General features: G+C 44.2%; 58 protein-coding genes, 1 other RNA gene and 1 pseudogene (1 of these 60 running past the window's edge). 26 read left to right on the top strand and 34 right to left on the bottom strand.

The genetic code is table 11. The annotated features are described in order from the left end of the window. Positions 1-550 (bottom strand): annotated as a pseudogene (locus JGK20_RS09615) (ATPase); the annotation flags it as partial. A gap of 208 nt (positions 551-758) precedes the next feature. Here JGK20_RS09615 and JGK20_RS09620 point away from each other — a divergent pair. The 7 genes from JGK20_RS09620 to JGK20_RS09650 all read left to right on the top strand — a co-directional run bounded on the left by JGK20_RS09620 (position 759) and on the right by JGK20_RS09650 (position 6929). Continuing rightward, complete coding sequence (locus tag JGK20_RS09620) at positions 759-935, top strand: hypothetical protein (RefSeq protein WP_293230211.1); 177 nt, start codon at positions 759-761, stop codon at positions 933-935. Positions 936-1172: 237 nt separating this feature from the next. Beyond that, on the top strand, positions 1173-2345 hold the full coding sequence (locus tag JGK20_RS09625; RefSeq protein ID WP_293230213.1) for a radical SAM protein: 1173 nt from the start codon (positions 1173-1175) through the stop codon (positions 2343-2345). 12 nt (positions 2346-2357) lie between these two features. After that, complete coding sequence (locus JGK20_RS09630; protein ID WP_293230215.1) at positions 2358-3608, top strand: HEXXH motif-containing putative peptide modification protein; 1251 nt, start codon at positions 2358-2360, stop codon at positions 3606-3608. Next, on the top strand, positions 3602-4573 hold the full coding sequence (locus tag JGK20_RS09635) for a glycosyltransferase family 9 protein (protein WP_293230218.1): 972 nt from the start codon (positions 3602-3604) through the stop codon (positions 4571-4573). The genes JGK20_RS09630 and JGK20_RS09635 overlap by 7 nt, the downstream gene beginning before the upstream one ends. A 95-nt stretch (positions 4574-4668) precedes the next feature. Then, on the top strand, positions 4669-5478 hold the full coding sequence (locus JGK20_RS09640; RefSeq protein ID WP_293230221.1) for a sulfotransferase domain-containing protein: 810 nt from the start codon (positions 4669-4671) through the stop codon (positions 5476-5478). A 74-nt stretch (positions 5479-5552) separates the two neighbouring features. Beyond that, positions 5553-6419, top strand: coding sequence for a hypothetical protein (locus tag JGK20_RS09645; protein ID WP_293230223.1), 867 nt, complete (start codon positions 5553-5555; stop codon positions 6417-6419). 96 nt (positions 6420-6515) lie between these two features. After that, positions 6516-6929, top strand: a complete 414-nt coding sequence (locus JGK20_RS09650; RefSeq protein ID WP_293230225.1) for a hypothetical protein — start codon at positions 6516-6518, stop codon at positions 6927-6929. Positions 6930-7105: 176 nt separating this feature from the next. Here the strand turns inward: JGK20_RS09650 and JGK20_RS09655 are convergent, their stop codons facing one another. The 5 genes from JGK20_RS09655 to JGK20_RS09675 form a co-directional block, all read right to left on the bottom strand. Next, the gene (locus tag JGK20_RS09655; RefSeq protein ID WP_293149554.1) at positions 7106-7399 is read right to left on the bottom strand and encodes a TIGR03792 family protein; all 294 of its coding nucleotides are present in this window, start codon (positions 7397-7399) and stop codon (positions 7106-7108) included. Between the two features lie 187 nt (positions 7400-7586). Then, positions 7587-9779: a PAS domain S-box protein gene (locus JGK20_RS09660; protein ID WP_293197077.1), complete on the bottom strand. Its 2193-nt coding sequence runs from the start codon at positions 9777-9779 to the stop codon at positions 7587-7589. Between the two features lie 288 nt (positions 9780-10067). Then, positions 10068-11276, bottom strand: coding sequence for an AAA family ATPase (locus tag JGK20_RS09665; protein WP_293191152.1), 1209 nt, complete (start codon positions 11274-11276; stop codon positions 10068-10070). 71 nt (positions 11277-11347) lie between these two features. Further along, the gene (locus tag JGK20_RS09670; protein WP_293176177.1) at positions 11348-11893 is read right to left on the bottom strand and encodes an RNA 2'-phosphotransferase; all 546 of its coding nucleotides are present in this window, start codon (positions 11891-11893) and stop codon (positions 11348-11350) included. Positions 11894-12195: 302 nt separating this feature from the next. Then, entirely contained in the window at positions 12196-12891 is a 696-nt protein-coding gene (locus tag JGK20_RS09675) for a class I SAM-dependent methyltransferase (RefSeq protein ID WP_293176179.1), read from the bottom strand. Positions 12892-13397: 506 nt separating this feature from the next. On the opposite strand from JGK20_RS09675, the gene JGK20_RS09680 reads away from it, so the two are divergent. The 3 genes from JGK20_RS09680 to JGK20_RS09690 are packed head-to-tail and all read left to right on the top strand — an operon-like array spanning position 13398 to position 18622. Continuing rightward, a complete protein-coding gene (locus tag JGK20_RS09680) occupies positions 13398-16229 on the top strand; it encodes a diguanylate cyclase (protein WP_293230228.1) in 2832 nt (943 codons plus the stop codon). A gap of 25 nt (positions 16230-16254) precedes the next feature. Beyond that, the gene (locus JGK20_RS09685) at positions 16255-16836 is read left to right on the top strand and encodes a Uma2 family endonuclease (protein ID WP_293176183.1); all 582 of its coding nucleotides are present in this window, start codon (positions 16255-16257) and stop codon (positions 16834-16836) included. A gap of 55 nt (positions 16837-16891) precedes the next feature. Further along, entirely contained in the window at positions 16892-18622 is a 1731-nt protein-coding gene (locus tag JGK20_RS09690) for a leucine-rich repeat domain-containing protein (protein ID WP_293230231.1), read from the top strand. A 165-nt stretch (positions 18623-18787) separates the two neighbouring features. Here JGK20_RS09690 and JGK20_RS09695 read toward each other — a convergent pair whose 3' ends face one another. After that, entirely contained in the window at positions 18788-18994 is a 207-nt protein-coding gene (locus tag JGK20_RS09695; protein WP_293176187.1) for a hypothetical protein, read from the bottom strand. Positions 18995-19290: 296 nt separating this feature from the next. On the opposite strand from JGK20_RS09695, the gene JGK20_RS09700 reads away from it, so the two are divergent. From JGK20_RS09700 to purU, 4 genes are all read left to right on the top strand, one after another. Further along, positions 19291-19584 (top strand): hypothetical protein, encoded by a 294-nt coding sequence (locus tag JGK20_RS09700; RefSeq protein WP_293176189.1) that lies wholly within the window; start codon positions 19291-19293, stop codon positions 19582-19584. Then, the gene (locus tag JGK20_RS09705; RefSeq protein WP_366038729.1) at positions 19571-20368 is read left to right on the top strand and encodes a DUF6745 domain-containing protein; all 798 of its coding nucleotides are present in this window, start codon (positions 19571-19573) and stop codon (positions 20366-20368) included. Before JGK20_RS09700 ends, JGK20_RS09705 begins: the two co-directional genes overlap by 14 nt. Continuing rightward, on the top strand, positions 20343-20708 hold the full coding sequence (locus JGK20_RS34480; protein WP_363319116.1) for a DUF6745 domain-containing protein: 366 nt from the start codon (positions 20343-20345) through the stop codon (positions 20706-20708). The genes JGK20_RS09705 and JGK20_RS34480 overlap by 26 nt, the downstream gene beginning before the upstream one ends. A gap of 585 nt (positions 20709-21293) precedes the next feature. After that, positions 21294-22148, top strand: a complete 855-nt coding sequence (gene purU, locus JGK20_RS09710) for a formyltetrahydrofolate deformylase (RefSeq protein WP_293176191.1) — start codon at positions 21294-21296, stop codon at positions 22146-22148. 313 nt (positions 22149-22461) lie between these two features. Here the strand turns inward: purU and JGK20_RS09715 are convergent, their stop codons facing one another. After that, entirely contained in the window at positions 22462-23373 is a 912-nt protein-coding gene (locus JGK20_RS09715; protein ID WP_293176193.1) for a hypothetical protein, read from the bottom strand. 371 nt (positions 23374-23744) lie between these two features. Here JGK20_RS09715 and JGK20_RS09720 point away from each other — a divergent pair, with 371 nt between their 5' ends. The 3 genes from JGK20_RS09720 (at position 23745) to JGK20_RS09730 (ending at position 25755) form a co-directional block, all read left to right on the top strand. Then, complete coding sequence (locus JGK20_RS09720) at positions 23745-24680, top strand: class I SAM-dependent methyltransferase (protein WP_293230234.1); 936 nt, start codon at positions 23745-23747, stop codon at positions 24678-24680. Between the two features lie 197 nt (positions 24681-24877). Then, positions 24878-25201: a hypothetical protein gene (locus JGK20_RS09725; protein WP_293191144.1), complete on the top strand. Its 324-nt coding sequence runs from the start codon at positions 24878-24880 to the stop codon at positions 25199-25201. A gap of 167 nt (positions 25202-25368) precedes the next feature. Beyond that, positions 25369-25755: a tautomerase family protein gene (locus tag JGK20_RS09730; RefSeq protein WP_293191142.1), complete on the top strand. Its 387-nt coding sequence runs from the start codon at positions 25369-25371 to the stop codon at positions 25753-25755. A gap of 95 nt (positions 25756-25850) precedes the next feature. Here JGK20_RS09730 and JGK20_RS09735 read toward each other — a convergent pair whose 3' ends face one another. The 7 genes from JGK20_RS09735 to JGK20_RS09765 form a co-directional block, all read right to left on the bottom strand. Then, entirely contained in the window at positions 25851-26357 is a 507-nt protein-coding gene (locus JGK20_RS09735; protein WP_293149586.1) for a MogA/MoaB family molybdenum cofactor biosynthesis protein, read from the bottom strand. A gap of 83 nt (positions 26358-26440) precedes the next feature. Then, positions 26441-26776, bottom strand: coding sequence for a photosystem II reaction center protein Psb28 (gene psb28 / locus JGK20_RS09740; RefSeq protein ID WP_293149588.1), 336 nt, complete (start codon positions 26774-26776; stop codon positions 26441-26443). Positions 26777-27041: 265 nt separating this feature from the next. Further along, positions 27042-28544 carry a DUF1565 domain-containing protein gene (locus tag JGK20_RS09745; RefSeq protein WP_293210458.1) on the bottom strand — a complete coding sequence of 501 codons (1503 nt, stop codon included), beginning with the start codon at positions 28542-28544 and terminating at the stop codon, positions 27042-27044. Between the two features lie 216 nt (positions 28545-28760). After that, positions 28761-29357 (bottom strand): Uma2 family endonuclease, encoded by a 597-nt coding sequence (locus tag JGK20_RS09750; RefSeq protein WP_293205634.1) that lies wholly within the window; start codon positions 29355-29357, stop codon positions 28761-28763. 132 nt (positions 29358-29489) lie between these two features. Then, positions 29490-31226, bottom strand: a complete 1737-nt coding sequence (locus JGK20_RS09755; protein WP_293230237.1) for a hypothetical protein — start codon at positions 31224-31226, stop codon at positions 29490-29492. A 218-nt stretch (positions 31227-31444) separates the two neighbouring features. Beyond that, positions 31445-32041 carry a Uma2 family endonuclease gene (locus tag JGK20_RS09760; RefSeq protein ID WP_293191136.1) on the bottom strand — a complete coding sequence of 199 codons (597 nt, stop codon included), beginning with the start codon at positions 32039-32041 and terminating at the stop codon, positions 31445-31447. An 83-nt stretch (positions 32042-32124) separates the two neighbouring features. After that, positions 32125-32574: a hypothetical protein gene (locus JGK20_RS09765; protein WP_293230240.1), complete on the bottom strand. Its 450-nt coding sequence runs from the start codon at positions 32572-32574 to the stop codon at positions 32125-32127. Between the two features lie 364 nt (positions 32575-32938). Between JGK20_RS09765 and JGK20_RS09770 the strand changes: the two genes are divergently transcribed. Together JGK20_RS09770 and JGK20_RS09775 are read left to right on the top strand one after the other, a co-directional pair. Continuing rightward, complete coding sequence (locus tag JGK20_RS09770) at positions 32939-33295, top strand: hypothetical protein (RefSeq protein WP_293176211.1); 357 nt, start codon at positions 32939-32941, stop codon at positions 33293-33295. A 12-nt stretch (positions 33296-33307) separates the two neighbouring features. Next, on the top strand, positions 33308-33730 hold the full coding sequence (locus JGK20_RS09775) for a type II toxin-antitoxin system VapC family toxin (protein WP_293176213.1): 423 nt from the start codon (positions 33308-33310) through the stop codon (positions 33728-33730). A 157-nt stretch (positions 33731-33887) separates the two neighbouring features. On the opposite strand, the gene JGK20_RS09780 is transcribed toward JGK20_RS09775, so the two are convergent. From JGK20_RS09780 to JGK20_RS09790, 3 genes are all read right to left on the bottom strand, one after another. Beyond that, positions 33888-34241, bottom strand: a complete 354-nt coding sequence (locus JGK20_RS09780) for a hypothetical protein (protein ID WP_293176215.1) — start codon at positions 34239-34241, stop codon at positions 33888-33890. Next, positions 34238-34573 carry a DUF5674 family protein gene (locus JGK20_RS09785; RefSeq protein ID WP_293176217.1) on the bottom strand — a complete coding sequence of 112 codons (336 nt, stop codon included), beginning with the start codon at positions 34571-34573 and terminating at the stop codon, positions 34238-34240. The genes JGK20_RS09780 and JGK20_RS09785 overlap by 4 nt, the downstream gene beginning before the upstream one ends. Before the next feature lie 67 nt (positions 34574-34640). Then, complete coding sequence (locus JGK20_RS09790; protein WP_293176219.1) at positions 34641-34775, bottom strand: hypothetical protein; 135 nt, start codon at positions 34773-34775, stop codon at positions 34641-34643. Positions 34776-34854: 79 nt separating this feature from the next. Between JGK20_RS09790 and JGK20_RS09795 the strand changes: the two genes are divergently transcribed. Beyond that, a complete protein-coding gene (locus tag JGK20_RS09795; RefSeq protein WP_293176221.1) occupies positions 34855-35115 on the top strand; it encodes a hypothetical protein in 261 nt (86 codons plus the stop codon). Then, on the top strand, positions 35108-35527 hold the full coding sequence (locus tag JGK20_RS09800; protein ID WP_293176223.1) for a hypothetical protein: 420 nt from the start codon (positions 35108-35110) through the stop codon (positions 35525-35527). Before JGK20_RS09795 ends, JGK20_RS09800 begins: the two co-directional genes overlap by 8 nt. 15 nt (positions 35528-35542) lie before the next feature. Here the strand turns inward: JGK20_RS09800 and JGK20_RS09805 are convergent, their stop codons facing one another. Continuing rightward, on the bottom strand, positions 35543-35704 hold the full coding sequence (locus JGK20_RS09805; RefSeq protein WP_293197070.1) for a hypothetical protein: 162 nt from the start codon (positions 35702-35704) through the stop codon (positions 35543-35545). 188 nt (positions 35705-35892) lie between these two features. Beyond that, on the bottom strand, positions 35893-37608 hold the full coding sequence (locus JGK20_RS09810) for a zinc metalloprotease HtpX (protein WP_293230243.1): 1716 nt from the start codon (positions 37606-37608) through the stop codon (positions 35893-35895). Positions 37609-38097: 489 nt separating this feature from the next. On the opposite strand from JGK20_RS09810, the gene proA reads away from it, so the two are divergent. The 5 genes from proA to folB all read left to right on the top strand — a co-directional run bounded on the left by proA (position 38098) and on the right by folB (position 42167). Then, positions 38098-39234 (top strand): glutamate-5-semialdehyde dehydrogenase, encoded by a 1137-nt coding sequence (gene proA, locus JGK20_RS09815; RefSeq protein ID WP_293230245.1) that lies wholly within the window; start codon positions 38098-38100, stop codon positions 39232-39234. A 128-nt stretch (positions 39235-39362) separates the two neighbouring features. After that, entirely contained in the window at positions 39363-39707 is a 345-nt protein-coding gene (locus JGK20_RS09820) for a hypothetical protein (protein WP_293176231.1), read from the top strand. Next, positions 39704-39934: a hypothetical protein gene (locus JGK20_RS09825; protein WP_293176233.1), complete on the top strand. Its 231-nt coding sequence runs from the start codon at positions 39704-39706 to the stop codon at positions 39932-39934. Before JGK20_RS09820 ends, JGK20_RS09825 begins: the two co-directional genes overlap by 4 nt. 304 nt (positions 39935-40238) lie before the next feature. After that, entirely contained in the window at positions 40239-41606 is a 1368-nt protein-coding gene (locus tag JGK20_RS09830; RefSeq protein ID WP_293230247.1) for a serine/threonine-protein kinase, read from the top strand. Between the two features lie 204 nt (positions 41607-41810). Further along, a complete protein-coding gene (gene folB, locus JGK20_RS09835) occupies positions 41811-42167 on the top strand; it encodes a dihydroneopterin aldolase (protein ID WP_293176237.1) in 357 nt (118 codons plus the stop codon). Positions 42168-42376: 209 nt separating this feature from the next. Here the strand turns inward: folB and JGK20_RS09840 are convergent, their stop codons facing one another. From JGK20_RS09840 to JGK20_RS09905, 14 genes are all read right to left on the bottom strand, one after another. Continuing rightward, positions 42377-43666, bottom strand: coding sequence for an adenylate/guanylate cyclase domain-containing protein (locus tag JGK20_RS09840; RefSeq protein WP_293176239.1), 1290 nt, complete (start codon positions 43664-43666; stop codon positions 42377-42379). Positions 43667-43688: 22 nt separating this feature from the next. Further along, positions 43689-44084: a response regulator gene (locus JGK20_RS09845; protein ID WP_293176241.1), complete on the bottom strand. Its 396-nt coding sequence runs from the start codon at positions 44082-44084 to the stop codon at positions 43689-43691. A gap of 44 nt (positions 44085-44128) precedes the next feature. After that, a complete protein-coding gene (locus JGK20_RS09850) occupies positions 44129-46027 on the bottom strand; it encodes an ATP-binding protein (RefSeq protein ID WP_293230250.1) in 1899 nt (632 codons plus the stop codon). A 7-nt stretch (positions 46028-46034) separates the two neighbouring features. Further along, entirely contained in the window at positions 46035-48440 is a 2406-nt protein-coding gene (locus JGK20_RS09855; protein WP_293230253.1) for an ATP-binding protein, read from the bottom strand. A gap of 907 nt (positions 48441-49347) precedes the next feature. Further along, positions 49348-49653: an NADH-quinone oxidoreductase subunit NuoK gene (gene nuoK, locus JGK20_RS09860; protein ID WP_228042566.1), complete on the bottom strand. Its 306-nt coding sequence runs from the start codon at positions 49651-49653 to the stop codon at positions 49348-49350. A gap of 124 nt (positions 49654-49777) precedes the next feature. Beyond that, positions 49778-50401: an NADH-quinone oxidoreductase subunit J gene (locus JGK20_RS09865; RefSeq protein ID WP_293176247.1), complete on the bottom strand. Its 624-nt coding sequence runs from the start codon at positions 50399-50401 to the stop codon at positions 49778-49780. Positions 50402-50609: 208 nt separating this feature from the next. Then, entirely contained in the window at positions 50610-51188 is a 579-nt protein-coding gene (gene ndhI, locus JGK20_RS09870; RefSeq protein WP_293176251.1) for an NAD(P)H-quinone oxidoreductase subunit I, read from the bottom strand. Positions 51189-51286: 98 nt separating this feature from the next. Continuing rightward, positions 51287-52405 carry an NADH-quinone oxidoreductase subunit NuoH gene (gene nuoH, locus JGK20_RS09875; protein WP_293176334.1) on the bottom strand — a complete coding sequence of 373 codons (1119 nt, stop codon included), beginning with the start codon at positions 52403-52405 and terminating at the stop codon, positions 51287-51289. Between the two features lie 564 nt (positions 52406-52969). Continuing rightward, positions 52970-53360, bottom strand: a transfer-messenger RNA (tmRNA) gene (gene ssrA, locus JGK20_RS09880). Positions 53361-53709: 349 nt separating this feature from the next. Next, complete coding sequence (locus tag JGK20_RS09885) at positions 53710-55470, bottom strand: serine/threonine-protein kinase (protein ID WP_293230256.1); 1761 nt, start codon at positions 55468-55470, stop codon at positions 53710-53712. Between the two features lie 119 nt (positions 55471-55589). After that, positions 55590-55856 (bottom strand): Txe/YoeB family addiction module toxin, encoded by a 267-nt coding sequence (locus JGK20_RS09890; RefSeq protein WP_242728617.1) that lies wholly within the window; start codon positions 55854-55856, stop codon positions 55590-55592. Next, the gene (locus JGK20_RS09895; RefSeq protein ID WP_293191771.1) at positions 55850-56086 is read right to left on the bottom strand and encodes a type II toxin-antitoxin system Phd/YefM family antitoxin; all 237 of its coding nucleotides are present in this window, start codon (positions 56084-56086) and stop codon (positions 55850-55852) included. Before JGK20_RS09895 ends, JGK20_RS09890 begins: the two co-directional genes overlap by 7 nt. 324 nt (positions 56087-56410) lie before the next feature. Beyond that, positions 56411-56629, bottom strand: a complete 219-nt coding sequence (locus tag JGK20_RS09900) for a hypothetical protein (RefSeq protein WP_293191769.1) — start codon at positions 56627-56629, stop codon at positions 56411-56413. Positions 56630-56746: 117 nt separating this feature from the next. Next, a protein-coding gene (locus tag JGK20_RS09905; RefSeq protein ID WP_293191767.1) for a nucleotidyl transferase AbiEii/AbiGii toxin family protein crosses the window boundary here: on the bottom strand, positions 56747-57671 show its 3' portion. Its footprint extends 35 nt past the window's final position; 925 of the gene's 960 nt are visible here — the last part of the coding sequence; its start codon lies off the right edge, out of view; its stop codon occupies positions 56747-56749.

The following is a 57671-nucleotide window of genomic DNA, read 5'->3' on the forward strand; positions in this document are numbered from 1 at the left end:
TGCCGATTCCGCTGATACCGGTGAGGGTGATGAGGCGGCAGTTTTGTTGTAGAATCCAGGTTGTGAGGGTTTGGAGTTCGTGGGTGCGATCGAAGAAATCACCCAACTCCGGCATTTCGCTTAAATCTTGATATAAAGTTTTAGTTTTAGTTTGTTTTGTGTTAGATGTTTCCTGATTTTGTGGGTGTGAGTTTCTTTGTTCTGGTGGGTGTCTAGCTTCTCCACAGGTGTTAAAACTACCACTGATGTGTTGTTCGCTGACGTTTTGTACAAAATTTGATGAAACTAAGGAGACTTGCAATCTCTCTATTGCCGAGGATAAATTGGATTTACTAACATCTTCTCCCAACTCTTCTGAAAGTATTTCCCATAACTCTGCGCCCACTTTCCTCACACTACTTTCCGAACAATCAAAGTCTTTGGCTATGTGCTTGTATGTCTCACGCTCTAGAGTGCCTTTGAGTACCGCTGCTTGTAAATCGTCAAGGTGTTGACCTGTTCTCTCGAAGACAATTTTATCCGCGATTTTTAAAGCTTCTTTTAGGTTCATCGGGGCCGGGAGATGTGAAAATTTTATGTATTATACACATTTATCCGCTTTTTAGAACAATTTTGTACAAAAATGTACAAAAATAAATTAAATAAAATGAAACAGAGAAAAATTGTACGCAAAATTGAACATTTTTGTGGTAGACAAATCTTTAATTTACACAAATAATAGAACAATGCTAAATCAATCAAATGTGTGAGGCAAATAAATGACAGTTTATCTTGGTTCTAAACCTGTTGCTGAAATTGCAGTTAATGGTTTGAAAGAGGAACAGTTACAGAAACTCAATCCAAAAGTTGTAGCTGCGATTCAAGCGATTCAAGCCGAACGGATGGGTAAAGAGCCTATTGCCTGGGCTGATTTCAGTAGTCACACTACTAATTAATACCAATTTTTTATGAGGCTGCATAGAATCTGATCCCCCCTAACCCCCTTAAGAATGGGGACAAGATTCCGATCTTTCGTCCCCATTCTTAAGGGGGATGCGAGGGGGGAGCGAGATATGTCCAACTTCACCTTAAATTAGTATAAGTTCAGATTGTTACAGAGACGGCGCTTTGGCTGGGAAGTCTTTTAGCCAAAAATGATTTTTGTTCTACAGTATAGCTTTTAAGGAAAATTTATGTTACTTGAGTTGCTTCTACCCCAAAGAACTGAGTTCTACGAAGTCCGACCTATAACAACAGTTGTAGTTAAAATCGTGAGTCGTTGCAATCTCAAGTGTTCCTATTGCTATATGTATGAACACCCCGATCAAACTTGGAGAGAGCAGCCAGTTTTGATGAGCGTGGAGACGATCCAACTTCTGGCGGATCGTCTCAGTAGCTATATTCGCGAGCGTCAGTTAAAGCAGCTTATTGTAGTCTTTCATGGGGGTGAGCCTCTGCTACTCGGAGCTTCTAAACTTAAAGAGTTTTTCACGATTTTACGGAGTAGTTTTCAGGATATTGAAGCGGACATCAAGTTTGGACTTCAAACGAATGCAACGCTGGTAGACGATGACATTGTACAGGTATTTCAAGACTTCAATGTCCGTGCAGGTGTGAGTATTGATGGGCCGCAAGAATGGAACGACCTTATGCGAGTTGATGCCAAAGGGCGTGGCAGCTTTTCGCAGATTATCGCTGGTGTAGAAAAGCTGCGTAATCCCAAGTCTGGAGGATCTGTGTTTGGAGGTTTTCTCACCGTTGCGAATCCTGAAATAGACCCTTATGAGCTATTGACATTCTTTGAGAAACTAAACACCACTGCTATAGATTTTCTTCTGCCAGACTTCAACTATGATACTTTTCCCTATGATAAGTATCCCCCAGGAACTTTTGGTCGATGGCTATCCGCTCTTTTCGATTATTGGTTAGCTTCAGAAACCAAGATGGAAGTTCGTATATTCAGAACTCTTATGAAGCTCTTAATGGGTGCCCAAAAAGGCTATGACTCTTTTGGCGCATTGAGTGATGGAGTCATCATAGTTGAAAGTGATGGCACTTATCACGGACTAGATGTTTTGAAAACTGCATATCATGGTGCTACCAAAACAGGTATGTCACTGAATTCTCATCCGATTGAAGCTTTAGAATCTTTGCCTCTGGTCACAGCACTATCTAACAAGCAGTCTTCTGCACCTCAAAAGTGCTTGGATTGTCGCTTATTTGATATCTGTGGTGGCGGATATCTGCCCCATCGTTATAGTTCAGAGCATGGCTTTAATCGGGAATCAATTTATTGTGAAGACCTAATCATTCTCATCGATCACATCAAAGATTATTTGTCCACTGAACTATCGGGTATCTCATAAGGACGTTCCATTATGATCGTGTGTGCAGAGCAAGAAACTAAGATTGGAACTGTTGACTTGAAGTTGACCTCTAAGCTAGATGATACTCAACTATTCTACCAAAATGCGTTGATTAAATATGTCGAGGAGTCAGCTACCCGACACATAGCCATGCTGCATATTCTTAGCAATCAAGGTTATGAGCTAGCCGCGGCGCTTCTCAAACAAAGCGATGATCTGAATATGTTGAGCGGTTTGTTTTTGCAATATCGGGAACTGGAAGCAAAATCTCGATCGCTTTTCCAAGCTTATGTCAGCGGTGATACTGATAGGATTAAGAATTTCCTAATTAATTTTTATACTCTATTTTCACCGCTGAGTGGGGGGTTGAGTTTAGGTTTAGATCCTCTCAGAAACGTGAAAGTCACTGTTGGTTCTCTTCTTTGTTTTCCTACGCTAGCTAGAACGGGGGCTGTGATGCAAGATAGCAATCTTGCAGAAATTACAGAACAAGCAATTGAGGTGTTAATTGATGATAAATCTGATCGCATAACTTGGTTGCCAGATAGCTTTACACGATCGGGAATTCGTATTTCCACAGCAATAACTCAACCAGCAGCAGCGGGAAATGAGTTTAATTTCGTTGAAAAAGATGATCTGCACGATGTTTCGGCTGTAAGCATCAGGCATGACGAAATCCGCCTCTGTTTGGATATGCTTCCATTCCTAGATATCGGACTTGGTGTCAGCATGAGTCGCCTGATGAAGGTTTACACTGTCTTGCCTCGTTACTCTCCAACTACACGGAAAGCTGGTTCTGTATCGCAGTTGCCTGGTTGGGCTTGGCAAGACTTCGATCCAGAAGCCGATCGAATGGAAGAAAGATGCCACTTGTGCGTACAAATGGTGCATGAGTTTTTTCATACCAAAGTTAATCTAATAGAAAAAAATGTGCGTCTTTACACAACAGACGGAAATTCACCAGAGGTTTTCTCTCCTTGGAAAAACAGAAACCGTCCTCTTAGACAGGTGATTCATGCTTTGATGACCTTTTCGGCCGGGGCGGCTGTATGGGCTAAACTTGTATCTTCTCCTTGGTTTTCATCTGGGAAGTTGTACTCTGAAGCTGAAAGTTATTGGGTTGAAACACTTGGCTTTGCCGATATAGCTTATCAAGGTTTAATAAAGTCTGAAATGTTAACTGATGCAGGCAAGCTTTTAGTTTGTGCTTGTGTTGATAATTTACATTCTGTAGTTAAGGCAAGTCGGAGTAATTTATGCTAGATCCTCAAAAATTTAGGCAGCCTGTAGTTTTCTTTGCTAATGCTATTGGCGATCATCTTATTGCTTTGCCGGCCATTCGTGCGCTTTCTAACATTTTTTCAGGCAGACTGTCATTGATCGCTGTGCGCGAAGCATATACAGAATTATTCTCAGATATTCCTTTTGAATCTGTATGGTTTATAGAACCTTCTGAGTTCGCAGACTCATACACTATTTTAATGCAAAAAATAGCACTTCTATCTTTTAACTATGAGACCCTGGCTAAACAGGCTAGCGGTTGCGATTTATTTATATCTCTTTCTAAATGGACTTCACCAGACTTAGAACATTTATTTGAAAGTCTATCACCTCCAGAATCTATAGGTTTTTTACCTATTTTTACTTATCAATTGCCCAAGGTATATAGCAACTCTTTCGATACTTTATTTTCAATAGTTCACTTATTTAACCTTAACGTTCAAATAGATAATTTCAGTAATCCTCCCACTATAGAAGCCCAAAATTTATCTCTAGTTCATAGTCTCACAATCTGTCTGGATAAAGAGTTTAAATTGCTTATTGTACATTCAGATACGAAGAAAAGAAAAATGTGGTCTTCAGACCGATTTTTGTTAGCGATAGATGGATTTTTATCAGTTCAGTCTGACTATATAGCGATCATCATAGGGAGTTTTCATGAATTACCATTAGAGTCGGCATCTCATAGAAACCGAATTTTTGATGTATGTGGCATTCCTCTGGGATTATCCTTTGCTTTGCTAAGTGTTGCTGACCTTTTTTTAGGTATTGATTCGTGTATGCTTCATGCTGCTGACTTATTCCGTGTACCAGGAGTCGGAATTTTCGGACCAACCGATCCTAAAGAGTGGGGCTTTAGATTTGCCTCTCATAAACATATAAGTTCTGATGCTATTGCGTCGATCACATCAGAACAAGTCATTGATGCTTTAATGTCCTTCTGTTAGTTTACGAGCACGTAAAAAAGGATTTCAGGCTGGCAGTACCTCCTGTACCCATTTGAAGTATTTTTGAATCACATCAGTATAAAGGATTATTTTTTATGGCTAAGTTATTTGCGTTTTTTGGACACCACAAAGGAGGTACAAGGTGGATTGGCAAAATCATTCGTCAAATGTCCCAGCATTTGGACTTAAAATATTTTACTGCCAATACCCCTAAAGAGTTTGGTTTCGACTTAGAAGAATATATATCTAAGCACCAGATAGAATTCCTTAATTATTTAAATTCTGACATAGCTTACATTAAGCAAATACGGAATGATTTCAAGGGATTTCATGTAGTGAGAGATCCAAGAGACATTGCTGTCTCTGCCTATTTCTCTCACCTTTACACTCATCCAACTGAAGGGTGGACAGAGTTAGCAGAGCACAGAAAAATATTAGCGACTTTATCTAAGGATGAAGGTTTGCTAGTTGATATACAGTTTACGAGTCGTCTAAGAACTGATGGATGCGATCTTAATTTGTTTTCATCAATGGATAATTGGATGTACGGTATGCCTAACGTAATGGAAGTAAAATTTGAAAATCTGATATCCAATACTTACAATTGCTGTAGAGAAATATTTCATTTTTTAGGTTTGTCAGAAGACAAACCTGAAAGTGATTATTCTGCTAAAATTAGTCAGGATGAATCTGATACAATTTTATTTAAAATTGTTGAAAAAAATAACTTTTCTAGTCTAGCTCATGGTAGAAGTGCAGGAACAGAAGATATAAACAGTCATTATCGCAAAGGTATAATTGGTGATTGGAAAAATCATTTTACTCAAGAACACAAAAACTATTTTAAGGAAAATTATAATGATTTACTCATAAAACTAGGATACGAGAGTGATGACAGATGGTAGAAAAAAGTTTTACACTCTAAACTTCAGGTTATCAGATTCAATCTCAATAAAAAGTTTTATACATAAGGAAATATATGAATCAACTTATTGAAGGGGTAAAAATAATTAGCAACTATGGCAATATGAGCCTTAAAGACCATCTACTAATTAGTTCGGGAACAGAGCAGGCTAGTGTTTCAACAGATCGAGCTGCAACTCCTTACTGTAATGATGCAATTGTCCCTCGATTACCGTGGCGAACACTTACTTCACTGGAACAACAAATCCTCTTCAGTAGTAAGCTTAAACATCTGCCAAGTCTGTATGTAAGCATTCTGAATATCCCTCAAAATATTTTAGGTTATCTAAATGATTTAGGTCGTGTAAAAGACCATAGGTTGTTGAAGTATGTTTTGCAAAAAGAGAGGGTGAAAAAAGGTATCAGCCTAATTCAGGAGTATATTCAGACGTTCCGCATCCAAAGTGCACAATTAAGTGAGTATAGAATTGGGTGGAATGCTCCTAACCAGATAACTGTAACTGTTGGAAGCGATAGCTGTAGGGTCGGTCTCCACATTGATAATCAGCGTGGCTCATCGCTGCATCGTATCTCGATCAATCTTGGATCTGAACCGCGCTATCTCTTGTTCATCAATTTATCAGTTGATCAGCTATACAGATTGGTCTCTGATACTGATGATAATTTAGTTAGCAAAACTTCGGGTAGTTCAAAAATTTGTATGGCATTTATGCAGCTTTTTCCAAGTTATCCCGTTATCAAATTAAGAGTTAATCCCGGAGAGGCTTATATAGCTCCTACAGAACATATTACTCATGATGGGTGTACGGAGGGAACAGAAAGTCTCGATGTATTTTTTACCCTGCGAACTATTTTTGATTGCCAGTCTAGAGTAGATCGCAGCGTTGTTATGTTGTCGCGTTCTCCCTCACTCAATCCCTGAATATATATTACGCAAAACATAAATAAGTAGGCAGAAATATTACAATAGGTCAGCTAATACTGGTCTAATTACTCAAAAAACAATACAGTGAAGATCATGGAAGAAAATTTTATGCTATTGGGTGAGTTAGCAAAAAGACTATCGTATAAGCCTGGTTATAGATTTTTAATTCGTAGAATTGATAACGAAAAAGCTTTGATTTCTCTTAGATGTCCATCATTACCTAATTCTCAAGAAGAAGGTGAGGAGGTTGTTGGGTTAACAATTAATAATACAGTAAAGCTGTCAGCGATCGTAACACCATCAGATGCCTTACACGCTTTCGCAAACGTCGTGGCAAGTCTGGAGCTTCACGAATCGGCAGAATGGTTCAAAATAGACGATCGGCAAGTATTCCTGCCACATGGTTGGGGAGATGAATTTGGCGGCTTTAAGTGGGAGGATTTTATGAATCTTAATGGTAAGTTTCTTAGTGCTCTAAAGAACTTTATCGAGCTGCCTAGTATGTGAAGTAGAGATGCTTGCATGAATAGCGATCGCCCTTCACACCAAATACCAAACACTGCGATCATTGTACGGAGTGCGATCACCCTTTCTGGTTTCTGACGACCGATCGCCTAAAATGAAAGAGCGATCGCCCTTTATACCAAATACCAAACACTGCGATGATTGTACGAGTTGCGATACTAATGCAAAAACTTGCGAACTTGATATTCGCGACTTTCGACGATCGGCATTTGCAAATCCCCCATTTTAGCATCCAACTCATCGATTGTGCTTTGCGGCACCGAGTTCCACTGTTCCCTAGTTTCCCACCGAATCAACATCAGCACCTCATTTTCCACCGCATCCACCCAAACTTCTTTGCCCAAATAACCGGGAAAACTTTTGAGTCCGGCCGTCCAAACTTCTTCATCTCGCAGAATAAACTGTTCCCATTTTTCGCGAGGTACTTTAAATCTCAGCCATTCAATTACCATATTATTTTAGATTTTAGATTGTAGATTGTAGATTTTGTAGGGTGCCTCAGGCAAAAAATGATTGGTATCTCGTATAAGATTCATTCCTGACGCACCTACAAAACTTAGTGAAAAAACATTAGTCCTTAGTCGCCACATTCTGATAGGAAAAGCACCCTCAAATAATTCCAGGTTTGGATCGAATCGATTAATCGTTACCGATCGCAATTTTAACGATTAACTCAGTTCCCTCTCCCGGACGAGAAATACACAGCAAGTCACCACCATGCTTTTCTACTACCAAATGTTGGGATATTGCCAATCCCAAACCTGTGCTCGTGGCCTGACATTTAGTGGTAAATAAAGGGTCAAAGATACGGCAGAGAACTTCTTCAGTCATTCCAGGGCCGTTGTCGCTAATGGCGATCGCCACTTCGCTCTCCCCTATCACTTCTGTCCGAATCCGAATTTCGGGATTGAATATTTCAGTTCCCGAGCTACCGGCAGACAACAAAGACTGATTTTGGATTGTACCATACTTTTCCGGATTTCTTCCCTCTGCTTCCAAAGCGTCGATCGCATTTGTCAACAAGTGCATGAACACTTGATTTAACTGTCCCGGATAGCAGCGGACTCGCGGCAAATTCCCGTATTCCTTAACTAGAGAAATACCCGGCCGTCCCCCTTTAGCTTGGAGGCGATTTTGCAAGATCAGCACAGTGCTGTCCAAACCTTCATGGATATCCGCAGGCTTCATTTCAGGTTCGTCAGTACGCGAGAACAAGCGGAGCGATCGCACAACATCCCGAATTCTCTCCGAACCGACTTTCATTGAATTTAGCAGTTTTGGTATGTCTTTTTTGATGAAGTCTAAGTCTAATTCTTCCATCAAATCTTGAATTTCCGGAGCTGGATCGGGATAATTTTTTTGGTAAAGGTCGATCGAACGCAGCAGTTCTTGAATGTAGCCAGTGGCGTGGCTGACGTTGCCAGAAATGAAACTAACTGGATTGTTGATTTCATGCGCTATTCCTGCTACCAACTGCCCTAGAGATGACATCTTTTCTGTTTGAATCAGTTGAGTTTGAGTTTGCTGCAAAACTAACAGCGTCCGCTCTAATTTTGCCGCTTGCTGGCGCAGGCGTTCTTCCGATTCTTGCAAAGCCAACAAAGACTGTTTGCTTTCTGTAATGTCCAATCCCACAAATACTGCTGCCGTATTTTTTTGATATTTTTGAGCCACAATTAAATAAGTTTTATTTTCTCCTCTGATGCTCGCTGTTACTTCTTGAGAGGTCTTATGGTTCGAGCCGACAAAAAAATCGTATACTAAGTCGTTAAATTTGGGACTTGTATCTAAAAAACCTACTTTTTTACCTGTAAATAGTTCCGCAGGCATTTGGTAAGCGGAAGCTAAATGTCGGTTTACTCCCAAGTAGCGCAAATCGGAACTTACCCAAGAAACTAATCCGGGCACCGCATCCAAGACGGCTTGAAGTTGCTCTTTTGCCTCTAAAAGCGCAGATTTTGCTGCGAGGCGAGCCCAAATGTCGCGGGCGATCGTGCAGCAGTATTCGCAGCCGTCGTATTCTAAATAATTGACTTGAACTTCGACGGGAAAACTGGTGCCGTTTTTAGTTCTATAACTGGTTTCAAAAGTAAGGTTGTTTTGCTGCTTGAGTTCAACCCAGCGATCTGGCCAATCCGATGCTGACAATTGCGAATCGATGTCGCTCAATCTCAGGTTTAGCAGTTCCGATTCCGAGTAACCTCCTCGATCGCAAGCCGCTTTATTCGCATAGCAAATTTGACCGTCGGAGGTGGTAAAAAAAACTGTATCAGCAGCATTGTCGAGGGCATTTTGAGTTAGTTGTAGTTTTGTTTCTAACTGCTGGCTTTTGCCACCGGGCCTCCATATATTGTAGAAATTTCTTTCTGTTATCTTTTCGGCAAACAGGATCAAACCGCCGATCGCACCCTCGTTATTTTTCCACGGCAAAAATACCCATTTTTCCGAAGCGCTGACCCCAACTTCGATTTTTCCTGCTACAGATACGGGCGATTGCCCTACGACAAACTCGCTATATTCCAAAACTCCCGCCAAACAAGCGCGAGCATTTTGGTGCCAATATTCCGGGAGATTTGGGAACAGTTCCCAATGAGACCGACCAAGGGCCTCACCGCAACCAAACCCGCAATCTGTTTCCCAGCGACGAGAAACTGACAGATAGCGCATTTCACAATCTACCATTGCCACGGCGTCGGCGGATCGCTCCACAAACCGCCGAAATCCCTCTTTATTTTCGGACATGGCTGCATCAGGGGGTTGGTGGGCGATCGGGATTTTCCCCCCGGCATACCTTCCCAGTCGAATTTCTTGCTTAACTGGCTTAGTTTGCACGATTTGGGATTTCCTCCATAGCTGTCAAGTTTGAAAAATCTATTTCAGACCTAAAACACTCTTCCCCTGATTGGCTGTTTTGGGTGATACCCTTGGAGGGTCTCACCCATCAGTAATATCATTTTTTAGGGGATGTGTCCATAGGTACTTAATAAATTGTTCCCGAAACTTTGACATTCAGGAAATTTCCTCATAATTATTCAACATTTGAGGTGGCGCAGCAGTACGCGCGGCAATGCTATCCCTCTTCGTGAATCGCCCAAAGTGTGTGAGACTTTACGTGCCTCGTCAAACAAATTTGTGCGTAAATTCACTGGTAAAATCCACTCTTCCTTTCCGCAGCATCGCAGGATCTAATCTTTCAATCGTGTTGCAAGTGAGTAACACTACGAGTTTCTGCTGAAATTGAATCCCGTGCTCGTCCATCACGCTTTGATACAGAGTTCCATCCAGCAAACTCAAAATATGTTCAGTTTTGTTACTGCGTTGGGCCGCTGCGGTCGATCGATCTTGAGCCAAATTATCAGCCTCGTTGATAATAATGCAAATCCGCTCCAAATAACTCGGCGGCACAAAATTTTCCACAGCATCATGATCTAAGATAAAGATCACATAACCCAGCGGCACTAAAATCTCCTTTGCTACCGCTTGAGTCCAAGCAGTTTTGCCAGTCCCCGGTTCGCCACTAACCAACACAGCCAACTGATTTTGGTCGAGAATTGCCTGCTGAACAGTATCAGTAAAACTTTGAACTTCCGCAGAAAAAGTCCGAATAGGGAAGTAACTGTGAACCTGTCCGACACGGCTTTTGTACCCGCTGAGAATCACCGCTAAATTATAAGTAGCCTTGCTAACTAACGGCGCAATATCTTTGCAGATCAGAGTGTAGCACCGCCGACCCCTGTCGTAGCTGTCAATTTGCAGCCAGCAGCCTGCTTGTCCCCAATAAGCATAAACAGTACCCAAAACTTCCAAGCGTTCCCAGCTAACAAATCGCTCCCGCGGATAAGAAAAATGCCGTTCCATAAAAAACTGGGTAATCACATCCGGTTTCCCCAGCAAATCCAGAACTTTGAAAACAGCAATCTCTTGGAGTTTGTTGAGAACGTAGTCGATGGGAATGCTAGCGCGGCTGACCAATTGAACAACAGGCGTTTCGGTGACTAAAACATCTTTGTAACGGTAATCCGGGTAAACTGGCTGCGGAGTAATGTAATCCCAAAACTCGTCTATTTCGTAGCGAGTATTTTCCGAAAATACATTTAAGATATTCGCCCACCAAGTATACTGGTGTCGTCCCATGGCATCGGCGATATCGCTGGCTGCATCTAAAGTTTTTTGAGCGAGTTCTACAGGGTCGCTAGATGCTAAGTGCAGCAGGTGTTCCCAATCAAATTGACGGTAGAGAGGTCGCCAGCCCGATCCTAGCAGCCCTCGATTTTGAGGGTTGTTTTGATTAAAATTGTTGTCGCGATCGCCCATATCTTCCGCACTCATCTTGTAAAACTCCTAGTTACTCTTATTTTAAAATATTTGCCGCACACTTGCTAGAACCAAACAGGATTTTCTCAATATACTTTTAGATAATTGGGCGGCACCATATCTACCAACCAAACTTTGTTATCCGAACAGTAAAATGTATGGCCGTCGCATTGCATTGCTGCGGTATCTACAATCAAGACTGCCGGGATGCCGTGTCTGGCACCTACTTTACGGGCTGTTTGAATGTCCGCCGACAAATGAACGTGATGCCGCGACATTTTCCGAATTCCTTCACTGAGAATAGACTCGACGGCAGTCTTACCTGTTCCGTGATATAAAATATCTGGGGGAACAGCAGGTTCTAACTGCAAGTCAACCTCTACACTGTGTCCTTGGTTGGCCCGAATTAGAGTGCCTGTCGAGTCGAAGGAAAAGCGCTGTTTGTCGTTTTGGGCGACTACTTCCTTGAGTTCGTAAGGCTGAACAGAAAAGTTATTTTTTTGGCAAGCATCGAGGAGTTCGCTAACAGCAATCCAGCCCCCCGGCGCGAGTTGAATGCCGATGCGTGAGGGCGCGTGGCGCAGGTGTTTGCTGAGATATCGGCTAATTTTTATTAATCGGGAATCGTTCATCCTTTTACTTAATTTATTGAGTTATTTTGTGGGTATATCGGGTTTATTTAATCTGTTTTTACTGGGAGAGGGATTGAGTGAAATTATGCGGTCAACTCAAGTATAATTTTTTTTGTATCTCTCGTTTATAGCTGAATCTCACTCCCCCTAAATCCCCCTTAGGTCGCAGCGTGGTTTTATTGTTGGGAAAGAGATAGGTACGTTGTTGGGCTTCAGCCCTCTTTCGACATATATATAAAGAGGGCTAAAGCCCAACAACGTACCTTTATTAAGGGGTATTTTTTTTAGAAAAACTTTGCCTTCTACATGGGGACAATTCCGCCAAAAATAGCAAAATTGAGATAGCGCCAGTGACAAGCTGCGTCTGCAAAACCAGCTTCTGCAAGCCACTTTGTTTGTTCTTCGACAGAGGAAGGAATATCTTCTTTTAGATAGCTGTTAAAACACGCTGCATCGTCTTCTCCATTAGCTTTTATGTACTGCCGCCACAAATGTTCGTATTGCTCGGTTAGCTTTGGGGTAGCACCTGTGACAATATCTCGGATTAGCAAGATTCCCCCGGCATTCATTGAGTGAAAAAGTTTGTGAAATAGCTGTTTTTTTTGTTCGCCGTCGAGGTGGTGGATTGCCAACCCTGAAACTACTAAATCGTAGCCGCTGCCGAAATCATCTTCGGCGAAGTTTCCCTGCTGCAATGTCAGGCGTTCTTGGAAAGCGGATAAGTTAGTTTGACAAACTTTTAGCATATTTTCCGCCATGTCGAAGGCTGTGACTTTTGCTTGAGGAAATGCTTGCAAAATCATTGCAGACAGTATGCCAGTTCCCGCACCTAAATCTAGAACTTTTATGTTGGCATGGGTTTCAAAATCAATTAATTGCAATATTATTTCGTGTTGCTCGCGATACTGCGGAATGAGGCGGGGAATTAAACCGTCATAATCAAATGCTCTTTGTTCAAATTGCTCGCGTACTAAGTCTAAATTCATAGATAAATTCACAGAAACTTTTCCTCAAACTTTTAATGGTTGAGTGCGTTAATGCAGTTGGGCTGCTCTTTGGTTAAATGTCGTATTACATTTTATAATACAAAACATTTACAGACCTGTCAAGAGGTAGGAGAAAATAATTTAACTGAAGTTGCTGACGATCGCAAAACACAGACTTTGTTAGCCATTTCCCAGCCAATTATTTGGGAACTGTCAAGCCCTGCACATATATCTGGGATGTGGAGGTGAGGCAGAATGCGGGAGACTCGAAAGCCTGGGGCAGAGATTTTGTGCCAGATGCGGCAGGGTAATTTTCAGAAAAAAGTTGGGTTTTTGCAGCCAGCGGCCCAGCGGGCAGATCTGAGAAAATCTGTCTTCAGATTGACCAATTTTAGTCTAAACTTCAAATAAAATTTCAGGTGACTCCAGTTTTCCAAAATAGTGCCACTGTAGGCAGCTATCCCCAACCCCGATAGTTCTTGTTCATTCCTCATCTAAAATCTCGAATCTCAAATGGTATGACTCCTGAGTGGATGTGCTGTTTGCCGAGCATTCATGAAAATAAAAATATACAAAATATTACACCTGCCGGTGCGGAAAAAACAGTGATAATTAATCAGGATGCGAGTAGATTAGGTGTCAGTCATCAGGGGACAATAGAAGCAATGGAAATTCAAGAGCGGAGCCAGGAGCGGCGCGATCGCCTCAGTCAAATTTCTACGATAAAAGAACTAGATTCGTCGCTGCAAGAAGGTTTAGATTTTAAAGTAGCGATCGACCAATCGGCACTGGCGGTGAGAACCGACGCCCGAGGAATTATCAATTATGTCAGCGATCGACTGTGCAGCATCTCTAACTATTCGCGTATTGAACTAATAGGCAGCCATTTTTGCATCCTCCATTCGGAATATAAGTCTTCGGAATTAATCAAAAATCTGCTGTCAACAGTTGCCAAAAATGAAGTTTGGCAAGGAGAAATGAAGAACCAAGCCAAGAATGGCAGCGATTATTGGGTGCACGCAGCAGTAGTTCCGCTTTTGGACTTTAACGGGAAACCCTGTCAGTATTTGGCGATCGGATTTGACATCACCGATCGCAAAGCCGTTGAAGCAGCCCAAGCCGCAGTCAACCGCGCCAAAGACGATTTTTTGGGCATTGCGGGACACGAACTGCGATCGCCCCTGAGCGCGATTTTGGGATGGGTGCAGCTAGCTCGATCGCGCAAGTTAAACGAAGCTACCACCAACCGCGCTTTGGAAATCATCGAGCGCAACGCCAAATTGCAAAACCGCCAAATAGACAATCTCCTCGATTTGAGTCGGCTGCTGCGGGGGAAAGTCCGCCTGAACCTGGCTCGGGTTCACCTCCCATCTGTCATAGAATCGGCTATTGAGACCGTCCGCCCCGCCGCCGAGGCCAAAAACCTCCGCGTAGAAACACAGTTCTACCCGGGCGTCAGCTACGTTGTGGCCGATGTAGAGCGCTTGCAGCAAATAGTCTGGAACCTCCTGGCCAACGCCATCAAATTCACCCCAGAATCGACACCAGACCCAGTTGAAGTGCGGATCGAGCCTACAGAGTCGGGTACCTTGATTCGCGTCAGCGACAGCGGTTGCGGGATTGAACCCAAATTTGTGCCGCACATCTTTGACTACTTCCGCCCCGCAGATAGCTTTCAGTCGAAGGAACAAAATCGGCTCGGGTTGGGGCTCTCAATTGTGCGGCATTTGGTGGAATTGCACGGGGGAACTGTTTGGGCTTCCAGTCCCGGCCTGGGTATGGGGACGACGTTTGGGGTGCTGCTACCCGTAGCGCACAGCAACAATTCGCGCGACGATCGCAAAAGCGCGATCGGCCGCACCGAAAACCACGCGGAATCGGTTCCCAAACCCTTAGCCGGAAAGCAAGTGCTGGTAGTTGAAAGCAGCGCCGAGATTCGGGAATTTCTCAAAACTGCCCTGGAAGCATTTGGAGCCAAGGTAACAGCGGTGGGTAGCGCTTGCGAAGCGATGGCGCAGTTGGAACAGTCGCGGCCCGACGTGTTGGTAAGCGATATGGCGGTGTCGGAAACAGACGGCTCCGATTTGATCCGCCGCATCAGAGCCATGGAAATGTCCGAGCAAAGGGAACTGCTGCCGGCGGTGGCCCTGACGGGAGGCGTCCGTGAGGAGGATTCGGCATCGGCCCTCTCTGCGGGGTTTCAGAGGCATTTGTCGAAGCCGGTGGAGGCGAATCTGTTGGTAAGCGCGATCGTCCAATTGGCAGGGATGAGTGAATTTGGCTGCTCAGACGAGGGAAATGTTGGGGCGATCGCCCCGCTGCCGGACTCTAACAGTTGTGACGACAAAAATAATGGGGGACAATTAACGCCTGACAGCCGAGAGTTACCGCTGTTGCTGGTAGTAGAAGACAACTATTCTCTGCTGGCTTACCTCCAAACTTTATTGAGTCCGTACTATCGAGTTGCGGTGGCGATGGACGGGGTTGAAGGTTTGGAAAAAGCCAAAAGTTTGCAGCCGAATTTGATTTTGAGCGACCAAATCATGCCCCGACAAAACGGACTGGATTTGCTCAAAGAGATTCGGAATACGCCGGAGTTGAGTTCGACTCCAGTAATCTTTTTGACAGCGCGATCGGGCATGGAAGCTCGGATCGAAAGTTTGGATGCTGGTGCTGACGATTATATTTCCAAACCTTTTGACGAGAGGGAACTGTTGGCGAGGGTTAGAAACTTGCTGAGAACCCACGCAGCCGAACAGCAGTTGACGGTGCTCAACCGCCAGTTGCAGCAGCAGAAACGGCAGTTAGAAACAGTGAATCGAGCCTTGCAGTATTTGGCAACTTACGACAGTTTGACTGAGGTAAGAAACCGCCGCTTTTTTAATGATTATATGGATGCGGAATGGCGGCGTTTGGCGAGGGAAGAAGCGCCGCTGTCTTTGATTATGTGCGATATCGATTACTTCAAACTTTACAACGACACTTACGGCCACCAACCGGGGGATGAGTGTTTGCGGCAAGTGGCGCAGGTTCTCCAGTGTTCGGTAAAGCGATCGGCTGATTTAGTTGCGCGTTACGGTGGAGAAGAATTTGCGGTAGTTTTGCCGAATACGGATATTGAAGGTGCGGCTTGCGTTGCTGAAAGGATCGCTCAACAGGTGCGGGGTTTGCAGATACCTCACGCGCAGTCTGGTGTCAGCGAATATGTCACGCTGAGTTTGGGTGTGGCTTGCTGCATTCCGGCGCCGATGTCGCAGCCGGCGACGTTAATTGCGATCGCCGATGAGTCGCTGTATCGCGCGAAAGCCGCTGGGCGCGATCGGGTTTCGGTTGCCGCATTTCTAGGATAATATAATAGTTAAAGGAGGTCGCGCCATGACACTAATATTAGATAAGCCCAAAGACCAACGGTTAACTCACTCCGGGATTGATTGGCAACAATTCAAACTAATCGAACAGGGATTCTCCGACTCCCCCGGCATTAGACTGTTTTATTTCAAAGGCGAGGTAGAAATTTTGGCAGTTTCGCAAGAACACGAATCATTCAGCAGGACGATCGCAGGTCTGCTGATGGACTACTTTGTGGAAAAAGACATCGAGTTTAACCCTTTGGGTAGCTTTACTCAAGAGAAAGGACAGGAAGTCTCAGTACAAGCTGATGAATCTTTTTTAATTGGAAAATCAACAGGTAAAACCCCCGATCTTGCCATCGAAGTAGTATTTACCAGTGGGGGAGAGAGCAAATTGAATCGCTACCAAGCCTTGGGGGTTCCCGAAGTTTGGTTTTGGGAGGATGGATTATTTGGTCTGTATCATTTGCGATCGCACGGCTATGAAAAAATTGCCCAAAGCGAAGTTCTGCCAGACTTAGATATTAATTTATTGTCTCGGTGCTTGCTGATGGCTTCTAGGATTGAAGCGGTTAAGGAGTTTCGGCGCGGGATTTCTGGGGTTTAGAGGAAAAGTTGACCAAGAATTCTTATTTTCGTAAAAAATTTAAAATCTTATTGCCATGTCAGAACAACAGCCCAATCCCGCAGAATTCAGCAGCTTTGCCGATTGGTGCTTGCACAAAAAAAGCCTTTCTCCCGAAGCCAGACATACTGTTGAAATGTTGTTAAATTATGCTGGGAATTCTGATATTAATGAAGCGAACCGCATACTGTCAAGTAGGAAAAAGAAGAAGCTATCGCTGGGCAACAATCAAATATCAGACCTTACGCCACTGCAATCTCTGACTAATGTGACTAAGCTGAATCTGGACAACAATCAAATATCAGACCTTACGCCACTGCAATTTCTGACTAATTTGACTAAGCTGTCTATGTGCAACAATCAAATATCAGACCTTACGCCACTGCAATCTCTGACTAATTTGACTAGGCTGTATTTGTACCGCAATCAAATATCAGACATCACACCACTGCAATCTCTGACTCATTTGACTGAGTTGAATCTGGACAACAATCAAATATCAGACATCACACCACTGCAATCTCTGACTCATTTGACTGAGTTGAATCTGAGCTACAATCAAATATCAGACATCACACTCCTGCAATCTCTGACTCATTTGGCTCATCTCGATCTGATGGGCAATCAAATATCAGACATCACATCGCTACAATCTCTGAAAAATTTGACTTATCTGAATCTGGACTCCAATCGAATATCAGACATCATACTGCTGCAATCTCTGACTAATTTGACTTCTTTGTATGTAAACTTTACACCTGAACAGAAGGCTCTCATAGAAGCCTATGAGAATTCGTGGGGAACTCTTGCCCACTCTACGGAACCCATCTCTTACCGCAAAGCCGCAGCCGCCCTTAAAGCTGGCTACGAACTCCTCGGTGTAGAAGCCCCTGAAATCACTTTTTGCAGTGGCCCTCACTCTGCATTAGTACAATTACCCATGTTGAAAAAATCTAATAATAATGATTTGATCGATCGACTTAAAAAACAAGTAAAAGATCCACTATTACCTTTGACATTCACAACAGAATTCCAGCAGCTATCTTCTTCATATTTTCTTAGATGGGAGGAACAGCTTAAACAACAATTAAGAGCAGATTTTTCTAACTATAAGAACCACTTAATGTCGATAGTTAATCCGAGATATGCCGTTGATGCTGTCACTGTTGCTGAATTTTGTGTTTCTGCCTTGGGCATTGTTTTGAAGCCAGAGGCACAAAAAGCTTTGGAATGCCTCAAACAGATTTTAGTAGAATGTGGCTGGATTTTGACGTTTGAGAATGTCTGCTATGTGTGCGATCGCCCAACCAAACTCTCCCTCGACAGCGAGTACCGCCTCCACGCAGAAGGGGAAAGCGCGATCGCATTTAGCGACGGTTACAAACTCTACTCCTACCACGGCGTAACTTTGCCCGAAAAATACGGACAAATTCACCCCAATCAATGGGAAGCTACCTGGATTTTAGAAGAAGAAAATGCCGAACTCAGGCGAGTGTTAATTCAAGGAATTGGTTACGATCGAATTTGCCAAGAATTGCAAGCAACAGATTTAGATACTTGGCAAGAATACACGCTGCTAAGAATCGATGCTGATATTGATGGCTTCGATACCGATGAAAAAGAGCCAATTTACTTGTTAAAAATGACTTGTCCGAGCACCGGATTCATTCATGCTTTGCGAGTTCCGCCCGATATGCAATCTGCGAGGGAAGCGATTCGTTGGGTAAATTGGGATGTCGATTATGAGGAGTTTTCGATGCAAACTTGAAGTTTTGGGGAAGTTAGAAACCTCGTTGATAAGATAAGAGTCGGCGGTTGAAACCAGGTATACACAAACGATGTTTCTCTCTAAGAGACTGAAGATTAAACATAAAAGTCGGCGGTTGAAACCGCATCTATACAAACGATGTCCGAGCGAGCGAGGGACTGAAGACTAATCTTTGTATTCTTTCATTTGCTGGCGAATGGCTGCCTCAATCTTAGTATCGAAATCCGGATCTCCCACTTTCGTGATGATTGAATTCGATCGCTCTTTCCGCCTGTCTAAGTAAGCTTGCAGTGCTGCTTTATCCCCGCGATTTTTCAGGAAATAACGCTTCAATTCTCGATCGCCCATTGCAGTATAATCTACTTGGCTCATTGTAAATTAACCGTAATTCATGTAGGGGCGGGTTTCACCAACAATCTTTCATTCACACCGACAATATCTATAAACCCGCCCCCACCCAGGCGACTTTCTCGAAACTGGCATCAATTATAGCATTTCTATTGTCGATCGCACTTTCACCCTCGAACCTAACCCCTATCAGTACAGCAAAGACTTATGGAACATGGATTGCCACCCTTGACGCTCCTGTATTACCAATGTAGTATAAAATAGTGGTAGAAAAGCCCGATCGACTTACCAAAACCACCAACCAAAATTAATAAAAACCTATGCAACCCATTCGCCAAGGCGACGTAATTCTCACCCCCGTACCGCAAATCCAAGGTGACAAAAAACCTCACCTCACCCTCGCCGAAGGTGAAGTCACCGGACATTCTCACCAGATTATTGAGGGGCAAGCTGAACTGTACGAAAAAGACGGCACCCTGTACTTGCGAGTGCTTTCGCCGACAGCTTTATTGAGTCACGAAGAGCACAAAGCGATCGCAATTCCTGAAGGTAATTGGATGGTGCGGATTCAGCGCGAATACGAACCCCAAGGCTGGAGGTATGTCGCAGACTAAGGTTAAAAAACTCACGCCAGCACAAGAGGCTCTGATTCGAGTTTATCGCGACAAGTGGAAGGCGATCGCACTTTCGACTGGCCCGATCGATCGCTCTCAAGCTGCGGAAACTATTACATTAGCTTACAGGGCGATCGGCAAACCAGCACCGGAAATCATTTTTTGCGATCGTCCCTACCAAGCCGCTAACATCATCGCCAGCCACGCAGACAAGCCCAGGAGTCACCTGCGGAGCCAATTAGAGAGCAAACTTCGCAGCGAACTTGAAAAACAACTGCTGACTTGTCTGCGCGGACAACTAGAAAACCAGCTAAAACGTCAACTGCAAAATCAACTCGAAAATGAACTTTACACCCAACTGCAAAGCCAACTGTGGAGTCCCCTGCGCGATCATTTAGCGATGGAAATAGCGAGCAAATTGCCGATCGATTTAAGGGGACAGCGGGCCCGGTATTTGCACTACACCCATCTCAACAAACAACTAGATAATTGCATTCAACCGGAATTGTGGGCTAGTGGCGGGAGTTTGTTAGATTTTTGCATTTCTGTGTTGAATTGCGCGCACTCCTACGGCAATATCTGGACAATTTTTCAATCGCTTGTCAAGACTTGCGGCTGGATTTTTCCCTATGACAAAGTTTGTGTAGTGTGCGAAAAGCCGATCGCACTTTCGGCAGATAGCAACCACCGCTTGCACGCCGGAAGCAGCACCCGCCGTACAATTTGCCGACGGTTTTGCGATTTACGCCTATCACGGCGTGATTTTACCCGAATGGTACGGTAGGCTGCAACCGCACGAGTGGCAGTCTAAATGGCTGTTGAAGGAGCACAATGCAGAGGTTCGGCGAGCCTTAATTCAGGGCATCGGGTGCGATCGTATTTGTCAAGAACTAGCAGCCACAGAGTTAGACACTTGGCAGGAATATACCCTGTTAAAAATGGATTTTGAGGACGATTTCGACGCCGATGGGATGCCATTACCAGTTTTTTTGTTAAAAATGACCTGTCCGAGTACGGGGTTTGTTCATGCGCTGCGAGTTCCTCCAAATGTGACCTCTGCACAAGAAGCAATTCGTTGGGTAAACTGGGGAATTGAACCGGAGGAGTTTTCGGTGCAAACTTGAATATTTCTATTTACCTAAAAGTCAGTTAGTTCGTCCTTATGAAAGCCCGCCAGGGGTTTAAACCCACGGGGCTTTTAGCTAAAGTCCGTTTTAACGGACTGGTAGTATTAAAACACCTCACAAATTAACAGCCACTATTTTATGAAATTGCGCTCTTACTCTCCTTAATTTATGTTTAAAATCAGTCCGTTGAAACCGACTTTCGCTATGTATGAAGCAGGGGTTTAAACCCCTGCCGGATAGTGCCGCAGTCGCGTAGAAAGTTGATACTAACGAATGAAAATTAAATAACTTACAGTTTTTATTGTTCTTGTGAGATGGGCGTCCCGCCCGTCCTTTCTAGACGGGCGGGACGCCCATCCCACAAATATGTGTAAATTATTTAATTCGCGATGCTTACCTGGAGCTCACTGGCAATTAAATATCAGACATCAAACCGGAAACATCTCATTTTAACAAAAATCATTTTTTACAGTGCAAGCTGTCACCAGCTCGCGACAGCACTACAAAAGTAAAACTGAGATGCTCCATAGGACGACCGACCTGATATAATCAATTAAAAATTAATACCCTTGCCATTAGATCATGACTAGCCCTACTGCAACTCTTTTGATTTCCTGTCCCGATCGCAAAGGGCTTGTCGCCTTACTTGCTAATTTTATCGCTTCCCATAATGGCAATATTATCCACGCGGATCACCATACTGATTTTACCGCAGGATTATTTTTAAGTCGTCTCGAATGGCAATTAGACGGTTTTGACTTAAGCATCGAAGACATGACAGATGCTTTTAGTGAACTTGCCAAGGATTTACAAGCAAATTGGCAATTACATTTCTCTGAGGAAGTTCGACGGATTGCGCTTTGGGTAAGCCGCCAAGATCATTGCTTGTTAGATTTGATTTGGCGAGAACGCTCTAAAGAAATGCCTGGGAAAATCCCCCTGATTATCAGTAACCATGAAAAGTTAAAGCCCATTGCCGAACAATATGGTATCGATTTTGAGTATATTCCCATTAATAAAGAGAACAAGGCTATTCAAGAAGCACAACAGTTAGATACTCTCAAGAAATATAACATTGATTTAGTAGTCTTAGCAAAATATATGCAGATTTTGAGTCAAGATTTTATGAGCAAATTCCCCAATGTGATTAATATTCACCATTCATTTTTACCCGCGTTTGTGGGGGCAAATCCCTACGAAAGGGCTTATGAAAGAGGAGTGAAGATTATTGGTGCCACAGCCCACTATGTGACGCCCGATCTAGATGCTGGCCCGATTATTGAGCAAGATGTTGTGCGGGTGAGTCACCGCGATGAAGTGTCGGACTTGGTTCGGAAAGGTAAAGATTTAGAACGGATTGTTTTGGCAAGGGCGGTTCGATATCATTTACAAAATCGTGTTTTGGTTTATGGCAATCGCACTGTTGTTTTTGCTTGAATTTTTGAGTTGATTGGCTAGTGCGTTGCTCTAATTTTGGGGACGGGCAAGATGCCCATCCCACAACAAAAATGTGAGATAGGCATCTTGCCTGTCCAGCTATTTTTATAAGACGGATAATAAGCAATCCTGGAAAGATGCGAGGTGCCTGAAATAGCTCCTCGCATTTGATTAATCTCACGAGATTACCAGAAATAATTGATTGAAAGCGTCTCCGTTTTAGGGAGAAATTAAAATCAGACGATTCATTGCTCCAATCCTCGGACTTCCAGGTAGAGGTTGCTGTCAACTGTCAACTGTCAACTGTCAACTGTCAACTGAATGAAATCCGGGCGGATAATGTTTCGGCGTAAGCGCGATCGATCAATTGGCGAGCAACCGTCTGAATTCCGGTATGCTCGTAATAATTGGTAGTCATGTCCAAAAACGCGGCGACATAATCCAATTTGTCATCGGTAACATCGACGTATTGCTTGAGATTGCCTAAAACTGTGGCGGGAGTTAAGCCGCGAGATACCACTAAATTGTTCATCCAACCTTGGGCTGAGGCGAAGGTTGCTGTCACGAATCCGAATTTTTGGGCATTGTTGGCGCCGGGAATTAGGTTGCTGATGTTTTGAAAGGTTGAGTTTTGCTGCAAGGTTCCAGGATTTAAGCTGCTTAGGGTATTTTGCGCTACTTTGATAAAGTCCGGACCGAGGGGAATTAAGCCATCAGCGCATACTAATGCAGCCATCCGCATTAGAGATTCGCTTTTGTATTCTGATAAGTAATTGGCAAAGCTTCCCACGTTGTCAAGGGAAATTTTGTTGAGTTTGCAGAAGACGATGAGTTCGATCGCCACTTTGACGCATAAGTCGATCGTTTGAGTGGTGTCAGCCTTGGGAGTCAGGCGGCTCATAAACGACAGAAAGCCGATTTTTTCGCCGATTTTATTCGCCATAGCCGTCGCGCCTAAGGCACTGTCAGCGCTGTCTGCAAGCTGGTAAAGCTTGACTGCACCTTGATAGGGCTCGTTGGAGTTGGCGTAAAGCTCGATCGCCCTGGCGCGAATTTTTTCCACTAAAGCGCGATCGGTTTCCCCTGTGAGCGATCGAATAGTATTATCAAAACCAGATAAATTATTCCACTCCCCGGGAACCACAAAATCCAGGGATTTGAGCATCATCACAGTAATCCCAGAATCCGGCAAATTATCAACCAATTCCACAATTGACTTGCTCACAACAAACTCCTAAATAACCATATTTGATAGTGTTCTTCCAAATACTCCAACTCCGACAAATCCGATTCCAGATTTCCCGGCCATCTCATCTGAGATCTAATGCTAATAGTCAGATTGGTTCGTAGTCAGGACTTTAGTCCGCATCCAAGAAAGGACAGATTGGCTTGTAGTGAGGAATGCGAGTCCGCATCCAAGAAAGGACTAAAGTCCTCACTACGAACCTTGATTGGTTTGTAGTGAGGAATGCGAGTCCGCATCCAAGAAAGGACTAAAGTCCTCACTACGAACCTTGTAAAGTTTCCTTATATCAAATAAGTAAAAATGACCCAAGTGTGTTAAAATCGATAGCGCTAAATCGAAAACAATAAAATATGACTGTTGCAGTTAACAAAACTCCGGGATTAGCATCGCGTTTAGTAAATGGCGTACTCTCCATCAAACCTTTGGCCGCTCTAGCCAAGCACCAAGCGCGGGAAATGATGATAAACAGAGCCGAAAAAATCGGAGTGCATTGGCGAGAAGAAGCGCAAACACTTTTGTCCCGGAATTGGGATGCAGAATTGCTCAGCGTAGAAAATCCCGATTTGGTTTACCCGAAATATTATCTAACTTCATTCCACGCTTACGAAAAAGGTAATATGAGTTGGGAAGCTGCCACAGAAGTTGAAGTTGCAGCCCGTGCAGTTCATGCGGGAATTTGGCCAGAAGCGGGTGCAGAAGGCGATGCTAAACTCCGCGCTAGCTATCACGAAATCGTCAAAGCTCAAATTTCCCAAACACCGCAAGATATTGTCGATTTGGGATGCAGTGTGGGAATGAGTACGTTTGCGCTTGGGGATGTTTACCCGGAAGCAAAGATGACTGGGGTGGATTTGTCGCCTTATTTTTTGTCGGTTGCTCAATACCGTTCACAACAGCGAGAAGCGGAATTTTCTAATCAAAAATCTCCAATTTGGGTGCACGCTGCTGCTGAATCTACTGGTTTACCTGCGGCTTCTTTTGATTTAGTTTCTATTTGTTTAGTTTGTCACGAACTGCCACAAAAAGCAAGTAAGGAAGTATTTCGGGAAGCGAGGCGTTTGCTGCGCTCTGGCGGACATTTGACAATTATGGATATGAATCCTCAGTCGGAAGTTTATGCCAAAATGCCTCCTTATATTTTGACTTTGCTCAAGAGTACGGAGCCTTATTTGGATCAGTATTTTGGGTTGGATATTGAGCAGGCTTTGGTTGATTCGGGTTTTGCGGTGCCGACAATCACTTGCAATACTCTCAGACATCGGACTATTGTTGCTCAAGCAATATAGCGGTTTTTAGTTGACTGTATTTGAGATGCTTGGGTAGGACACGGCAGTGCTGTGTCCCTACTGTATTTTAATGTCAAAAATGTTGGCGGTCAATGAGGCTCTAAAACTGGATGCGATCGCAAATGTGGTAGAATTAATACTTAGACAGCAGTCTTAGTTAGATCGTGTTGAGAGAAACCTAAAAAAAGGATATCATCATGAACCCGACAGCCCCCCCTCAAAAGGTCATTGATTGTTTGCAGGTTATTTTGGATGCCACAGCCTCAAAAAATTACGAGCTGTTTACCACGGTGGGCGATGCAGACTACAAAACGGGAATTGCACAAGAAATGTTCGATAATGTTAGCGATGAACTCGGTTCCCGCCTGCAAAACGGATATTCAATTAGTTATTTTGGTGAGTTGACACAAGATGGTTTTCAGGTTTATTTGTGGAAGCTGAGTTTTGCAGATGGTGGAGATGAATTTGTGGCACGCATGACTATGAATGGAGACAAGGTTGCTGGGATTTTCATAGCATGATGTCAGATCCAGGTTGGTAGTGAGGACTTCAGTCCTCAGAAAACATAAAACTATGAGGACTGAAGTCCTCACTACCAACTTATTGGCACCCTTAAATTTATGTGATCTTGACAAATTCAAGCGCGGCAATTAGGTTTTAATAGAGAGTTGTTGTCATACATAGAATTATGGTACAGGTCAAAATATCCGGCTTGAGAGAGCATCTCCATCCTATTAAGCCTCAACTCTCTGATGTCATTAATTCCTGTGTCGTAGATGCACTCCAATATCCACCTGATAAACGTTCACATCGATTCTTTCTGTTCGACTTCTCTGATTTCTTTTATCCTACAGGGCGCACAGAACGTTACACTATCATTGAGGTGAGCATGATTGAAGGACGCAGTGTGGAGATGAAAAAGCAGTTGATTCGTTTATTGTTTGAGCGATTACAGCCGTTTGGAATTTCCACACAGGATTTAGAAATCACGATTTTTGAGAATCCGAAACACAATTGGGGTTTTCGAGGCTTACCGGGTGACGAACATCAACTCAATTATAAAATCGAAGTGTAGCCGATCGCTCTTAACTTACAACAAAGCGGTCGATCGACTGTAAAGCTCGATCGACCGCCAATCTCTCCCCTCAGTGAAAAAAGCAACTTCCGCCCTCATCCACCCCTCAACTGCTTGACCAAGTGAACTAACTCTGGTAAAATTAGCTTTTCCACAGCTAGTTTCACGCCATTACTCGATCCAGGAAGAGAAAAGACTAACTTGCCTTGATACACGCCTGCAACAGCGCGAGATGCGATCGCCCTAGAACCAATTTCTTGATAGCTCAAAAACCGAAATATCTCGCCAAATCCAGGTAAAATCCTGTCGAGCAAACTCTCCATCACATCGTAGGTAGTATCTCGTGGAGAAATACCCGTCCCGCCACTCAAAACTATCGCATCCACATCTTCGCGCTGGGCAAGCGCCTGCATTTGCAATACAATTTTTGCAGCATCATCTTTAACAACAGTGTAAGCTACCACAGAGTGACCTGCATCTTTTAGCAATTTTTTCGTTAACAAACCGCTATTGTCTGTGTCAGCAGAGCGCGTATCGCTAACAGTCATGATAGCGCAATTTACGGTTATTTTAGATAAATCGGGGTGAGGAATTTGCGTCATTGTTTCTTGTCGTAAGTAATCGGCAACCAGCAATCGGCTATCGGCCAATTACCAATTACCAACTACCAATTATTAACTATCTATTATGCCTTGCTAAATCCTAAGCCGTTTGCTTCCGAGTAGCGTTCCATGAAACGCATAAAGCGTTCCCAGTCAGCGGCACTTTTCATCAGATAAAGAGCTTCTAAACCCGCAGGTTGACCATTGATGAACTTAGCCTTAACTTCGCGAGTCAGAAGTTCGCCTTCTTCGTCGATCATGTACATTCCAGTAATGTCTTGGGTACTATCGTTGCTGAGAGATTTCGGATTTTCAAAGATAAATGTGGCAGTGCCTTGAGCTCCGCTTTTAGAACGAGTTAGGCGGACTTCGGGTACAGTATCTTCGTCTATACCCCGGGAGAATTGAATTTTAGCCATAATCTGAGAGTGGAACCTTAAAGATTGCTGAATTTCTTAATATTTTTATCATAAAACGATTTGGACGCTCGGAAAGCAAGACTTGCGGAGATTGTCCGATGGGGATCGGAGGAGAGGGGCTATTTTTTAGGTACGTAGTTGCCTGAGCCCTGGCTCTCTCCTTCACTATTCGCTGTTTTGCTATCTTCGTTTTTTCCGATATCCCCAAAGAGCGCTGAAGCGCAACTACGTACCAAAGAGAGCGCCCAAGCGCAACTACGTACCTTTAGACGATGTAGGGAGAGTTAATGGGCTCTGCGCGGTTTGTGGCTACCAGAGTTTGGTAGACGAGGGCGGATATCTCGGCGCGCGTGATGTCGCGGGCGGGGGAAAGCTTGTCGCGGGCGGGATAGTTGACTACGATTTTGCGCTCTGTGGCGGTGGCGATGGAGTCGGTGGAAAAACTGGGAATTAAAGCCCGATCGGCATAAACGCTCAAAGAATTAGGATTGCCGCCCGCCAACTGCAAGCCGTTTACCAATGATACGATCGCCTGAGCTTTAGTCAAATTCTGTTCCGGGCGAAACGTGCTGTCGGGATATCCAACCAAAAACCCGCCTCGATTCGCTTTGACGATCGCACTTTGGGCCCAAAAATCCGCCGCCACATCCTTAAAAACCGTTGCTTCACGGCGCGGCGCCAACTGAAACGCCCTCGCCAACAACGCCGCATACTGAGCCCTAGTTAAACTCTCGTCAGGTTTAAAAGTGCCGTCGGGAAACCCGTTAACAATATTCATCTTAGCGAGGCGATCGATAAAATCCTTAGCCCAGTGCGTGCTGATATCGCTAAACTTTACACCTCCAGGTGTCGGAGTCGGAGTCGGAGTTGGAGTCGGAGTCGGAGTAGGTGTCGGAGTTGGAGTCACATTTCCCAACTCAAATAAACCTTTTACCCGCGAAGGATTGAGCTGATTTCCCAGGGCAAAAATCTTAGTCGCAGTAGCATTTTGCAAATCAAATTCGCCATTGTTGGCAAAAATATTTCCCCCTAAATCTTGAGCCGTACCAAGATCTGGCAGAGATTTTTCCACCGCAGTCAAACCATCTTCGGTATTTTTTTCAATGCGATTCTTCCGCACAACCGGCTTAGAGCTCCCCGTTAAAACGATACCGGAGCGATTGGCGACAATTTGGTTGTCAACAATCAAAGGAGCCGATTGAGCTTGTAGAGAAATGCCGAAACCGGTATTTTGAAAAAGATTGCGCCGCAGCACACCTTTAGCACTTCCAGCCATAATTACCCCAGCCGCTGAGTTTTCCAGAAATATGTTGTCTAGAATCCCAGGATTAGCAGTACCTGTGGCAAAAACACCTTCGCGCTTACAAAGCGTAAAAGTGCAGTTAGCCACAGTAGGAGAAGTTGACTCCATCCAGACTCCGGTACCGCGAATATCTAGATTGGTGACAGTTACTCCCCGCAATTCCGCATCAGTTGCTAGCAGTAGAGTGATATTTTGACTCGCAGCGGTGGGACTGACAAATTTGCCACTTCCTTGAATTAGAGTACCGCTTCCTTTGTTGGATTCATTACCGATAACTTTGACTCCAGAGGGAATGTCTAAGGGAAATTGTTCGCCGCTAGCTGCGCTGTAAGTTCCCGCTGCTAGCTGAATAACTGTTCCCGATGCAGCGCGACTGATTGCGCGGGCGATCGTTTTGAAGGGAGCCGATTGGCTGCCGGCTGCGGAATCGCTGCCTGTTTGGGGGTTAACGTAAAGTGTTGCCATGTTTTTGCTGTATGGATAATTTGCGATCGACTTTTAGGCAATTTTCATTCTGTACGAATTTGACTGCGGATATATATTTAGCTTTGATTGGGAAGACAGCCATAGGGGATGACAACCCCTGGGGGATTGCCCCTACAAAATACTTGATTTCTCGTTACCAGAAATAGCAGGTACCCGACTTCTTGAAGAAGTCGAGTACCTGGGTATTAGGCTTTTTCATTCGGATCGAGTCGAGATTCCCTGCCCAAAAACCTTTACCGCTTCAGCCAAATCAGTTTCGCCCATCAAAATGCAGCGTTTTAGCAAATCAATATCCAGGGTTTCCAATCCTGACAATTCACTCTGAATTACTTCTTCATATCCATCTTCGCGGAGGTGATACAACCGCAAAGTACCATCCTCCCAAAACCAGATTTCTGGCACACCCAAAGCCCGATATTTTGGCAACTTGCTCAATCCACCGCTAGTATAAACTACCTCGATAGACAAATCGGGAATCAACTTAGGTAGCCCCAAACAAAACGATTTATCAGCTTGGGTTGAAACTTCTCCCGTTTTCTCCTGCGTCATTGAACCAGAAGGGTAAAACCTAAGGCCTTGCGCCAGCAAAAAAGTTGTCACCAAGTAACCAATAATTTCCGAAAAATTTTCGTGTTGGAATCCCGGCATTATAATTTCGATCGCACCTGCAAAAAAAGACAATTTTACCCCAGGGGAATCTTCGGAGCCCTTCTGGATTAACTTGAATTGCTCCCAGGTGCCATTGAGCACCACTCGCCCATCGAGAATTTCGCGATCGAGAACTTGTGTCATTGAACCGCACCATTATCTCCATATGGGAATTATAACTGATATCATCTCCGTTCTCAAGAACAGGCTTTCCGGCCTGTTCCACAAATAATTAGTTTTCTTGTGGGGTAGGCCCCTGAGCCCGCCCGCTTCAACTCAAGAGGTTAATTTGGCAATGCAAGATGTTTGCAAAACTACTAAAAGTTGATTCTCAAAAACCGCACAACTCGTCATTGTTTGTGCTAAAATAGGAACTTTCCCTTGTTTGAGAGAAAGTATAGCTTCCGGTGTAGAATCAAAGTCTTCGATCCAGCCGTAATCCTCTACATACTTAAGAGTTAAGGCATTGCGATCGAGCATCCAAAAATCAATCCCATACTTGTTAATGAAGCTTAGCAATACGGGTTTATCAGCCGTATATTGAGCGCGAATTAAATCGCTTGCTCGCTGCTGAAATCCGCTGTAGTAGCCTTTCTGATACGGCACTGCATATTCCTTTCCCACCAAAACCGAACGCTGGCTAAACGTTGGCAGATTATCGGCTTCTGGGGCGATCGAAGCAATCACAATATCTTGAGGTTGTTGCTGAAAAAATTTGTACAAAGCGGGCATTTTACCTTCTACATACCCGACTGTGGGAAATTTTTCCACTAAGCATGGATAAAGCACAACTGCGATCGCAATTATCACCATTGTAATTAGTGCAACTAGATTTTTTAACTTAAATTTTGTTTCGGTTGTTGATGCCCAGTTACCGACGCCATCGATAATTAACGTCAGGGCGATCGCACTTATAAACACAACAATAAACCTCAAGCTATACGCAGTATAGCGTCCAGGCTGATAAAGCTTAAAAATGGTAGCGTGAGCGGCAAAAAACATCGCCAAGGATGCTAAAAATAGCTGAAGCAACAGCCAGATTTTGCTATTAATCCGACTCGCTAACGGAAAAGCCGATCGCCTCCACAGCAACAGCGGCAAAAACAGCCCCACACAGTGAGTTACAGGCGTAAACAGCGACTTGGGAAACATCCCGCTACCCCTACCAGTCAGCCAATAATCTACCGGATTTGGACGAAAAAAAGCATTTCTGCCGTCGGCTGCAAATACGCCCATTTGCTTAGCTTCTGCTGCGGTATAAGTCGGGCCAAATTCCGATTTATCCAAGGCATAGGGCAGCATTACTAAAAAGATTATACCCAAACCTGTACTGCAAAATAGGTAGTTTGTGCGATCGCCCGACAAGCGCAAACGGCCGTTTTTCCAGCTTACCAGCCGCAAAACTAACACGCCAGCAGCAACCAAGGCGTAGGGAGGGTAGAATAATCCGATTAGGGCGATCGCCCCCAAACAGGGCAGCAACGAACTCCGCGACAAATAATATAAAAAACCGAGAAATATCGGATAGATAAAAGCTCTGGGCGTTGTGGAAGCCAAATCATCCGTCATCCACATATGCTGATTTAACAGCAAAGATGCGATAAATCCAGTCAGCGGCACTGGCAGCATTTCCAAGCAAAGCCCAAAACAGTAATAGGTGGAGATTAAGCCGAGAAATAGCGGCAATATTTTGTGAAATAATAGCGGGTGAATGCCGATTGTTGCTGCTAATTTGTAGAGGGCGCTGTATCCGGCGGGGGCGACAGATTGAAAGTAGTTAGCAATGAAATCGTTGGGGAACAATTGTCGATCGACAAACCGCATCATCCAGAAAACGTGCTGTCTCGCATCGTCTTGCACCATATACTCGGCGCTGAAAGCTTGAGCAATTCCTAAAACACCATAAACTGCGGCAAATGTCAAGCTCAGCATCAACCAGAATATTGTGCGCGATCGGGATTTTTCATCCACAGTCGCCGTCAGAAACTTGTGTAAGCGGGCAATTAATACCATTTGAGATTTGAGATTGGGAAAGAATGTGAAGGACGCACAACACGAACCAGTTTACCTTGCAAAGATTATGCTACTGTAATCGAAATGTGAATTCGGTTAACGAGTGCTTCCCAATCGCGATCGTTTTTACAGTAGCCACGGTTTCAACCGCCGAGTCTTATGGTGGCATATTGCCTCAGTAATGGTGCCCGTTGCGTAAATCCTATTAATTAACCGAATTACTGCGGCTGAATCCCGTTGAGAAACTCCGTTCTTGCCTCAATTATTGAAGGCATCAAAACGCACCGTACCAGCAATTCTAAATCCAACTCCGGCAAAAACTCACTTCTTAAAACTTGCTCGTAATCATCGTCGCGCAGCCGATAGATAGCCAACTGATTATTTGCCCAAAACCAAACTTCTGGGATGCGAAGTCGCAGATATTTAGTTAGTTTATTTGTGCTACCGCTAGAAATCGTCACTTCCACGGCTAAATCGGGATGCTCTTTCCTTGAACCTATATAATAAGACTCGTCAGGTTCAAAGGATACGTCTTTTGCCTGGTTTCTGCGAGTTGCACTCCCTACAGGAATGAAATTAATCCCTTTCTCAAAAAAGTAAAGTCCTATAAATATAGCCAGAACACTTTTTATCTGTTCGTGGTCTTCGCCTAGCGTCATAAACTGCACACACCCATCTAAATAAGTTATTCGCAAGCCTGGGGCATCTTCTATTAAGGTTTGTAGCGCCTCAAATTGCTCCCAAGTATAATAACCTGGCAAGGTAAAGCGTTCTTCTTTAACAATTGTTATTAGTTCTGAAACTTGTACGACCATGGGCGCAATGCTCCGAATAAAAATCAGTAGCCCTGCCTTAGTATAACCTAAATAGGGACTATTCATCAAAGTTAATTTGACGGTTAAATATTACTGCGATGATTCTGGGCGATCGCATATTGCCTCAGTACAGGTGAAATTGTGTAAAAATTTGCTTGTTGTTCAATCAAACAACGCCGGGATAAAGATTGCAGCGCATTTACCAAATCTGATGCGGGAATTCGGCTATTTTCTAGCAATTGGGTGAGGTCGATCGCACCGCTTGCTTTCGCCAACCAGGAGAGGACTTGTTTTTCTAGTTCGGATAGGCGATCGCACTTCTGCTGTAAAACATCTTTCAAATCTTCGGGTAACAATATAGTATCATCTGGTAATAACTCTGTGACGCATCCGCCCAACTCTTGAATCAGAGTCGCGACGCTTTTTAACCAGAGGAGATTGCCTTGGTAGCGCTGAATCAATGCTGAGTAGTTGTCGATGTCTGCTAATCCATAATCTCTGAGGATTTCCCGTGCGGCGTAGAGGTAAGACAATTGAGCTGGGAGGCATTGTTGATATGGGAAAAATTGAAGTAGGAAAGTGTAAAATATATGATGATGGTAATTTCAGATAGCCTGATTGTTGTTGTGCGCTGGGGCTGCGAGCCAGCGCCCTTCTTATTTTTTCAAACCAGAGCGATCGCCCTTTCCGACATATTCCCTTAACCCTCGCGTCACCCCAACCTCTTTTTCCACCGACAATCCGACGATCGATTTCCACCATCTCAAAGGGCACTGATTGCAGACTCTTAGCGTGAAGCGTAGCTATCCCGTAGGGATCTCGCCACAGCGAAAAAGGGATCTCGCCCTATGCGCTACAATAAACGTAAAGCTCATGATTAGTCTTTCAAAAATTAACATGATAAACATAGACTTACCGCCATCTGATCCATTCACAAACCTCAAAGTGACGCTCCTGCTAGAAGCACTGACATCCGGGCAAGTTGTGGCATCTGTCAGAGAGTTTCCAGACTGTCGAGTGAAAGCAGAAACACGAGAAATGGCGATCGCCCAAATTCAAGCTACCTTTTTAGAACGGCTCAAAAATATAGAAGCGATTTCCTGGAACGTGCCAATTCAGGGTTCAGAACCAACCTGGATGAAGTTTGCAGGTGTCTTTAAAGACGATTCCGATTTTGCGGCAATTATGGAATCAATTCGCGCCGAACGAACCTCAGATGATGACTCGGAAGTCGATCCTTCCTATTACTTGTAGAGGCGGCTTAAAGTGTGTCGATATATTCTGGATACCGATTGCGTTTCGCTGATTCTTTACAATCATCCCCAAGTCACCGCTAACGTCGCAAAGCATCAAGTTTCTGTCACGATTGTCACGGTTCAAGAACTCTTTAATGGCTGGATTGGCAGGATTAACGATCCGTCGATGCTGCATAACCTACCTACACTCTATTCAAAACTTTGGACAACTGTAAAATATCTCCAAACTATTGAGGTACTGGATTTTACAGCAGAAGCTGATAGTTGTCTCAAGAAACTGTTAAAAGATCATCCGCCTCTGCGGAAAAATCGCCTGCAAAAAGATATGCGGATTGCAGCCATTGCGTTGTCCGTCGGTGCTACCGTTGTCACCCGCAACCAACGAGACTTTGCTCAAGTTCCCGGATTGTCAATCGAAGATTGGACGCTTTAGTGCGTAGGCGATCGCCCTTTCCGACATATTCGCTTAACCCTCGCGTCACCCCAACCTCTTTTTCCACCGACAATCCGATCGATTTCCACCATTTCAAAGGGCGCTGATTGCGATCGTCCTTCTAAATTCTTTTTAAACAAGGGCGATCGCACGCTACCTAATTGAGAGCCAACAAACCGGACATATTCAGCACTTTCTCCGACCAAATTTTTGTTTCTTGGGCCACCATCATTCGTTGCTCCGCATCCTCCCAAATCCTTGCCCAACAATACTGCCAGCAAGCTAACTGAACTTGTAGCTCAACTAACTCAGCGGCTATTTCTACCTCTGCATCGAGAGCCGTCCACTCAATAAATATCTTACTTTCTTGCAGCAAACCTTCAACCAGTTCGCCATTAGCTGAATTTTGACATCGAGATTTAATTCGTGCCAAATTAGATGCTAAATTTCCTAAACGAATCGGTAGTTCGTCTCGTAAATAGCGTTCTTTTAAAGCATTCCAATCTCTCATAATCCTCCTAATAACTGCTGAACGATTTGAGCAACCCGTTCTCGAATAACCGGGTCTTGAATTTCCATTGAGCGATTGTTCTGACGCGGACGAATATTGATTAGAGATTCATAACCTACTTCTTGCGTCAGCGGATACCAGTCAGCTCCCCAAATATCTACCTGCTTGCTCCCGTTTTCCAGCAACAAAGCTTCGCAATCGGCGTGAAGTTCTCCACCACCTGTCAGAATTCGGCGTTCGATATCCACTGCCAGTTTAATATAACTGCCAAGGATTTCTAGCATTTCTTCAATTTGCTCTTGAGTCGCACACTGTTGAATCAGATAAATCATCCCTGAATAAGCTTGAGATTTAATATGATTCTTCAATATTATACAGGTTAGCTAGTGTGTCAATACTTTATCCCATAGCTTGCTCTGACGGGCGTAAGCGAAGCCGACCTTTGGCATCGCCCTTTCCGACATATTCGCTTAACCCTCGCGTCACCCCAACCTCTTTTTCCACCGACAATCCGATCGATTTCCACCATTTCAAAGGGCGCTGAAAAGGGCGATTATTCTGAGAACGCGAGTTTAGAGGCTAAACTAGATGTATATAATCTTAAATAAACGATATGCCTCTCAGCGAACTTTTACCTACCGTCAACCAACTATCCCATCAAGATAAACTTCGACTTATTCACTTTCTCCTGCTTGCAGTTGCCAAGGAAGAAGGATGCAGCTTAGAACCTAATGAAGATAGTAATTCAAAAAATGTACTCCTGAATCAACTAGCATCAACCAGCGCAGTTGTATGGTCTCCACAGGCAGATAGTGCAGGAGTTAAAGCATTATCAGAACTTCTAGTTGCCACCCAGGAATCAGCCAATGCTTAATCGTCAAAGATTTGCATTTACAGAACGAATTGATAGCCTTGGCCGTTCGAGCATTCTGCCATATTTGCCCATCACACTCTCCAATGGCAGCAACTCTGTAGAAGTGATGGCATTATTGGATACGGGTGCGAGTGTCAACGTCTTGCCCTATGAGATTGGTCTACAACTAGGGGCAATATGGGAACAGCAAACCGTTCCTATTCAGTTGAGCGGGAATTTGGCTAGCAGCGAGGCCAGGGGATTGGTTCTTTCGGGTACAGTTGCTCAATTTTCGCCGATCTTACTTGCATTTGCCTGGAGTCGATCGACAGATGCGCCGGTAATCCTTGGACACCTCAACTTTTTTGCGGAGTTTAATGTCTGCTTTTTTCGTCATGAGTTAGCTTTTGAGGTTTACCCAATACAGAAATGAAGAGAGGCTGCACAGTCATTGCAATGCGATTTTATGCTTGTGCAAACTGGGATGAGGTAAATTAGTGCGTTGGCGAAGCCGACCTTTGGCATCGCCCTTTCCTACATATTCGCTTAACGCTCGTGTCACCCCAACCTCTTTTTCCACCGACAATCCGATCGATTTCCACCATCTCAAAGGGCACTGATTGCAGACTCTTAGCGTGAAGCGTAGCTATCCCGTAGGGCGATCGCCCTTTCTGACATATATTGCTTAATTTGACACTAATGCTCTAGTCCTTAACCCTGACTTAAGAGGACTGAAGTCCTCACTACGAACCAGGTTTGTAGTAAGGACTTCAGTCCTTTCAAAGGTTAAGCTGGAAATTACAGAAATAGAACTGCAATACCGATCGCGATCGCACCAATCCCCATCACAAAAGACCAGAAACGGTGATAGCTGCTAACCGTCGTACCGCTATCGCTTTCAAGCTGAATCAAATCCATCCAAGGCGCCACACCCCGGCGGAACCAACCCAAAGCACTAACATCCATACCAATCAAACTTTTAACCCGTTTCATCCCAAACAGAAAATTACCAATCGGCCCAAAACGAGAAGCATAATGTAGATACATCATTCCCGTTCTGTCTTGCAATTTCAAATCAGAACCAAACGCATAACCCGCATCACCGCGACCAATTAATTCGCCTTGTAGTTTCGCAGGTTGACCGCGTAAAGGACTAGCATAAGGGTCAGACATTAAGGTTAAAACATCCAACTCTTCTGCTTGTGCGTAATTCGGGAACATCACCAAAGCTTTGATTAAAATTCCCACGCCCAAACCGATTAAAGCACAAGCAACCATCATCATCATCGGATTCCCAGCCGAGAGGGAAATGCCGATCGCAAAACCCACCGCCAAACCCAGAGTTTCCGCACTGTACAGCAGCAAATCAAAAAAGAAATTTCCGTACAATTTCCGCTTGCTCAAATGGTGACCCTCGCCCACAATCCGACCCATGTCAAACTCAATATCCAAGCCTAATTGTTCCGCATAGGTGCTCAACGCGCGAACTCGCTTACCAGTCAGCGGGTGAGTCGAATTCAACTCCATCCACCAACCCCACGGATTGAACATATCCCACAGAAAAACTCGTCCAATTTTTTCCGGTTTCGACGAAATCCGGTAAGCAGTACCGCTAGATACCGCAGCTTTTGCATCATAAATGCCTAAAGCGCGAGTTCCTTCTAACAAGCGGCTGGGTTCCGTTGCTCTTTCTCCTTCTTCCAAAATACCGTAAGCAATTTTTACCAAAGCGCGCGATAAAGCGTTGGGGTTTCCGGTAGTTTCGGCGGCAAAATGGTCTGCAAAATATTCTCGTGTCCGCGACAGATACAGCAGCAAATAAGTGCCGGCGATGTAAAAAAAATAAGCCACAGCAGCGACGCTACCTGCCGCACTTCTAGCTTTATCGCCAGCGCTTCGACCGAGGCTTTGAGCTGTAGTGTAAATTAAATAAGTAATCTGCACTAAAGTTGAAGCTAAAGTCATTACTGCAAAGTCCCAATGGACGATGTGACCGAGTTCGTGGGCGTAAACAGTGGCAATTTCATCGTCGTCTAAATAGGTGAAAAGACCTTGACTGACGACTAAGCGAGCGCTGTTAGGAAAGGAACCGTAGGTAAAAGCAGTAGGGTTTTGGTCGTCGATAATTCCTAAACGCGGCTGTTTGAGGTTTTTCTGTTTGCAAACCTTCTGAATAACTTTCGCCGTTTCTGGACTCAGGCTGTCAATTTCTGCTAGGGAAACCCAGCGAGTATTGTAGAGCCAATTTTGAGTTAAGTCCATCAAGTAAGGCGATAGGAAAAAAGCCGCAATGTTAAAAATCAGAGTTATGGGAAGTGCGATCGCCAATCCGGTAACTGGATCGGGGCCGTTGAGAATGAAAACTGAGGCCAAGGACAACACGAACACCATACCAAATAGCATGATGATAGTGGCGCCGGAAGCTAAAACGAGGTTTCCGCCAGTTTTCTGGATCAGTTTAATCCCGGCTTTGGGCGATCGCCCAGCCTTGCGTAAAGGAGCTTGAGATGACATAATATTCTCCTAAGGTTATTGACAAAAGGTAATTACCGTGGGAATTTATCTATACTTCACTGTTTTAACCTGTCACTACGGAGCGCGCTAAGGAGTCTCAACAAAAATATATAATTTCCTGTAAATTGTTAAGATGGAAAACCGCCCGCCCAATTTATTTCCCAAAATCTAATTCCCATTTCAAAACTCAACAATCAAAACTATTTATAGCGGTCATCAGAAAGATGAGGTACGTTGTTGGGCTTGGGCCCTTCTTGGTTTAATTGGTTATATAAGCTGTCAGTTATACCTCATCTTTTTGAGAAAGGCTATATTTCAAAGTTACAAAAAAGAATTGGTTTCAAGCCGGAACCCTTGTATCGAGAAATTAAAATCAGACAATTCGAGGTCGCCCTCAAGCTGTCAACTGTCAACTGTCAACTGTCAACTGTCAACTGTCAACTGTCAACTGTCAACTGTCAACTGTCAACTGTCAACTGAATGAACGCCATGTCGATTATTGAAATTGCCCAAAAAACGCGCCAAGCTGCTAGGAAATTGGCAGTTTTGTCCGCTGATGCCAAAAATCAAGCGATTGAAGCTATTGCTAAAGCTTTAGAAGCTGCTGCGCCGGATGTTTTGGCGGCGAATGCTGCTGATTGCAAGGCGGCTGAGGTTGATGGCATTGCGAAACCGCTGTACGATCGCCTGAAGTTGGACGAGAGCAAGTTGCAAAGTGCGATCGCGGGTGTGCGCGACGTTGCCAAGCTCCCAGAGGCGATCGGTGCCGTCCAAATTCACCGCGAATTAGACACAGGATTAATTCTGAAGCGCATCACCTGTCCTTTAGGGGTTTTAGGGATTATTTTTGAAGCGCGCCCAGAAGCCTTAATTCAGATAGTATCCTTGGCAATCAAATCCGGCAACGGCGTAATTCTCAAAGGCGGCAGAGAGGCAGTCCGTTCCTGCGAAATCTTGACAAAAGTCATTCGCCAAGCATTAGCAGAAACCGCAGTCAATCCCGAAGTAGTCCAGTTATTAACCACGCGGGAAGAAACAATCGAACTGCTAAAAATGGATGAATATATAGATTTAATTATTCCCAGAGGTTCCAACTCTTTTGTCCAGTTTGTGCAGGATAATACCCGAATTCCTGTGTTGGGACACGCCGACGGAATTTGTCATTTGTATGCAGACAAAGCTGCGGATATCAACAAAGCAGTAGAGATTGCCGTCGATGCCAAAACGCAATATCCCGCCGCGTGTAATGCCATTGAAACTATGTTAGTTCACAGTGCGATCGCGCCCAAATTCCTGCCCATAGTTGCCGAAGCATTGCAGCACATCAACACTTACGGTTCGAGACACACAGATGTGATTGTCACCGAAGATAGCGAAGCCGCCGAAACATTTTTAAATGGAGTAGATGCGGCCGGAGTTTATCATAATTGTTCGACTCGATTTGCCGATGGTTTCCGCTACGGTTTCGGTGCAGAAGTGGGGATTAGTACGCAGCAAATGCCACCTCGCGGGCCTGTTGGTTTAGAAGGGTTGGTGACGTATAAGTATCGAGTGGTTGGAGATGGTCATATTGCGGCTAGTTATGTGGGGAATGAGGCTAAGGAATTCACTCATCGGGATTTGTAAAAAGTCAATAATCGCGCAGAGTTATCATTAAGAACAGCACAGGATGTGAGAGGGAATTTAGAGTTTGAAATCGCGGCTATATGGTAAAATCACCTGTGCTGTGCTAGGAGTGAAAGTCTAATTGCATTATGGCGAATTTACCAGATGAAACCTTAACAACAATCTCTAACTTGTTGCCTCGCTTGTTTCAAGTGATTAACCTAGCGACGGAAACGGAGTCTAGCTTGTTTGAGCAATATGGCGAGACAGATGAGACGATTGATGAGCTAGAGCAAGTCAGAAATGCAGAGGAAAGGTTAAGGACTTTGTACAATCGCATTTATGGGTTAGTGTTGCAGATAGCTGAGTCTCAACCAGCAGCTAATTCTGCTACACTAAATTTACTGTATCAGTCAATCGAACAGGCAGTCGCTACAGCCTATGCTGTAGAGGCAACGGCTCAAGAAACAAAAAGAAATTGGAACTTATTATGAATAATGAAAAAAAAATTCCTGATGCAGAGACGAGAGCGAAATCAATAGCTCGCTGGCGCGAAGTGAATTTAATGTTGGAAGATTTGAATATGAAGTTGGCGCAGGCTCAGGCTCTAGCAGAAGTCGATTTACAAAATAGCCCGCTTTACGTGCGTCGCCGGGAAAGAGTCAGAAAGCAGTTAGAAGCTTTGAAAGAGCATAAGTTAGCAGAAAAAGCAGGTGAATAAGCGCGATCGCAGTTGGGATGATTTTAAGAGTAGGCTGTTAGACACCCGACTTTAAAAAAAGTCGGGTATCTAGTATTTTTGTGAAGCCGTTTCTTACTTCTTAGTTATACTTTAAGTCAAACTTCTCTGATCGTCTATTCCTATGACTCTCATAGAAGATATAGATGATTTAATTAATTGATTTAATCAAATCACAAACCTCTACACCATCAAAGTGCGATCGCCCTCACAGCCAACCAAACTTAGCTACAATAAGCTATACCGTCCCCCGCGACTCCCCAAATCGAACAATCCGCCCTGGTTTATGTCCAACCCTTCCCCCCTAGCCCCAGGTTCCACCCTCGAAAAACGCTACCGCATCATCCGCGAATTAGGCCGCGGCGGCTTCGGGCGGACTTACCTCGCAGAAGATACCAACCGCTACGGCGAACAATGCGTGCTCAAAGAGTTTTCTCCGGTGGTTCAAAGCCCGAAAGCGGCCGAATTGTTCGATCGCGAATCGAGTATGCTTTACAGCCTTCAACACCCGCAAATCCCCCGCTTTCGGGAACTTCTGCGAACCGATATCGGCGGTAGTCAAGCTTTGTTTTTAGTGCAAGATTATATCCCTGGTCAAACCTACGAAGAAATACTGATATCGCGCCAGCAACAAGGTAAAAATTTTAGCGAAGCCGAAGTTACTCAAATACTATTTCAGCTTTTACCAGTTTTAGAATACATCCACTCGAAAAATTTAATTCACCGCGATATCTCGCCGGACAATATTATTCAGCATGATGCTGACAAACTACCGTTTTTAATTGATTTCGGTTCTGTCAAACAAATCGCAGCGAGTGCTCTATTTCAGTCTAAGGGACAATCGGATACGGCGATCGGCAAACAGGGATATTCGCCGATCGAACAAATGCGACAGGGTAAAGTGTCTCCGGCTAGCGATTTGTATGCTTTGGCTGTCACCGCTTTAGTTTTGCTGACAGGGAAAAAGCCTCAGAAATTGTACGATGTTAATCAAAAAACTTGGGATTGGCGGGATCGCGTCAGTGTCAGTCAAAACTTAGGGATGGTATTGGATCGGATGTTAGCAGATCGATCAGGCGATCGCTACCAATCTGCAAAAGAAGTCCGTGAAGCACTCAAAGACCCAAAATTATCCCAAATTGGCAGCATCATCTCCCAAATGGTCACAATGAACTTTGTCGGCCGCCCCTTCAAAAACACCACTCAAACTCCTACCAGCAATCATACTCCTGTCAACCAAAACCCTCAAATTGTTAAAAACACCAATATTTTAAAATTAATTCCTTGGAAAACTGTCGCTAGTTTAAGCGTGGTTTTATTGCCGGGAGTGTTAGCTTTTGGTGCCGTCAAATCTGGTTTTACCCTACCCAAACTGCCTGAATTACCCAAGTTTCCGGAACTTCCACAATTTCCCACAAATACGTCTTTAGATGCAGAAATAGCTAGGCAAGAAAAAATTGGAAAGCGTCGCAAAAATCTCAACATTGACCCAGATATATTCTATCAAAAAGTAGATGAATTATTTTACAATAAATATCCCGAATTACAAGGTCGTACATTGACAGACAAGCCCGAAGATGCAGAAATTAGGCAGAAATGGTGTGAAGTTGCTGAGGATTTTCTGGATAATTTGGAGAAGGGAGGGCAGTTGTAAAATTTAAGATAGAATAAGAGTTATTTAACCACAGAGGGCGCAGAGGGCGCAGAGGGGAGAAAGAAAGAGATACAAGAGAAGGAGAACGGGTGCATCTCATTTTTGCAAATATCTTCGCCCTTTCCAAATTGAAATGCACCCAGGATAACTTTATCTGGTTTAATACAATTTGGTATAGGCAACTTACTTTTAGTTTATTTCACAATGGATTGTATTCAACTTACAGGAATTCGCTGCTACGGCTACACGGGCTACCTACCGGAAGAGCAGGTTTTGGGGCAGTGGTTTGAAGTGGATGTCACTCTCTGGCTAGATTTGTCGAAAGCTGGAAAAAGTGATGATATTGAACATACTCTGGATTACCGCAGTGCCATTACCCTGATTCAAGAGTTAGTCAAAAACTCCAAGTTTTTATTGATCGAACGGTTAGCAGATACGATCGCCCAAGCGCTTTTACAACTACCGTTGGTTGATAAAGTTAAGTTACAACTTTCAAAACCTGCCGCCCCGATTCCTGATTTTGGAGGCAAAATCACTCTAGAAATTACTAGAAGTCATTAGTGATTAGTCATATCATTTCCGGTCAATTACCATAACAAAAACAGTTGGTAGTACCCACGCAAGTCCGCTCCATTTTGCGGACTTTCGTGGCCACGCGCGATCGAATCTAATTGCGGTTAATTGATCGGACACGATATCATTGATTATTGGTTATTGGTATATCTTCTCAAATAACCAATAATCCGACTATTTCCAGCATTCATCGCCCTTTAATTCGAGTATTTATTTTGGCATCGATTCCAGTGTAATTGTGCTACAGTATCTTGTGGATTATGCTGCAAGCATTTTTCAAAACATCGGGAAGCAGCTTCCCATTCTTCTGTTGTGTAAAATACTAACCCTTGCTCAAACTCGGTTTTAGTAGCGAGTTTTTGCTCTTGAATTTCCGGCGGATCTGCATCCAAGACTTCAAAGACGGATACCACTTTAGATTTGCCTTTAACTTGTACAAGATCGACTAAACGAATGCAATATTGATTAGCATCTTTTAACCCTAAAAATGTGCAATCGCTAATCAACAAAGGCACGCCATACAGCTTAGTTAAAGTTTCTAGTCGGGAGGCTATATTCACAGCATCGCCGATTGTTGTCCCGTCCATACGAAATTTTCCGCCGACAGTTCCAAGCATTAACATTCCTGTATTGATACCGATGCCAATTTTAATGGGAGGGCGATCGCGTGCTTTTCGGGTTAGATTGTATTCGGCAAGTTTTTTGAGCATAGAAATTCCCGCCTTAACGGCATAATCCGCATGATAAACACTACCAAATAATGCCATAATCGCATCGCCAATATATTTGTCAATTAACCCATTATTCTCAATAATAGCGGGTTCCATTATAGAAAAATAGCTGTTAATAAATTTAAAAATATCTTCTAAAGGCATGGTTTCTGAAAGACTTGTAAACGATCGAATATCAGAAAACATAACTGACATCTCTTTTTTCACAGAATCACCAAGTTCAATATCGACAAGATTTTCTTTGTTCAACAATTTTAGAAACTCATCCGGTACGAAGCGAGAACAAGCTGTGTTTAAAGAAATTAAATTTTGGTTTATTTTAATTAATTCTATATTTTGTTTAATTATATTTTTTGCTTGCATATAACTTTTTGTAGCCTCTGTTATCGTCAAAAATAAATCTTCAGCTTGCCAGGGCTTAGCTATGTACCGATAGAGTTTTGCCGTATTAATGGCATTGGTGACTCCCTCGATACTCGCTTGCCCCGTCAGCATGATTGTAATTGTTGAAGGAGACTTGTTGTGAATTTCTTTTAAGACTTCATCTCCTTTCATTCTGGGCATCATGTAGTCGGCAATCACGACAGCAATTTGATGACCATCTTCTAATAAATCATCAACCATTTGCAGCGCTTCATGCCCGTCATGCGCTGTTTCTATTTGATATTGATTTTCCAGGGTTTCTGATAGTTCTTTTCTGAGGCTATCAAGAATCATTTGCTCATCATCGACACACAGAATGACTGGTTTTTTCATATTCCTCTAAGGTGGGATTAATTTATAATTTTTCAATTCCCGACTTGATGGAGTTAATCAGTTCTTGCTTTGTCCAAGGTTTGGGAATAAGATGATGAAGATCTGCTTCTTTTTGGGCTCGTTCGATCGCTGCATCATCTGCCTGTCCGGTTAATAAAATTTTCACCGTTCCTGGAAACCTTTTCTGGACTTCAACGAGCAATTCATCGCCTTTCATTCCCGGCATTAACCAATCAGAAACAATAATTACGACTTGAGTTCCTTCTTCATAAAGTTCGTCTAAAACTTCTAGTGCTTCTTCTGCATTTTCGGCAGTTTCATATACATATTGGTCATCAAATTCTTCTTGAATTTGTCGGAGTACGCTATTCAAAATAACAACTTCATCATCAACACACAAAATTGCAAGCTTAGGCATAATTATTTTTCCTGAAATTACAAACAATTTAACATCAAATTACTCTAAATATCTGCTGGCAATGCCACAATAAAAGTAGTTTTTCCAGGCAGCGATCGAAAATGAATTGTCCCTCCATGTTTTTCAATAATTTTTTTCACGATGTCCAGCCCTAAACCGCTGCCCTCTCCTGGAGGCTTAGTGGTAAAAAATGGCTGAAAGATTTTATCTTGAATCTCTTCTGGTATGCCATTACCGCTATCGGTAATACTGACTTCGATGTTACCATGCAATCGAGCGGCATCAACTCTGAGTATTCCCCGATAATTCATCGCTTGCAAAGCATTGTGAATTAAGTTTGTCCAAACTTGATTGAGTTCATCGAAATAGCATTCGATCTGAGGCAAATCTTCATAGTTTTTGATTAATTCTACTCCATGTTTGATTGGATTTTGATAAAGTGTCAGAACTGCTTCTAATCCTTCGATAATATTGACTTTAATTTTTTGCTCGTTGAGATTTTGTCTGGCATAGGTTTTGAGTGCAAATACAACTTTTGCAGCCCTTTCAGAGGCAGTATTGATATCTCTAGTGCTTTCTTGCAATCGCACAAAAGAGCGGACTGTTTTGAGAAATATTTCGCTGCTGGGCTCTTGAAATAAATTGAACAGAGGTTCTATATTTTCGTAGATTTTAAGATCGAGAAGCAAATTGGCAAGAGTATCAGCATTACTGAGATTTTGGGTTTCTAGTTGGGCGACGATTGCTTTTCTCAGTTGTCGTCTTTCCCTTCCAGAAATCAATGCAGGATTTAGCAGCGATCGCGCTAATAATTCCTTAAATTGTAATTCTTTTTCGGGTGTCAACTGTCGAAACCATGTCGGTAATGCAGCCAAATTTTCCGAGAAGTAATCGCCAATATATTTAACAGAGGATTGAATCGCACCCAAAGGCGTATTGATTTCGTGGGCAACTCCCGCAATCAGTTGACCTAATGCTGCCATTTTTTCAGAATGAATCAATTCCTGCTGAGCTGATTCTAGCTGTTTTAAAGTATTGGCAAGTTCTTCGTTTTTTTGCTGTAGCTGTTGCGTTCTTTCGGAAACTTGAGATTCTAAATTACGATTGTAATTCTCTCTAAGTTTTTCGGCTTGTTTCCTTTCTGTAATATCGGAAAAAGTGGCAATCGCATAACAAATTTTTCCAGTTTCATCGCGAATTGGTGTCGAAGAAATCTCTAAAGGAACGATCCGTTTTTCTTGATGAATTTCTAGATCGTCAGTTCGCACTATTTCTCCTGACAAAGAACGCGCGATCGGCAAGTCTGGCGATTGGCACAAATCTTGGCGCTCGCTTTGATACAAAGCATAAATATGGGGTAAATTTTCGATATTCGAGATTGTCCCTTCTGCGATTTCAAACAATTCCTTAGATTTTTGATTGGCGTAGGTTAGTTGTCCCAGAGCGTTATGAACCGATACACCAATTGGCATAGCTTCTAAAAAATGTCTCAATCGCTGTTCATTTTCTATTAATCGTTTATTCTGTTCGGCTAGCTTTCTTTCCTGCACGTAACTTTTAATTGCTTCTTTAACTGTTAATTTTAAATCGACTTTGTGCCAAGGTTTGGAAATATATCGATAGAGTTTTGCGGAGTTAATCGCATTCACGATTCCTTCAACTGTTGCCTCGCCTGTCAACATAATTTTTAGAGTTTGTGGGAGTTTTTCGTGAACGTATCGTAGGACTTCATCTCCTTTGATATCTGGCATGATATAGTCAGAAATCACCAGCGCAATTTCACTACCATCTTTGATTAACTCATCCACCAACTCTAATGCTTCCGCACCTCCCAGTGCTGTTTCAATATCGCATTCATTGTCTAAAGATTCTGATATTTCTCGGATGAGGCTATCCAGAACAATTTGCTCGTCATCAATACAAATCACAATAGGTTTACTCATTTTTTTTTTAACGCTCTATTGGTAGGATAACTGTAAATGTGGTTTGACCTGGACGAGATTCAAAAGTAATCTGTCCCCGATGTTTTGCAACGATTTTGCGAACGATATCCAGTCCTAATCCGCTTCCTTCGCCTGGAGGTTTAGTGGTAAAGAAAGGTTGGAATATTTTCGAGTGGATTTCTGGGGGAATCCCCGTGCCACTGTCGGCAATGCTAATTTGGATATTTTCGTGATTGTGAATTGCGTTAACGGTGAGAGATCCTTTGTTATTCATCGCTTGTAGGGCGTTATGAATCAAATTCGTCCACACTTGGTTGAGTTCGTCAAAATAACACTGAATGGGTGGGATATGTTCGTAGTTTTTAGTTAATTCTATACCCTGTCTGATCTGACTTTGATAGAGGGTCAAAACTGCATCTATGCCGTCGAGGATGTTGGCTTCGATTGTTTCACCGCTAGAGTCGTGTCGGGCGTAGGTTTTTAGGGCAAACACGGCTTTGGCGGCACGATCGCTGGCGATGTTAATATCTCGGGTGCTGGCCTGCAAGCGCACAAAGGCCCGTACAGTTTTGAGAAATTGGTCGCTGTCGCTTTGTCGTAGAAGTGAGAATAAAGGTTCGAGGCGATCGTGAACTCCTAAGTCGAGGAGGATATTGGCTAATCCTTCAGATTTCTCAATGTTTTGGGCTGCGAGTTGGCTAGTAATTGTTTTTCTGAGTTGTCGGCGTTCGCGACCGGATACGATCGCGGTGTTGGTAATGGATCGTTGCAACAATTCCAAAAATTGTGTTTCTCGTTCTGGGGTAAGTTCGCGAAATAATGTGGGAAATTGGCTGAGGTTTTCGTTGAGAAAGTCGGTAATATAACTAACAGAAGAGCGAATTGCTCCTAACGGGGTGTTAATTTCGTGAGCAACTCCTGCTACGAGTTGACCTAATGCTGCCATTTTTTCCGATTGCACTAATTCATCTTGAGTTAGTTGGAGTTCGGTTAAGGTTTGGGATAGTTCGGCTGTGCGTTCGGCAACTTGTTCCTCTAATGTTCGATTGTAATCTTCGCGCAATTTTTCAGCTTGTTTGCGTTCGGTGATATCCTGGAAAGCTGCGATCGCATAACTTAGGTTTCCATCCGCATCGTAAATCGGCGTTCCTGCGCTTTCAATGGGAATAATTTTGTCTGGATGATGAATTTCCATATCCTCGCGACGCACGCTTTTTCCTTGCAACGCATTTAACAGGGGATCTGATTCTTGAGGATAAATGCGATCGCTACCAGCTTGGTAAATTTTGTATTGAATCTGAATTTGTTCGGCAACGGATGCTACCACACCTTGACCGAGAAGATGCTGTCCAGTTTGATTGGTGTAGTAGGGATTTCCGTGACTGTCGGTGACAAAAACACCAATGGGCATGGCATCGAGGAATTGCGATAGGCGACCTTCGCTTTCAGATAACGCTGAATTCAAGGCTTTCATCTCGGCATTCTTCTGTTTGAGTGTTTCTTCATTTTGGCGCAATGCGGCGGTGGCGCGATCGATCGCCAATTGCAACCGTGCCGGTTCGCTAGCTAAAATGAAGACACCGATGCTTCCCACAAGTGCGATCGTCATACCTCCTCCCCTCAACCAAATAGTAACTGGTGAATGGTCATACCATCCAGTTTTAGGAACGGCGGCCAACTGCCAAGAACCGTTCGGTAACGTGACGGAAAGAAAAACGGGTTTTTCCTGAAAAATTGCCCCATTGCCGAAAAAAACCTCACCTTTTTCCCCCAATCCATCTTTGCCACGCAGTACATATTTTAAGTTAGATGATTCTTGTAACAATCCGGCTTCTTCATAGATAGTTTCGGGATTGACCAAAATACTCGCGAGTCCCCAATATTCAGATTTTCCCTCTATTGATTTGACAAAAATAGGCGATCGGTTAATAAATGCAGTACCGCCTTGTACGAGTTTAACCGGGCCGGCAACAACCGATTTTTTTGAGGCAATAGTTCGATCGACAGCTTCTTTTTGGGTCGGCGTTGCTGCTAAGTTCAACCCGAAAGCTTTTTCGTTGCCTACAACCGGATAAATATGACTAATCGCCGATTTTTTGGCTAGGTTCGTACTCCGAATCCCTCGATACCTCTCCAACAGAGGAGAAGCAATAGCTGTAAATTCATCTTGGGTGAGTTCGGGACGGGTTGAAGCATGAGTGACTAAAGCTTCTACGAGAAGAAGTCTGGTGTTAATTGCCCCTTCCAAACGGGCTCGCACGGTACTCAGTTGATTGAGAGTATCTGCCTGTTGTTGTTCCTGAAATCGCTGAGTTTCGGAGCGATCGAGAATCATGGTAGCCGCCAGAATTGATAAGGCTGCGCTCGCAGCAGTTACAAAGGCTTTACCAGTATGTTTTTGAATTTTTCTCATACTATAGCAACCGCCACATCGGTGAGGGCATAAATAACTTCATGAATAGAGCCGATACCCGTACTGCATCAATGATTTGATTCGGGTTCTGCAACTGTCAACTGTCAACTGTCCACTTTCCACTGCTATAGATTGTCCGATATGACTCAATATAAGTTAAAAAAATGGTACGATAGTCCCAATGAATTCGGTAGGTTACAATCGGGAATTGCTAATTTTTAAGATACCCGAACTTAAGTAACACAAAAACTCCTTACAAGTAGCAAAGTTTCCAAAATTCAGATCGCTACTGCACCCTTTCGGGATCGCGATATTTAAAATAAGCTACAATTATGAGCAATAGTCCGGACAGTTTTTAGTTGTAGTCTGAAACCCTTGATTTTCCGTTGGCAACTCGATTACCGACTCCCCTTGAAACTTTGATGCTCTTCTTGGCGATCGAATACTGTCCGAAGGAGTGCATCTCACTTTTCAAGAGGGCGAAGCATGACCGCATATAAGTTATTAGTTATCATCTCATATTGATTTCGGTCATGCTTCGCCCCTACAAACATATTTGCCTTGCGCCAGATGCACCCGTCTGAAGTATTGGTGAGAAAAATTATCTGTATTGCTGTATTCTACAGCGACTTTATTGAGAATTGGCAGTAATTAGGATTTTTACCAACTGCTCTGGGAGCTTTGGTTTGAAGTTGTTTGAAGTGGTATTACACGATACTTTTCAGACATTTTATAGTTTTGCGACATCTGAAAAAAATTCAAGCTTATCTCTATTAGTCGATCGCCCTTGATGGTCTTTTGCTTCTAATTTATTGGGTTGAGGGTTGGGGATATTTGAGCTAAAACACCGAAATTCCCCAATTTGGTCAACCCTCCACCTTAATTTTGACAGCTTAATGACCGCTGATTACCATTTCAGCAGATTAAACTCTTCCATGTCTACGGTATTGCGGTTGCGGTAAATCGCCAAGACGATCGCCAAACCAACAGCAGCCTCAGCAGCCGCAACGGTTACTACAAAAACAGTAAATACTTGACCTTTAATCTGTACGGGGTCAAGATAGTTAGAAAAACCCATCAGATTGAGATTGACTGCATTCAGCATCAACTCGATCGACATTAATACCCGCACGGCGTTTCGGCTGGTAATTAAACCGTAAATGCCAATGCAGAAAAGTGCAGCAGCTAATAACAGGAAATACTGGAGTTGCAGTTGCATAATTTTTGGGAGTTGCTCTCAGTCTAAATTACTACAAAACAGGCAGATACAGAGGCTGCGAACAGAAACCAGGTTTCTCGCCTGACGAACAGATAGGTACGCAGTGCACACCCTACAATTACTTTGTTTCCGGTGAAGAAACATCACCGGCTGAAACTAATTCGCGGGGGCGTTCAGGCAAACTAAAAGCTGGTGTATCTGATTGCTTCACGGACAGTTCATCCGCAAAGAAATCGCGGCGCGCCAACACAATTGCTCCTACCATTGCCATCAACAAAAATACCGATGCTAACTCGAAAGGTAGCAAATAGTCGGTGAAGAAGTGTTTGGCGATCGTCACGATCGAACTTTCGGCGGGTGCTCCCGTCGTTGTCACAATTGCCCAAGGAGTAGACACTACCATCGTGCCCAAAAGTGCAAACAAACCAGCACAAACGACTGCGGTTGCGACTTGACGCACCCAAGCGTTAGGAATTGTGCGGAACTCTTCTCGTTTGTTTACCAACATGATGGCAAACAAAATTAAGACGTTAACAGCGCCAACATAAATTAAGATTTGGGCTGCTGCTACAAAGTCAGCATTCAACAATAGGTACAAGCCGGCAATGCTGGTAAATACGCCACACAGCAGAAATGCTGAGTAAACGATGTTGGAGAACAGGACTACTCCTAATGCTCCTCCAATCATCATTACGGCGAGTATGCCAAATGAAACAATTTGAACCCCTTCGGCTAGATTCACAATATTTAATCCTTTGTTAATTGGGCATTGGCCATCGGTAATTGGGCATTGGTAATTGAGAATTGGTAATTGGCAATTGGTAATTGGCAATTGGTAATTGGTAGTTGGTAGTTGGTAATTTGTTGTTTGTTAGTTCCAATAACTTATTACCGATTCCCCATTCCCCATTCCCCATTCCCAATTACCGATTCCCCATTCCCCATTCCCATTACTTACTTTCCTGAATTTCCTCTGGGCGGAGGCCTGCACGGCGATCGGTGTAGGAAACTTCATGAGGATCCATCACACCTTTCGGCAAATAAGCGAATTCGCGCAACGGTGTCACCATCGGATCGTCTGAAACCTTGTATGGCAAGCGTCCTAGTGCCACATTGTCATAATTCAATTCATGACGTTCGTAGGCGGCCAACTCGTATTCTTCTGTCATCGACAAGCAATTAGTCGGACAATATTCTACACAGTTACCGCAGAAGATACACACCCCGAAATCGATACTGTAGTGCTTGAGTTGCTTCTTCTTAGTTTCTTTGTTAAATTCCCAATCCACCACAGGTAAGTTGATTGGACATACTCGAACACAGACTTCGCAGGAGATGCACTTGTCAAATTCAAAGTGAATTCTGCCCCGAAAACGTTCGGAAGGAATTAGTTTTTCGTAAGGATACTGCACTGTAACCGGGCGGCGTCTCATGTGATCGAAGGTCACAGCTAGCCCTTGGCCGATATACTTAGCAGCTTGAACAGTCTCTTTGGCGTATGCGCCTACTTGATTGAGGAATTTTAGCATCGTGTTCTCTCTCTGTACTTGAGTTTTTGGTAATTACTAATTGATAATAGGTAATTGGTTAACAGGTATTTTTTCTGTTGCCCTTTACCTATTATGAATTAACCGCCAAAAGCAAAGGGAAAGGCAAGTTTCAAAGCTGCGGTCAATAGCAAGTTAACTAGAGCAACCGGAAGCAAAAACTTCCATCCCAAATCTAGCAATTGGTCAATCCGAACTCGTGGCAGAGTCCAACGGAGCAGAACTGCCAAGAACAGGAAAAAGTAGGCTTTCAACAAGGTCATTGTAATGCCCAGCGTGCCGGTAATTACCTGTAACCAAGGAGTTGTTTCGCTCAATCCCAGGGCATTTGTGATAACTCCGACGGGAATCGGGCATTCCCAACCACCGAGGTACAAAACGGCTACTAGCAGGCAAGAAAGGACGAGGTTAACGTAGGAAGCGATGTAGTATAAGGCAAATTTCATGCCTGTATACTCAGTCTGATATCCTGCTACCAATTCTTCTTCTGCTTCGGGTAAGTCAAAGGGTAAACGTTCGCATTCGGCTAGTGCTGCAATCCAGAAAATCAGGAAACCTGCGGGTTGTCGCCAGACGTTCCAGCCGATGATGCCGTAGCCGGCTTGTTGGTGTACGATGTCGATCGTACTTAAGCTGTTGGACATCATCACAACTGCCAATACTGCCAAAGCTAGAGGAATTTCGTAGCTGAGGGATTGAGCAGCGGCTCTGAGTCCGCCGAGGAGGGCGTATTTGTTGTTAGAAGCATAGCCCGACATCAGCAAGCCGATCGGCTGAATGCTAGAAAGAGCAATCCAGAGAAATATCGCTGTCCCCATATCGGCGATGAGCATATGCTCTCCGAAGGGTACGATCAAGTAGGACAGAAACACTGGAATCACGACAATTACCGGGCCGAGCGTGAACAGCAGCGCGTCAGCTTTTGCCGGTACAATGTCTTCTTTGAATACCAACTTCATGCCATCGGCAACGGGTGCTAGGACTCCCAGGGGGCCGAGAAATTCCGGGCCAATCCGCTGTTGAGCGGCGGCGGAAATTTTCCGCTCTAGCCAGACGCTAGTCAGTACCCCGAATACAGCACCGACAACCATCAGCACCATTGGCAGTGGTAGCCAAAGCACGTGGGCGATGTCCGCCGGTAAGCCCAAATTCGTCAGGGCTTCTACAAAACTTCCTTGTAAGTCAATTCCTGGGTTCATGTTTCCAGCTTTTGAGCGATCGCCATATAATTTTTCACCCGTCCTTCGTAGGAGTAGGCTTAGAGAGCGGGGACTTTGTAAAGATTTTTAATGCTTTACCGCCTAATAGTATATCGCCGGACAGCCCCCAAGAACCGATGGATGAGGTGAAATTATAGTTATCTGATCCCCAAGCTTGACTAATGGGTTGCTAACTTATGGTTGAGGAATGAAGAGGAGACGGCAGTGCCCTGTCCCTACCATGATTAATTGTAGGGACACGGCACTGCCGTCTCGTCCGTTTATATCATTGCGATACTAATGAAATTGATATGATATCAATTCCGGTTACACCAGAATGATATAGAGTCCAGGGCAGTGCCGTCTCCCTACAATATTTGTCGGTAGGGACACGGCACTGCCGTCTCCTGATTTTGGCTACTAATAATTCCGATGCTACCGGATTTGATATCACTCCTTTGAGATATAGCCCAAACAAAAAGGGCAGAGAATTAATTCTCTGCCCTTTTTATGCTTTAAAGTAACTTTCAAATGGCTTAAACCATTGATTTTACGCTACCTTTTTTATGGAACTGGGCAGAATCGAACTGCCGTCCAAAATGGGTATTTACCTTCCGATCGTTCACAGGTTTATCCCCTCTGATCCTTGGGGCGGGAACCATCTTTATCCTAAATGGGAGGATTTTCTAGTGATTGCTTTCCCGGCTAGACGACTAGAAACGTTTAGCTAGGGCATCCGTTGGGGGTTGTTATGCTGCCTTTAACGGAGTTAAGCGGCATACACTCTGAACCAAGCTAGAGAAGTTTTTAGGCTACAGCTACGGCTTTGCGAGCGAAAGGAACGATGTTGTTCGCATTTACTATTTTTTTTGAGCCGATATTAACGAGAGTAGACTCCCTCTCGACCTGCATCACGGAGCAGCTTTCGCCACCCTGTCGAAACCATTACAGCCCCTCGTGTTCTCTAATCATAGCTAATATTTTGTATAACGTCAATCGATTTTGGATTTTAGATTTTAGATTTTGGATTGAAGATTTTGGATTTTGAATTGAGGATTGGGGATTTTGGATTGGGGATTGGGGATTGTTTGGCAAATAGTAGAGGCCGCACTACCAAGAAACCGGGTTTTTTAACCGAGACAGATTCAAAAAGGTACGTAGTTGCGCTTGAGCGCTGAAGCGCAACTACGTACCTAAAAAACCTTTAAGTATTGTGACACTTGCGATCGCCAACTGTGAGAATGAGCATTTTGGGCAAATATTTTCGTTAAAAAACCCGGTTTCTCTACACCGGTGGAAGATTTCTAATGCAAAGTTTTGTCCCAGACGCCGATGTAAATTCGATCGCGATTGTTGCGTTCGATCGTCCCTTTCAACGAACCTTTCTGAAAATTAAACCGATTGGTGCGACGTTGCTGCACGTCCCGGAACCCTTGCAAAATCTCCTTATCTGCGCCGCCCACCATGCCGTTTAACGCGGTTCGGACTACCAAATCGTCCACCGACTGGGCAAAAGAACCCTCTGTTTGCACGAGTTGTTCGGAATTGCGATCGTAAATATAGCCCAGAGTCACCCGGTTCGGCAGCAATTCATAAAGTGCGGTGCGAGTATTCGGCCAATAGCCGCGGGATTGAGAGTCTGTGGGATCTCCCAGTGCACTTACAATCTGACTTTCCGGCGTACCAACGGCAAACCCTGGGATAGTGGGAGTCTTCTGATAACCGGTTCCTGGTTGTTCGCTGGGTGGGGGCGATCGATCGGGCGGCAATTGCTTGTCAACCAGTTTTTCCGCTGGTGTGGGTTTCCCAGCCTCAGGTGTTGGAGTTGTTGTTGGTGCTGGAGTTGGGGCCGGAGTTGGAGTTGGCGCGGGAGTTGGAGTTGGAGTTCGAGTTGGAGTTGGCGCGGGAGTTTCAGCAGCAGGCGGCGGAGTTTCTTGGCGAGGGGGAATTGGTGCGGGTGTCGGAGTGGGAATTGGTGCGGGGCTGGTGCGCGCGTCTGGATCTGCGGGGGTGGAAGTGCGATCGTCCTTCGCTATTGGTGCCGGTTCCGAAGATTGTCCGTTGAGGAAAATCCTCGCAATCCCGACCAAACCACCGAATATAAGTGCGATCGCCACCAACCCCAAAATCAACCAAACCTTGCGGTTGCCGGAGCCATTCGTCACTACAGCAGGCGCTGTTCTCAGATTTGCCGGCGACTGAGGCCCGTGTCCCGGCATCACCGCCAGCGTCGGCCCGGTGTCCGACCCTGCACCCTGCCCGTGCAGCAGCGACAGCCACTCATCCACGCTAGCAGGGCGATTTTGAGCCTCTACCGTCATCCCCCGCATCACCGCTTGACTCACAGTCACACTTAAGTCAGGCCGCAAGTCGCGGGGTGAAGGCATCGGCTGGCTGGTTCGCAAAATGGCAGCCACGGGCACCCTGGCTGTGAGCAAAGTGTAAAGCGTCGCCGCTAGCCCGTAAACATCGGTAGCGGGCGTATATTTTCCTTGGGCGAAATACTGTTCTGGCGGTGCGTAACCGTCGGACACCATATTAGTGTGACTTTGAGTTGCGCCTGCTGTAAACTCGCGGGCAATGCCAAAATCGATCAGCACAACTTCCTGAGTACCTTGGCGCAACAGAATGTTTTGCGGTTTGATATCTCGATGCAGCAAACCTTTTTGATGAACTGCTTTCAAAGCAGCCCCAATTTGAGTGATGTAGAGAATTGCCAGATTTTCGGGGAGGGGATTGCTTGTACCGACTACATCGCCCAAATTCTGACCGGCTATGTAGTCCATTACCATGTAAGGCTGTCCGTCTTCGACAAAGAAGTCGCTGACGCGGACTATATTCGGATGGACGCAGGAAGCTAATCGCCTTGCTTCGTCTTGGAATTTGCGATCGAACTCGGCAAATTTGGGATCGCGCCGCAGAGATTCGTTGAGGGTTTTAATAACGACGGGCTGTCCTAAATAGCGGTGATTTGCTCTGAAGGTAATTCCAAAGCCGCCTCGCCCGAGTTCTTGTTCGAGGGTATATTTTCCGCCCTGTAAACTTTTGCCGATTAGTGCGTCCATAATATGTCTAGGCGATCGCATACCAGATAATATCGCTGATTATGGCACGTCTAGTGTGGTAGTTCATCGCTCCAAATGGCGATCGTACTCCTTCGGTATTAGTTAACTTGTTAGAAACATTACTCATAATGCGTCCACATCCGCAAAATTTTTACCGTATTCTCTGACTCAATCACCTCGTACACCAGACGGTGCTGAATGTTGATTCGCCTTGAATATGCGCCTTCCAAATCTCCCACCAATTTCTCGTAGGGTGGCGGATTCTGAAACGGATTGGTTTGAATGATGTCTAGTAACTCTTGCGCTTTGTCTCGTAAATTGCTAGAAGCGAGCTTTTTGGCATCTTTCTGTGCCTGTTTGGTATATACCAGATTCCAATTCACCACTCCAACTCCCTAGCGCAATCCTCGATCGGCGTTGCCATTCCTTCCCGAATCGATTCCCGCATCCCTGGCACTGACAGTAGATATAATGTTTCCTGTACCGATGCCCAATCAGATTCAGATAATAACACTGCATTGCTAGTCTGTCCTGCAATCACAATAGGTTGATGCGACTCACTCACCGAATCTATTAACTGCTGCAATTGCTGTTGAGCTTCATTGATTGGAATCATAATTTTCCACTCGTCTAAATACGCTTTTCTAGATGATGTTGGGTGGCTGCAGACACTGCTACAACTGCCCCAGAAACTTGTCGTAGTCTGCGTGTGAACCAACCCAAAACCAGATTGCAGTGTCTCCATCCAACTGACCAACTGCTCGATAGTTTTTGCTAATTCGGGCAGACTAGATTGGTAAGTCTGGATGCACCTTCTTGAAACGCAGGCTTGGATGACTTGGGTTTTCCTTGAATTGGCGATACGCCGAGCGTGTCTGCTGTTGAACTTGTTCGGGTAAATCAGCAAATAATCTGCGGAACTCGGTTGTAGTGCGTGACTTCACAATGTTTCTGGATCGAGTTCTTGGGTTTGACCTGCATGATACTCAGCCATTGCGGTGGCTGCGAGTTTAGCAAGAGCATCTGGGGAACGGGAGAATGCTCGATCCCAGCGCCTCTCGTCTTCAAGTTCTTCCAGAATCATTGAAGCGAGGGCATCTTGCTCGCTTGCAGACAAGGTTTTCAACTTGGCGATCGCACGTTCGAGTAACTCAGTCATGGCTACCACACTTTTACAATTAAAATGGCGTCCTCTCCATTATCCATTGTTTCAGGCAGGTTGAGGGTAGCTCGAACAAATGGCAGGCTAATTATCATTATTAATAACTACGAAGGTTCAATCATCAAGGTTGGTAAATGTCGGTGCTAAGGCCCGTGAAAGCCGAGCTTGCCAATCCTTTGCCTCCCCTTCAACCCCAGGATACTCTAGCTTAAAGTTGTCCCAATCTAGATATGCTGAACACGGTGATTCTGTCCAAGGCCATCCAGATTTCCAAGAAAAGTTTGGTTTCACTGCCGCCTGATTCTTCCAATCTTCACTTGAATGAAGAACTTTATAAAGAATGTCAAAAGACAATGAAGTTTGCTCCGCTAAGAGTGTTGCATCATACAAATCTTTGCCTTGTGGATAAGTATCGGTTTCTAACCAAAGCAATTTCCATGCCAATGACAGTTCTTTAGAAGCTGCCCACACTAACCTATTTTCACCAATTGAGGAAGGGATATAGACCTGAATTGGATCGCACAATAGTTCTTCATTAAAAACCACATCCATATGCAAATCTCCTGAAGGAAAGCCGTCTGCTTTCCAAGGAAAAATAATGCGCCTACCTGATGCACGTTCATAAGTCCAAATCTCAGTTAGGGAGATTTTGTCCACGTCAATAATCGCATTACCTACATGAGGATGAGCTGAAACTATCTGAATTAATCCATTGAACAATTCTCTAGATAAAGGGGAATTGACGCTAATATCGTGAGGTATAAAAACCCAGTCTATATCACCGGGTTCTCTCGCCACATCTCCTAACCATGCTTTCAGTAATAAACTACCTCGTAAGACAAGGCGATCTTTCCAGATTGAACAACTAATAATTTGCAGCAGATAATCCATCACTTGCCGACGAATATTCAGCCATTGAGTTCTAATTTCTGGATCTTCAAATATTGGCTCTCCCAGACGAAATGCTCCCCGAAGATGCTTCTGGGGAATTAGTGCAGGCTCGAAAACTGTTGGTCGTTCAATTTTCTGACCTTGTTCT

It is taken from the genome of Microcoleus sp. PH2017_05_CCC_O_A (genome assembly GCF_020738785.1).
Lineage (GTDB): Bacteria > Cyanobacteriota > Cyanobacteriia > Cyanobacteriales > Microcoleaceae > Microcoleus.

Coding starts and splice junctions, on each gene's coding strand:
- JGK20_RS09620 (WP_293230211.1), top strand. CDS start 759: ATGACAGTTTATCTTGGTTCTAAACCTGTTGCTGAAATTGCAGTTAAT.
- JGK20_RS09625 (WP_293230213.1), top strand. CDS start 1,173: ATGTTACTTGAGTTGCTTCTACCCCAAAGAACTGAGTTCTACGAAGTC.
- JGK20_RS09630 (WP_293230215.1), top strand. CDS start 2,358: ATGATCGTGTGTGCAGAGCAAGAAACTAAGATTGGAACTGTTGACTTG.
- JGK20_RS09635 (WP_293230218.1), top strand. CDS start 3,602: ATGCTAGATCCTCAAAAATTTAGGCAGCCTGTAGTTTTCTTTGCTAAT.
- JGK20_RS09640 (WP_293230221.1), top strand. CDS start 4,669: ATGGCTAAGTTATTTGCGTTTTTTGGACACCACAAAGGAGGTACAAGG.
- JGK20_RS09645 (WP_293230223.1), top strand. CDS start 5,553: ATGAATCAACTTATTGAAGGGGTAAAAATAATTAGCAACTATGGCAAT.
- JGK20_RS09650 (WP_293230225.1), top strand. CDS start 6,516: ATGGAAGAAAATTTTATGCTATTGGGTGAGTTAGCAAAAAGACTATCG.
- JGK20_RS09655 (WP_293149554.1), bottom strand. CDS start 7,399: ATGGTAATTGAATGGCTGAGATTTAAAGTACCTCGCGAAAAATGGGAA.
- JGK20_RS09665 (WP_293191152.1), bottom strand. CDS start 11,276: ATGAGTGCGGAAGATATGGGCGATCGCGACAACAATTTTAATCAAAAC.
- JGK20_RS09670 (WP_293176177.1), bottom strand. CDS start 11,893: ATGAACGATTCCCGATTAATAAAAATTAGCCGATATCTCAGCAAACAC.
- JGK20_RS09680 (WP_293230228.1), top strand. CDS start 13,398: ATGACTCCTGAGTGGATGTGCTGTTTGCCGAGCATTCATGAAAATAAA.
- JGK20_RS09685 (WP_293176183.1), top strand. CDS start 16,255: ATGACACTAATATTAGATAAGCCCAAAGACCAACGGTTAACTCACTCC.
- JGK20_RS09690 (WP_293230231.1), top strand. CDS start 16,892: ATGTCAGAACAACAGCCCAATCCCGCAGAATTCAGCAGCTTTGCCGAT.
- JGK20_RS09695 (WP_293176187.1), bottom strand. CDS start 18,994: ATGAGCCAAGTAGATTATACTGCAATGGGCGATCGAGAATTGAAGCGT.
- JGK20_RS09700 (WP_293176189.1), top strand. CDS start 19,291: ATGCAACCCATTCGCCAAGGCGACGTAATTCTCACCCCCGTACCGCAA.
- JGK20_RS09705 (WP_366038729.1), top strand. CDS start 19,571: ATGTCGCAGACTAAGGTTAAAAAACTCACGCCAGCACAAGAGGCTCTG.
- purU (WP_293176191.1), top strand. CDS start 21,294: ATGACTAGCCCTACTGCAACTCTTTTGATTTCCTGTCCCGATCGCAAA.
- JGK20_RS09720 (WP_293230234.1), top strand. CDS start 23,745: ATGACTGTTGCAGTTAACAAAACTCCGGGATTAGCATCGCGTTTAGTA.
- JGK20_RS09725 (WP_293191144.1), top strand. CDS start 24,878: ATGAACCCGACAGCCCCCCCTCAAAAGGTCATTGATTGTTTGCAGGTT.
- JGK20_RS09730 (WP_293191142.1), top strand. CDS start 25,369: ATGGTACAGGTCAAAATATCCGGCTTGAGAGAGCATCTCCATCCTATT.
- JGK20_RS09735 (WP_293149586.1), bottom strand. CDS start 26,357: ATGACGCAAATTCCTCACCCCGATTTATCTAAAATAACCGTAAATTGC.
- psb28 (WP_293149588.1), bottom strand. CDS start 26,776: ATGGCTAAAATTCAATTCTCCCGGGGTATAGACGAAGATACTGTACCC.
- JGK20_RS09745 (WP_293210458.1), bottom strand. CDS start 28,544: ATGGCAACACTTTACGTTAACCCCCAAACAGGCAGCGATTCCGCAGCC.
- JGK20_RS09750 (WP_293205634.1), bottom strand. CDS start 29,357: ATGACACAAGTTCTCGATCGCGAAATTCTCGATGGGCGAGTGGTGCTC.
- JGK20_RS09755 (WP_293230237.1), bottom strand. CDS start 31,226: ATGGTATTAATTGCCCGCTTACACAAGTTTCTGACGGCGACTGTGGAT.
- JGK20_RS09760 (WP_293191136.1), bottom strand. CDS start 32,041: ATGGTCGTACAAGTTTCAGAACTAATAACAATTGTTAAAGAAGAACGC.
- JGK20_RS09770 (WP_293176211.1), top strand. CDS start 32,939: ATGATAAACATAGACTTACCGCCATCTGATCCATTCACAAACCTCAAA.
- JGK20_RS09780 (WP_293176215.1), bottom strand. CDS start 34,241: ATGAGAGATTGGAATGCTTTAAAAGAACGCTATTTACGAGACGAACTA.
- JGK20_RS09785 (WP_293176217.1), bottom strand. CDS start 34,573: ATGATTTATCTGATTCAACAGTGTGCGACTCAAGAGCAAATTGAAGAA.
- JGK20_RS09795 (WP_293176221.1), top strand. CDS start 34,855: ATGCCTCTCAGCGAACTTTTACCTACCGTCAACCAACTATCCCATCAA.
- JGK20_RS09800 (WP_293176223.1), top strand. CDS start 35,108: ATGCTTAATCGTCAAAGATTTGCATTTACAGAACGAATTGATAGCCTT.
- JGK20_RS09810 (WP_293230243.1), bottom strand. CDS start 37,608: ATGTCATCTCAAGCTCCTTTACGCAAGGCTGGGCGATCGCCCAAAGCC.
- proA (WP_293230245.1), top strand. CDS start 38,098: ATGTCGATTATTGAAATTGCCCAAAAAACGCGCCAAGCTGCTAGGAAA.
- JGK20_RS09820 (WP_293176231.1), top strand. CDS start 39,363: ATGGCGAATTTACCAGATGAAACCTTAACAACAATCTCTAACTTGTTG.
- JGK20_RS09825 (WP_293176233.1), top strand. CDS start 39,704: ATGAATAATGAAAAAAAAATTCCTGATGCAGAGACGAGAGCGAAATCA.
- JGK20_RS09830 (WP_293230247.1), top strand. CDS start 40,239: ATGTCCAACCCTTCCCCCCTAGCCCCAGGTTCCACCCTCGAAAAACGC.
- folB (WP_293176237.1), top strand. CDS start 41,811: ATGGATTGTATTCAACTTACAGGAATTCGCTGCTACGGCTACACGGGC.
- JGK20_RS09840 (WP_293176239.1), bottom strand. CDS start 43,666: ATGAAAAAACCAGTCATTCTGTGTGTCGATGATGAGCAAATGATTCTT.
- JGK20_RS09845 (WP_293176241.1), bottom strand. CDS start 44,084: ATGCCTAAGCTTGCAATTTTGTGTGTTGATGATGAAGTTGTTATTTTG.
- JGK20_RS09850 (WP_293230250.1), bottom strand. CDS start 46,027: ATGAGTAAACCTATTGTGATTTGTATTGATGACGAGCAAATTGTTCTG.
- JGK20_RS09855 (WP_293230253.1), bottom strand. CDS start 48,440: ATGAGAAAAATTCAAAAACATACTGGTAAAGCCTTTGTAACTGCTGCG.
- ndhI (WP_293176251.1), bottom strand. CDS start 51,188: ATGCTAAAATTCCTCAATCAAGTAGGCGCATACGCCAAAGAGACTGTT.
- nuoH (WP_293176334.1), bottom strand. CDS start 52,405: ATGAACCCAGGAATTGACTTACAAGGAAGTTTTGTAGAAGCCCTGACG.
- JGK20_RS09885 (WP_293230256.1), bottom strand. CDS start 55,470: ATGGACGCACTAATCGGCAAAAGTTTACAGGGCGGAAAATATACCCTC.
- JGK20_RS09895 (WP_293191771.1), bottom strand. CDS start 56,086: ATGATTCCAATCAATGAAGCTCAACAGCAATTGCAGCAGTTAATAGAT.
- JGK20_RS09900 (WP_293191769.1), bottom strand. CDS start 56,629: ATGACTGAGTTACTCGAACGTGCGATCGCCAAGTTGAAAACCTTGTCT.